Origin of the sequence: Acetobacter papayae (assembly GCF_047721125.1) — a bacterium.
Taxonomy (GTDB): Bacteria; Pseudomonadota; Alphaproteobacteria; order Acetobacterales; family Acetobacteraceae; genus Acetobacter; species Acetobacter papayae.
Window position 1 is genome coordinate 1 of the sequence record NZ_JBDNWF010000007.1, and the last position, 55575, is coordinate 55575.

General features: G+C 59.2%; 52 protein-coding genes, 1 tRNA gene and 1 pseudogene (1 of these 54 only partly in view). 25 read left to right on the forward strand and 29 right to left on the reverse strand.

Annotated elements, in window-relative coordinates; genetic code table 11:
- Positions 1–27 precede the first annotated feature (27 nt).
- The 8 genes from mdtN to rfaD all read right to left on the reverse strand — a co-directional run bounded on the left by mdtN (position 28) and on the right by rfaD (position 6557).
- On the reverse strand, positions 28–1077 hold the full coding sequence (gene mdtN / locus ABF757_RS03755; protein ID WP_415481048.1) for a multidrug transporter subunit MdtN: 1050 nt from the start codon (positions 1075–1077) through the stop codon (positions 28–30).
- Between the two features lie 2 nt (positions 1078–1079).
- Positions 1080–1292 carry a YtcA family lipoprotein gene (locus tag ABF757_RS03760; protein WP_035371501.1) on the reverse strand — a complete coding sequence of 71 codons (213 nt, stop codon included), beginning with the start codon at positions 1290–1292 and terminating at the stop codon, positions 1080–1082.
- A gap of 73 nt (positions 1293–1365) precedes the next feature.
- The gene (locus ABF757_RS03765; protein ID WP_415480981.1) at positions 1366–1662 is read right to left on the reverse strand and encodes a hypothetical protein; all 297 of its coding nucleotides are present in this window, start codon (positions 1660–1662) and stop codon (positions 1366–1368) included.
- Between the two features lie 169 nt (positions 1663–1831).
- Complete coding sequence (locus ABF757_RS03770) at positions 1832–2752, reverse strand: hypothetical protein (RefSeq protein ID WP_415480982.1); 921 nt, start codon at positions 2750–2752, stop codon at positions 1832–1834.
- 1 nt (position 2753) lies between these two features.
- Positions 2754–3551 carry a peptidoglycan editing factor PgeF gene (gene pgeF, locus ABF757_RS03775; protein WP_415480983.1) on the reverse strand — a complete coding sequence of 266 codons (798 nt, stop codon included), beginning with the start codon at positions 3549–3551 and terminating at the stop codon, positions 2754–2756.
- Positions 3548–4582, reverse strand: a complete 1035-nt coding sequence (locus ABF757_RS03780; protein ID WP_415480984.1) for a class I SAM-dependent methyltransferase — start codon at positions 4580–4582, stop codon at positions 3548–3550. The genes pgeF and ABF757_RS03780 overlap by 4 nt, the downstream gene beginning before the upstream one ends.
- Before the next feature lie 9 nt (positions 4583–4591).
- Positions 4592–5458 carry a prolipoprotein diacylglyceryl transferase gene (lgt, locus tag ABF757_RS03785; protein ID WP_415480985.1) on the reverse strand — a complete coding sequence of 289 codons (867 nt, stop codon included), beginning with the start codon at positions 5456–5458 and terminating at the stop codon, positions 4592–4594.
- Positions 5459–5576: 118 nt separating this feature from the next.
- The gene (gene rfaD, locus ABF757_RS03790) at positions 5577–6557 is read right to left on the reverse strand and encodes an ADP-glyceromanno-heptose 6-epimerase (protein WP_025861637.1); all 981 of its coding nucleotides are present in this window, start codon (positions 6555–6557) and stop codon (positions 5577–5579) included.
- A 124-nt stretch (positions 6558–6681) separates the two neighbouring features.
- Between rfaD and ABF757_RS03795 the strand changes: the two genes are divergently transcribed.
- On the forward strand, positions 6682–6984 hold the full coding sequence (locus tag ABF757_RS03795) for a putative quinol monooxygenase (RefSeq protein ID WP_415480986.1): 303 nt from the start codon (positions 6682–6684) through the stop codon (positions 6982–6984).
- Positions 6985–7083: 99 nt separating this feature from the next.
- On the opposite strand, the gene metF (ABF757_RS03800) is transcribed toward ABF757_RS03795, so the two are convergent.
- From metF (ABF757_RS03800) to ABF757_RS03820, 5 genes are all read right to left on the reverse strand, one after another.
- A complete protein-coding gene (gene metF, locus ABF757_RS03800; protein WP_415480987.1) occupies positions 7084–8052 on the reverse strand; it encodes a methylenetetrahydrofolate reductase [NAD(P)H] in 969 nt (322 codons plus the stop codon).
- A gap of 35 nt (positions 8053–8087) precedes the next feature.
- Positions 8088–9005, reverse strand: coding sequence for an ArsR/SmtB family transcription factor (locus ABF757_RS03805; protein WP_415480988.1), 918 nt, complete (start codon positions 9003–9005; stop codon positions 8088–8090).
- Positions 9006–9137: 132 nt separating this feature from the next.
- Entirely contained in the window at positions 9138–9956 is an 819-nt protein-coding gene (locus tag ABF757_RS03810; RefSeq protein ID WP_415480989.1) for a metal ABC transporter permease, read from the reverse strand.
- Entirely contained in the window at positions 9956–10780 is an 825-nt protein-coding gene (locus ABF757_RS03815; RefSeq protein WP_415480990.1) for a metal ABC transporter ATP-binding protein, read from the reverse strand. The genes ABF757_RS03810 and ABF757_RS03815 overlap by 1 nt, the downstream gene beginning before the upstream one ends.
- Positions 10777–11760: a metal ABC transporter solute-binding protein, Zn/Mn family gene (locus ABF757_RS03820; protein ID WP_415480991.1), complete on the reverse strand. Its 984-nt coding sequence runs from the start codon at positions 11758–11760 to the stop codon at positions 10777–10779. The genes ABF757_RS03815 and ABF757_RS03820 overlap by 4 nt, the downstream gene beginning before the upstream one ends.
- A gap of 148 nt (positions 11761–11908) precedes the next feature.
- On the opposite strand from ABF757_RS03820, the gene ABF757_RS03825 reads away from it, so the two are divergent.
- The 3 genes from ABF757_RS03825 to ABF757_RS03835 all read left to right on the forward strand — a co-directional run bounded on the left by ABF757_RS03825 (position 11909) and on the right by ABF757_RS03835 (position 14390).
- Positions 11909–12586: a transcriptional repressor gene (locus ABF757_RS03825; RefSeq protein ID WP_415480992.1), complete on the forward strand. Its 678-nt coding sequence runs from the start codon at positions 11909–11911 to the stop codon at positions 12584–12586.
- The gene (locus tag ABF757_RS03830; protein ID WP_415480993.1) at positions 12587–13246 is read left to right on the forward strand and encodes a hypothetical protein; all 660 of its coding nucleotides are present in this window, start codon (positions 12587–12589) and stop codon (positions 13244–13246) included.
- Positions 13247–13322: 76 nt separating this feature from the next.
- Positions 13323–14390 carry an asparaginase gene (locus ABF757_RS03835; RefSeq protein WP_415480994.1) on the forward strand — a complete coding sequence of 356 codons (1068 nt, stop codon included), beginning with the start codon at positions 13323–13325 and terminating at the stop codon, positions 14388–14390.
- A 93-nt stretch (positions 14391–14483) separates the two neighbouring features.
- On the opposite strand, the gene ABF757_RS03840 is transcribed toward ABF757_RS03835, so the two are convergent.
- Positions 14484–15161, reverse strand: a complete 678-nt coding sequence (locus ABF757_RS03840; protein WP_415480995.1) for a histone — start codon at positions 15159–15161, stop codon at positions 14484–14486.
- Positions 15162–15487: 326 nt separating this feature from the next.
- Here ABF757_RS03840 and mtnA point away from each other — a divergent pair, with 326 nt between their 5' ends.
- From mtnA to ABF757_RS03860, 4 genes are all read left to right on the forward strand, one after another.
- Positions 15488–16594 carry an S-methyl-5-thioribose-1-phosphate isomerase gene (gene mtnA / locus ABF757_RS03845; protein ID WP_415480996.1) on the forward strand — a complete coding sequence of 369 codons (1107 nt, stop codon included), beginning with the start codon at positions 15488–15490 and terminating at the stop codon, positions 16592–16594.
- Positions 16595–16599: 5 nt separating this feature from the next.
- Positions 16600–17112, forward strand: a complete 513-nt coding sequence (locus tag ABF757_RS03850) for an aminoacyl-tRNA deacylase (protein WP_415481049.1) — start codon at positions 16600–16602, stop codon at positions 17110–17112.
- Positions 17113–17256: 144 nt separating this feature from the next.
- Positions 17257–18138 (forward strand): DUF2272 domain-containing protein, encoded by an 882-nt coding sequence (locus tag ABF757_RS03855; RefSeq protein ID WP_415481050.1) that lies wholly within the window; start codon positions 17257–17259, stop codon positions 18136–18138.
- A 52-nt stretch (positions 18139–18190) separates the two neighbouring features.
- On the forward strand, positions 18191–19243 hold the full coding sequence (locus ABF757_RS03860; protein ID WP_415480997.1) for a cysteine synthase A: 1053 nt from the start codon (positions 18191–18193) through the stop codon (positions 19241–19243).
- An 81-nt stretch (positions 19244–19324) separates the two neighbouring features.
- Here the strand turns inward: ABF757_RS03860 and ABF757_RS03865 are convergent, their stop codons facing one another.
- Positions 19325–19819, reverse strand: coding sequence for a flavin reductase (locus ABF757_RS03865; protein WP_025861509.1), 495 nt, complete (start codon positions 19817–19819; stop codon positions 19325–19327).
- A gap of 73 nt (positions 19820–19892) precedes the next feature.
- Between ABF757_RS03865 and ABF757_RS03870 the strand changes: the two genes are divergently transcribed.
- On the forward strand, positions 19893–20924 hold the full coding sequence (locus ABF757_RS03870) for an enoyl-CoA hydratase/isomerase family protein (RefSeq protein ID WP_415480998.1): 1032 nt from the start codon (positions 19893–19895) through the stop codon (positions 20922–20924).
- Between the two features lie 143 nt (positions 20925–21067).
- Here the strand turns inward: ABF757_RS03870 and ABF757_RS03875 are convergent, their stop codons facing one another.
- The 3 genes from ABF757_RS03875 to ABF757_RS03885 all read right to left on the reverse strand — a co-directional run bounded on the left by ABF757_RS03875 (position 21068) and on the right by ABF757_RS03885 (position 24680).
- Entirely contained in the window at positions 21068–21682 is a 615-nt protein-coding gene (locus tag ABF757_RS03875) for an acetate uptake transporter (RefSeq protein ID WP_025861511.1), read from the reverse strand.
- A gap of 195 nt (positions 21683–21877) precedes the next feature.
- Positions 21878–24148, reverse strand: coding sequence for an FUSC family protein (locus ABF757_RS03880; protein ID WP_415480999.1), 2271 nt, complete (start codon positions 24146–24148; stop codon positions 21878–21880).
- Positions 24138–24680: a MarR family winged helix-turn-helix transcriptional regulator gene (locus ABF757_RS03885; RefSeq protein WP_415481000.1), complete on the reverse strand. Its 543-nt coding sequence runs from the start codon at positions 24678–24680 to the stop codon at positions 24138–24140. The genes ABF757_RS03880 and ABF757_RS03885 overlap by 11 nt, the downstream gene beginning before the upstream one ends.
- A 224-nt stretch (positions 24681–24904) precedes the next feature.
- Here ABF757_RS03885 and ABF757_RS03890 point away from each other — a divergent pair, with 224 nt between their 5' ends.
- The gene (locus ABF757_RS03890; protein WP_415481001.1) at positions 24905–25489 is read left to right on the forward strand and encodes a histidine phosphatase family protein; all 585 of its coding nucleotides are present in this window, start codon (positions 24905–24907) and stop codon (positions 25487–25489) included.
- 80 nt (positions 25490–25569) lie between these two features.
- Here ABF757_RS03890 and bluB read toward each other — a convergent pair whose 3' ends face one another.
- The 3 genes from bluB to cobT all read right to left on the reverse strand — a co-directional run bounded on the left by bluB (position 25570) and on the right by cobT (position 28167).
- Positions 25570–26208, reverse strand: coding sequence for a 5,6-dimethylbenzimidazole synthase (gene bluB / locus ABF757_RS03895; RefSeq protein ID WP_025861514.1), 639 nt, complete (start codon positions 26206–26208; stop codon positions 25570–25572).
- Between the two features lie 77 nt (positions 26209–26285).
- Entirely contained in the window at positions 26286–27134 is an 849-nt protein-coding gene (gene cobS / locus ABF757_RS03900; protein ID WP_415481002.1) for an adenosylcobinamide-GDP ribazoletransferase, read from the reverse strand.
- Positions 27124–28167 (reverse strand): nicotinate-nucleotide--dimethylbenzimidazole phosphoribosyltransferase, encoded by a 1044-nt coding sequence (gene cobT, locus ABF757_RS03905; RefSeq protein WP_415481003.1) that lies wholly within the window; start codon positions 28165–28167, stop codon positions 27124–27126. The genes cobS and cobT overlap by 11 nt, the downstream gene beginning before the upstream one ends.
- A gap of 11 nt (positions 28168–28178) precedes the next feature.
- Between cobT and ABF757_RS03910 the strand changes: the two genes are divergently transcribed.
- The 3 genes from ABF757_RS03910 to ABF757_RS03920 all read left to right on the forward strand — a co-directional run bounded on the left by ABF757_RS03910 (position 28179) and on the right by ABF757_RS03920 (position 30471).
- Positions 28179–28331 carry a hypothetical protein gene (locus ABF757_RS03910; protein WP_415481004.1) on the forward strand — a complete coding sequence of 51 codons (153 nt, stop codon included), beginning with the start codon at positions 28179–28181 and terminating at the stop codon, positions 28329–28331.
- Positions 28332–28347: 16 nt separating this feature from the next.
- On the forward strand, positions 28348–28905 hold the full coding sequence (gene cobU / locus ABF757_RS03915; RefSeq protein ID WP_415481005.1) for a bifunctional adenosylcobinamide kinase/adenosylcobinamide-phosphate guanylyltransferase: 558 nt from the start codon (positions 28348–28350) through the stop codon (positions 28903–28905).
- Positions 28906–29016: 111 nt separating this feature from the next.
- Positions 29017–30471, forward strand: coding sequence for an NAD-dependent succinate-semialdehyde dehydrogenase (locus ABF757_RS03920; RefSeq protein ID WP_415481006.1), 1455 nt, complete (start codon positions 29017–29019; stop codon positions 30469–30471).
- 59 nt (positions 30472–30530) lie between these two features.
- Here ABF757_RS03920 and ABF757_RS03925 read toward each other — a convergent pair whose 3' ends face one another.
- Together ABF757_RS03925 and ABF757_RS03930 are read right to left on the reverse strand one after the other, a co-directional pair.
- Positions 30531–32111 (reverse strand): hypothetical protein, encoded by a 1581-nt coding sequence (locus ABF757_RS03925; RefSeq protein ID WP_415481007.1) that lies wholly within the window; start codon positions 32109–32111, stop codon positions 30531–30533.
- A 102-nt stretch (positions 32112–32213) separates the two neighbouring features.
- Complete coding sequence (locus ABF757_RS03930) at positions 32214–33170, reverse strand: TauD/TfdA dioxygenase family protein (protein WP_415481008.1); 957 nt, start codon at positions 33168–33170, stop codon at positions 32214–32216.
- A gap of 343 nt (positions 33171–33513) precedes the next feature.
- Here ABF757_RS03930 and ABF757_RS03935 point away from each other — a divergent pair, with 343 nt between their 5' ends.
- The 3 genes from ABF757_RS03935 to mgrA all read left to right on the forward strand — a co-directional run bounded on the left by ABF757_RS03935 (position 33514) and on the right by mgrA (position 38182).
- On the forward strand, positions 33514–35760 hold the full coding sequence (locus ABF757_RS03935) for a TonB-dependent receptor (RefSeq protein WP_415481009.1): 2247 nt from the start codon (positions 33514–33516) through the stop codon (positions 35758–35760).
- 3 nt (positions 35761–35763) lie between these two features.
- On the forward strand, positions 35764–37119 hold the full coding sequence (locus tag ABF757_RS03940) for an MFS transporter (RefSeq protein WP_415481010.1): 1356 nt from the start codon (positions 35764–35766) through the stop codon (positions 37117–37119).
- 64 nt (positions 37120–37183) lie between these two features.
- Positions 37184–38182 carry an L-glyceraldehyde 3-phosphate reductase gene (mgrA, locus tag ABF757_RS03945; protein WP_415481011.1) on the forward strand — a complete coding sequence of 333 codons (999 nt, stop codon included), beginning with the start codon at positions 37184–37186 and terminating at the stop codon, positions 38180–38182.
- A 40-nt stretch (positions 38183–38222) separates the two neighbouring features.
- Here mgrA and ABF757_RS03950 read toward each other — a convergent pair whose 3' ends face one another.
- Together ABF757_RS03950 and ABF757_RS03955 are read right to left on the reverse strand one after the other, a co-directional pair.
- Positions 38223–40334 carry a TonB-dependent receptor gene (locus ABF757_RS03950; protein WP_415481051.1) on the reverse strand — a complete coding sequence of 704 codons (2112 nt, stop codon included), beginning with the start codon at positions 40332–40334 and terminating at the stop codon, positions 38223–38225.
- 276 nt (positions 40335–40610) lie between these two features.
- The gene (locus ABF757_RS03955; protein ID WP_415481012.1) at positions 40611–41150 is read right to left on the reverse strand and encodes a hypothetical protein; all 540 of its coding nucleotides are present in this window, start codon (positions 41148–41150) and stop codon (positions 40611–40613) included.
- 134 nt (positions 41151–41284) lie between these two features.
- Here ABF757_RS03955 and ABF757_RS03960 point away from each other — a divergent pair, with 134 nt between their 5' ends.
- Together ABF757_RS03960 and ABF757_RS03965 are read left to right on the forward strand one after the other, a co-directional pair.
- Entirely contained in the window at positions 41285–42025 is a 741-nt protein-coding gene (locus ABF757_RS03960; protein ID WP_415481013.1) for an energy transducer TonB, read from the forward strand.
- Between the two features lie 51 nt (positions 42026–42076).
- Positions 42077–42152: transfer RNA gene (locus ABF757_RS03965), tRNA-Glu, on the forward strand.
- Positions 42153–42484: 332 nt separating this feature from the next.
- Here ABF757_RS03965 and ABF757_RS03970 read toward each other — a convergent pair.
- Positions 42485–43378, reverse strand: coding sequence for a LysR family transcriptional regulator (locus ABF757_RS03970; protein WP_415481014.1), 894 nt, complete (start codon positions 43376–43378; stop codon positions 42485–42487).
- A gap of 212 nt (positions 43379–43590) precedes the next feature.
- Here ABF757_RS03970 and metF (ABF757_RS03975) point away from each other — a divergent pair.
- Positions 43591–44502: pseudogene (gene metF, locus ABF757_RS03975) on the forward strand (methylenetetrahydrofolate reductase [NAD(P)H]); the annotation flags it as partial.
- 178 nt (positions 44503–44680) lie between these two features.
- On the opposite strand, the gene ABF757_RS03980 reads toward metF (ABF757_RS03975), so the two are convergent.
- From ABF757_RS03980 to ABF757_RS03990, 3 genes are all read right to left on the reverse strand, one after another.
- Positions 44681–45709 carry a methionine synthase gene (locus ABF757_RS03980; RefSeq protein ID WP_415481015.1) on the reverse strand — a complete coding sequence of 343 codons (1029 nt, stop codon included), beginning with the start codon at positions 45707–45709 and terminating at the stop codon, positions 44681–44683.
- Positions 45710–45736: 27 nt separating this feature from the next.
- Complete coding sequence (locus tag ABF757_RS03985; RefSeq protein WP_415481016.1) at positions 45737–46720, reverse strand: DUF1852 domain-containing protein; 984 nt, start codon at positions 46718–46720, stop codon at positions 45737–45739.
- Between the two features lie 1002 nt (positions 46721–47722).
- Positions 47723–48436 (reverse strand): peroxiredoxin-like family protein, encoded by a 714-nt coding sequence (locus ABF757_RS03990; protein ID WP_415481017.1) that lies wholly within the window; start codon positions 48434–48436, stop codon positions 47723–47725.
- A 303-nt stretch (positions 48437–48739) separates the two neighbouring features.
- Here ABF757_RS03990 and ABF757_RS03995 point away from each other — a divergent pair, with 303 nt between their 5' ends.
- The 6 genes from ABF757_RS03995 to ABF757_RS04020 all read left to right on the forward strand — a co-directional run.
- Positions 48740–48904, forward strand: a complete 165-nt coding sequence (locus ABF757_RS03995) for a hypothetical protein (RefSeq protein WP_415481018.1) — start codon at positions 48740–48742, stop codon at positions 48902–48904.
- Positions 48904–49944, forward strand: coding sequence for an NAD(P)-dependent oxidoreductase (locus tag ABF757_RS04000; protein ID WP_415481020.1), 1041 nt, complete (start codon positions 48904–48906; stop codon positions 49942–49944). Before ABF757_RS03995 ends, ABF757_RS04000 begins: the two co-directional genes overlap by 1 nt.
- A 67-nt stretch (positions 49945–50011) precedes the next feature.
- Entirely contained in the window at positions 50012–50812 is an 801-nt protein-coding gene (locus ABF757_RS04005; protein ID WP_415481021.1) for a class II aldolase/adducin family protein, read from the forward strand.
- Positions 50813–50890: 78 nt separating this feature from the next.
- Positions 50891–51874 (forward strand): ABC transporter substrate-binding protein, encoded by a 984-nt coding sequence (locus tag ABF757_RS04010; protein ID WP_415481022.1) that lies wholly within the window; start codon positions 50891–50893, stop codon positions 51872–51874.
- 210 nt (positions 51875–52084) lie between these two features.
- Positions 52085–53416 (forward strand): LLM class flavin-dependent oxidoreductase, encoded by a 1332-nt coding sequence (locus tag ABF757_RS04015; protein ID WP_415481023.1) that lies wholly within the window; start codon positions 52085–52087, stop codon positions 53414–53416.
- Between the two features lie 578 nt (positions 53417–53994).
- Positions 53995–55575, forward strand: partial view of a TonB-dependent receptor gene (locus ABF757_RS04020; RefSeq protein ID WP_415481024.1) — the 5' portion only. Its footprint extends 657 nt past the window's final position; 1581 of the gene's 2238 nt are visible here — the first part of the coding sequence; the start codon lies at positions 53995–53997; its stop codon lies beyond the right edge, outside the window.

Consider the following 55575-nt stretch of genomic DNA (forward strand, 5'->3'; position numbering starts at 1 on the left):
GCCGGGGTCAGGGGGGCGTCGGTCATGTCAGGGACAGGCGGCGCCATGGCGGATCTCGACCGTGGCGGTAGCGCCCATGCGCATGAGCAGGGTAGGGGGAGCAATCAGGCGAATACGCACGGGAAAGCGCTGCGCCACATGTACCCAGTCCATTTCGCGCAGAACCAGCGGCAGGGTGCGGCCCATGCCACTGGAATCGGTAGACATGACACCCCAGCCGATACTGGCCACTTTGCCTTCAATCGGGGTTTTGCGGTCGATCATGGAATAGACCGTAACGCACTGTCCGGGGCTGACGGCGCTCAGTCTGGTTTCGCGCAGGTTGGCCACGGCGTACCACGCATCATCACTGATGAGCGTGAACAGAACCTGCGAGGGCATGAGGATTTCGCCGGTTTTTACCCGCAGGCTGGTAATATAGCCATCAGCCGGGGCCTGCACGCGCGTCTGGCGCAGTTCATACCGGGCACGGGCCAGCACGGCCTGACTGGCCGCCAGAGCGGCTTCGGCACTGGCCAGATCGCCAACGGCGACATCCGCCGCCGAGGATTGCTGCTGTGCCTGTGTTACGGAAAGCCCCGCATCGCTCTGCACAACGCGGGCCTGATCATATTGCTGCCAGGGAATGAAAGACTGCGCGGCCAGAGGGGCCAGTCGTGCCGCGGTACGATCAGCCAGATCACGGTTGCTCTGGGCCTTGCTAACCTGCGCGCGTGCCGTGGCGGCCTGCGCCATCCGTACCGCCAGCAGGCGCTTCTGGTTGGCCAGTTCGGCAGTGGCAAGGGCGACATTGGCCTCCGCCTGCTTGACGGTCAGCTCATACGGCTCGGGGTCGATCACATAGAGCGGCTGGCCTTTGTGGACATGCTGGTTTTCATGCACGCCCAGTTCGATCAGCCGCCCACCCACTACGGAGGCAACATGCACCACCTCGGCATCCAGCGAGCCGCTGTCGCTGGAGGGATAGGCACTGTTGCGGCGGGCAACATACAGGCTGGCCAGTGTAGCGGCGATGATGCACAGCAGCGCGATGACAATACCGCCGCGTTTTCTGGCGGTCATGGAAACCTGTTTCATGCTCATGGCCCAAAAACCCCGACCCAGAGCGCCAGAGCGGCCAGCACCCCCAGTGATACATAGGTAAACAGCCGCAGGCTTAAGAGCCTATCAAGGTCTGTGAAAATAAAGGCTGTGCGCAGCCCGATTGCCGTGGCGATACCGAAGAGCGAGCAGACCATCCATGCAGGAAAATAGGCTCCCACAATCGGGAACGAGGGCGCTTCCCGGCTCATGCACCCACCCAGCAGGCTGAGCAGGGGCAGCAGGGCCGCCGGGCGGAAAAATGCTTGTATGGCTTTAATGATTTTATCCCGCCTGCTTTTTCGGTTTTTTGCTAGGTTTAGGCTTCCGGTCCGGATCAGGTGTAAACATGGCCTGACAGCCCGGAGAAAGCTGGTCAAATTTCTTTTCCATGCAGGCGGTTATCTTGCGCTCGTTGGGAATATAGAGCGTGCACAGGCGCATGGCGTCTTTTTTACAGGCTTTGGTCTGTTCTTCTTTTGTGGCGGCCAGCGCGGAGTCTGCGGACAGGATGGAGAGAAACAGAAAGACCGTGGGAAGAATGATTTTGCCTTTTCCCATGACACGGGCTGTTCTGTGCATGATCGTCTCTCCTCAGGGGCGGGCCGGTTTTGAGTGAGGCAATATTTTCACACACTGGATTAATAAAGGCTTACCTTGCGCAATAATAACGCGGCATTCCAGTAATTTCCACCATTGTCGGGCGGGGGGCTGCCCCGCCCTTACCGAGTGGTCTGAGGTGATGTGTAAGTCAGGGCGCAGGGGGTGGCAGCGGGGTGTTGGTGCGGCCTGAATACCGGTCGATAATCTGTCGTGCGGCGGCGGCGGCCTCATGGGCGGTGTTGGGCGCGGTTTCGCCCCAGTCGCCATCGAGCGCATGGGCGTGGATATCGTGCAACTGCGTGATGCCGCCTGCTTCCTGCCCGGCTGCGTCATGCAGCGTCCAGATGATGTCCAGATGCTGGCGTGCCTGCCCATCGCTATCAGGCGGGGCATCGCTTACGCGCACTGTGCAGTTCAGGGTGTAGTCCGCCTGCGCGCGGTGGTGGGTCAGCGTATCGTGGGTATCGGGGAAAGCCGCGCGGAAAGCGCTGGCCAGAGCTGTGTTCCCCTTACCGGGGGCACCTGTAACCCCGCTGAAGAAAACCCGTGCGGGGCGGTGCTTCAGGCTGTTGGGGTCTTGCTCCATGGCCGCGGCCTGAATACCCGTCAGCAGGCTGGCGATACGGGGGGCCGCATCCTGTGCCATGCCGGACAATATGGCGGGGCTGACGGTGCCGCCACCATCGGGCTGCCAGAGGGTCTGGGCAATGCCCGCGCCATCCTGTGCTGCACGCAGGGTGCTGGTCGGGGTCATGATGGTATAGACGGGAATGACCTGCCCGCCCGCCTGCCGTGTCTGGAGCCGGAGCCACCATGCACCGGCTGTTGCAGACCGGGCGGAGGCCGCAACGCTCTGCCCTTGCAGGGCCTGCGCCATATCCGCCGCCCAGAGCTGCGCCGAGGCAGGGGCCAGCCCCACCGTGGTGGGAGCGGGAATGTCGAGCCGCGCCGGGGCCGCCGGGTGTGGCGGGGTGTGGGGCGTGTTCATGCAGCCCCCCAGCATCAGCAGGGCCAGCAGCAGCGGATGGGCTGTGTGCGAGAGCGTGCGAACTGGACGGGGCTGGACCATGTCAGCCCGCCCGCCGCGGGGCAATGGCTGAAATCTGGTGGCCGATGGGGCCACCCCCGGCCAGTGTGCGGCGGCGATGGCTGAAAAACCGCTGGGTGTCGGGCAGGGTATCCATGCCCAGCGTAACCGCCCGCCCAATCCCTGCGCGCTGGAGGCGGAACACGCACCAGCCTGCCAGATCGAACTGGTAATGGCCCGCCCGGTGGCCGGGGGCAAAGAAGGTCGCGGCCTGCCTGTCGCCTGTCAGAATGGCGGTGTGCATGTCTTCCGCCGTTTCGTAGCTTTCCTGTGCGATGCACGGCCCCACCACGGCGTGAATGGCGTGGGCCTCGGCCCCCAGATGGAGCATGGCCGCCAATGTGGCTTCCAGCACGCCAGCCAGCGCACCGCGCCAGCCCGCATGGGCAGCCCCCACAATCGTGCCATCAGTGGTGCTGAACAGAACCGGCGCGCAATCCGCTGTAATGACGCTTATGGCAAGGTCTGGCTGGTTTGTTACCAGCGCATCGGCCTGTGCACCGCTGCCCGGCAGCCATGCAGTCTGTGCGTTTACAACCTCGCGCCCGTGCACCTGCGTTACCCCCAGAAGGCTGTCAGGGGCCACGCCAAAATGCCCGGCGACCCGGCGGCGGTTCTCCATCAGGTTTTCAGGCGTGTCGCCCGAGCGCATGGAGCAGTTCAGGCTGGCGTAAGGCCCGGTGGATACACCGCCCTCACGTGTGAAGAAGCCGTGCCGTGCCTGTCCGAGCAGCGGGCTGGTGAGCGGAGAAAGCCGGGGAGTGTCCACGCCGGATGTCATGTCGGTAATCCTTCTTCAAAACCCGGTGGGGCGGGCAGGCCGGGGGATAGCAGTGCCATGACCCGGAACAGGTGTCCCATTTTTTCCGGCGCGGCCAGCCGCTCCGCCCCACTTAACAGGGCTTGTGCCTGCTCGGGGGCGGCTGCGGCCAGTTGCGCCGTGCGTTCCATCAGCCCCAGCCTGCGCAGGAAAGCGCCTTGGGTAAGCGTGCCGTACACGCAGGCCCCGGCCTGCCGGGCAGCCGCACCAAAGGCGGTAAAATCCACATGGGCGGTCAGGTCGGCCTGTCCTGCGGCTTCAAGCGGGGCGGCGGGGCGCGCATGGCGCAGGGCCTGAAGCGAATCCCCGGTTAGGGTTGAGGCGTGCCCGTAATCAATGAACAGGGCCGCACCCGGTGCGCGGGCAAGGCGCTGGCCCAGCCATGCGGCAATGGCCAGTGCGGGTTCGCACAGTTCTACAAGGGTGTCGGGTTCAAGCGGGCGGGCATCGGGCAGTACGGGGGCTGGGCAGGGTGCTAGGTAAAAGCGCTCGTCGGCCACATAACGCTCGTTCCAGCCGTCGGGTGTGTGCACGAACTGGCGAATGGGCAGGGCGTCCAGAAACTCGTTGGCCAGCAGGATGAGCGGGCCATCGGGCAGGGTTTCTAGCCGGTCATGCCAGTGTGGCGGCGTGGTCAGGCTGGCGCGCAGGGCTTTGGCCTGTTCGGCCCGCATGAGGGGCGATGTTTCGACCAGATGCACCTGCACGGCCTGCGCCATGGCCGGGCAGGCGCGGGTAATCAGGCGTAGGGCGTCAGCCATGAGCGTGCCGCGCCCCGGCCCGGCTTCAGCCAGAATAAAGGAGGCCGGGCTGCCCATGCCCTGCCAGACCATGGCGGCCCATGCGCCTAGCAGCTCGCCGAAAACCTGACTGATTTCGGGTGCGGTAATGAAGTCCGATAGCAGGGGGGTGTTTGCGTAATACCGGGTGTTGGCGCGCGCCATGAAGTGGTCAAGCCGTTCGGCATGAGGAGGGGGCGCGCGCATGGTCATGACCCGGTTCTAGTGATCCGCCGGAGGGGTGATGTTGGTGGGGGCCTGCGGGCCGCTCGCGGGCAGGCCCGCATAGGCCGGGTGGCGGCGGGCATAGACCATCAGGCAGATGCCCAGCGCCAGCATAGGAATGCACAGAAGCTGCCCCATGGTTATACCCCCCGCCAGATACCCCAAAAATGCATCAGGTTCGCGGAAGAATTCGCAAAACGACCGTGCGCAGGCATAGCCGGCGAGGAACAGACCCGCCAGAAAGCCCGGCCGGGCGCGGATACTGCGCTGGCGCGATACGATGAACAGCACCGTGAAAAGCAGCAGCCCTTCCGTCAGCGCTTCATAAAGCTGGGACGGGTGGCGGGGGATTGGGCCGCCATCGGGAAAGATCATGGCCCAGGGTAGGTTTGCCGGGGCTTCACGGCCCCAGAGTTCACCATTGATGAAATTGGCCACGCGCCCAAGCCCCAGCCCGATGGGTACGGCCACGGTCACCCTGTCGGCAAAAGCCAGAAAATTGAGCTTGTAGCGCCATGTAAACAGCGCCATGGCCGCCACCACCCCGATTGCCCCCCCATGGAAGGACATACCGCCATGCCAGACTTCGAGCATGGCCAGAGGGTGTCTGAGATAATACGAGGGTTGGTAGAACAGGATATAGCCCAGCCGCCCGCCAAGCAGCACGCCCAGCGTTACCCATGTTAGAAAATCATCAGCCTGTTCAGTGGTGGCCGCGCGTGGGGCCAGCAGCACCAGACGGCGCAGCATTGTAATGCCGAGTATGATGCCCAGAATATAGGACAGGGCGTACCAGCGCACGGCCAGCGGCCCGAAATGCACCAGAACGGGGTCAAACTGCGGGAACATCAGAACAGGCAACATGCAAGCGATCCGATTGCTGAATGGCCTGGCAAGGCCGGGGAAAATGGCAGGCCCGGCGGGCAGGCCAGTGAACTGGTTACGGTAAACAGGCAAGGCCCGAAGTGTCGGGCCCTGTGTATCAGAGATAGGGCTGCGGCGTGGCCAGATAGTCCTGTATATAGTGGCGGATACCCTCTTCGAGCGGGGTAAACGCCTCGGTATAGCCAGCGGCCCGCAGGCGGGTCAGGTCTGCCTGCGTATAGGACTGGTACTGGCCTTTCAGGCTGTCGGGCATATCCACAAAGGTAATATCCCGCTCCATGCCCGCTGCGTCACACACCGCATGGGCCATGTCCAGATAGGTGCGGGCCTGTCCCGTGCCGCAGTTGAACAGCCCGTTGACCGAGGGCGTGTCATACAGCCACAGCATGATTTTGACGGTATCCCCCACCCAGATGAAGTCGCGCGCCTGCATGCCGTGGTCCAGATCCGCCCTGCTGGAGCGGAACAGCCGCATGGGGTTGCCTGCGCGCAGCTCGTCGTATTTGACCTTCACGACCGAAATCATGCGGCCCTTGTGGTATTCGTTGGGGCCGTAGACGTTGAAGAACTTTAGCCCGGCCCATTGTGGCGGGGTGGGCTCGCCCCGTTCCACCGCGCGGAGCACCTGCTGGTCAAAAACATGCTTGGACCAGCCATAGAGGTTGAGCGGTTCAAGCTGGTCAAGCCGTTGCGGGTCGTCGGAAAAATGTTCGGGCGTATCAACCCCGCCATAGGTGGCGGCGGAAGAGGCGTAAAAAAAGCGCACCCGGGCCTGCGTGCACCAGCGCCACAGCATGCGCGACAGCTCTACATTGGTGCGCCATACCGCATCACCATCGCGTGCGGTGGTCTCGCTGATCGCCCCCATGTGGAAGATGGCTTCCACCCGGCTTTCGGTTTCAAGAAAGGCGGGCAGCTCGTCCGGGGTAATCAGCCGCGTTGGCGCATGCCCCGCGATATTGCGCCATTTTCCTTCTGTCCCCAACCAGTCGACAATAACCGTTTCGTGCCCGCGTGCGACCAGGGCCGCCTGCAGGCATGAGCCGATGAACCCGGCCCCACCCGTAATGATGATCATGGAAGCATACTATAAAGGCAGACCATACAGGCTCCAAGACGGCAAATCCGCCCGCTGGCGTGTAGCCACAGCAGACAGGCTTGCCTAGTATAGCTGGTATCAATCCCTGAGGAGATGAATTTTCATGAGCGATGTCATTACAGTCGTGGCTATTGTCAAGGTCAAGCCGGGGTATGAGGCCGAAGTGGCGCAGGCCATGAGCGACTGCGTGGTTCCTTCCCGCGCGGAGGCGACCAACAGCCAGTACATTCCCCATCAGGATCTGGAAGACCCGCAGACCTTCGTCTTTACCGAAAAATGGGCCAGCCCGCAGGCTCTGGCCGACCATATGGAAACACCGCATTTCAAAGCTATGGCTGCCCGCCTTGAAGGCAAGCTGGCCGCGCCGCTGGAAGTGCACACCCTGCGCCCGCTGCCCGGCGCATAAGGTTTTTCAGGGCGGCGCGCAGGGGGCAGTATCAGGCGGCGTGCGCGCATGGCCTGCCCCATTATTGGGCTGTCAGGCCTGCGTCCGCCGTCCGGTTTTTCAGGCGGGCATGCTTTCAAGGCTGGGGTGCCTGCCCAGCAGGCGGCACAGGGCGGCGCTGGGGGCGGATTTGTTCAGCGTATAGAAATGGAAATGGTTCACCCCTTCCGCCCGTAGCTGGCGGCATAGCTCACCCGCCACAGCGGTTGTAACCAGCGCGCGGGTTTCGGGGTGGGCATCCAGCCCATCGAACATGCGCCGCATCCAGAGCGGAATATGGGCGCCGCACTGGGTGGCGAACGTATAGGCCTGCGCGATATTGGCCACGGGCAGGATGCCGGGCACGATGTCCGCCGTAATGCCGGCCGCTACCGCCCTGTCGCGAAAGCGCAGGAATGTTCCCGCTTCAAAAAAGAACTGCGTGATGGCGCGTGTGGCCCCAGCATCCAGCTTGGCTTTCAGGTTGTCCAGATCCGCCTGCGCGCTGGTTGCTTCGGGGTGGGTTTCGGGATAGGCCGCGACCGAAATTTCGAAAGGGGCGATCTGGCGCAAGCCCCGGACAAGGGCTGCGGCGCTTTCATACCCGCCGGGTGTGGGGGTAAAGCCGGCACCGGGGGCCGCCTGACCGTTCTGGGCCGGTGGGTCGCCGCGCAGGGCTACGATATGGCGCACACCCTGCGCCCAGTAGGTGCGGGCCACGTCATCCACCTGTGCGCGGGTGGCGTTTACGCAGGTCAGGTGCCCGGCTACAGGCGCACCGGCCTCATGCGCGAGAACGGCCGTGGCCGCCAGTGTGCGTTCACGGGTTGACCCTCCCGCCCCGTATGTGACGGAGACAAAGCGAGGGCCAAGTGGGGCAAGTTCCTGCGCGGTCTGGTGCAGGGCTGCGGCCATTTTATCGGTTTTGGGCGGGAAAAACTCGAAAGAGACCGCAACCGCCCCATCCGGCCCACCTGTGGACAGGTCAGGGCTGAGGGGGCCAAGGTTACGCAGTTCGGCGGAAAGTCCGCGACCCGGCAGGAACGGCATGGTGGTTCTGGCTCCGTTGATGAAAATCGTTTTTGTCAGGGACGGCGGCCCAGCCAGAGCCGGACAGTCAGGGGGCCTTCCAGCCGGATGGTCTGCGCGCAGGCCAGCCCGGCATCATGGAACCAGCCACGGATCTGGGTATCGCTGAAACCGGGATGCACATGGGCGTGGGCATCGCGCAGGGTTTCACGCGCATGGGGGGCAAAATCCACAATCAGCAGGCGCCCGCCGGGGGCCAGAATACGTACTGCCTCAGTAATGGCGGCTGCGGGGTGCTGTACCGCATGCAGCACCTGATGCATGATGGCCAGATCCGCAGTGCCTGCGGGCAGAGGTAGGGCATACAGGTCGCCTTGCCGCAGGGCCGCGCGGTCCAGCCCGGCAGCGGTCAGCTTGGCGCGTGCGACACGGAGCATGGCCGGGCTGCGGTCAAACCCTGTCAGGGTGTCAGCCTGTGGGGCCAGTAGTTCGAGCATACGCCCGGTTCCCGTGCCGATATCGACCAGATGTGCCACGGCCTGCGGGCCGATAAGGCGGCGGATTGCGTTTTCCACATCCTGTTCCGCCACATGCAGCGAGCGTATTGCATCCCACTGGGCGGCATGCGCCTCGAAATAGTCTTCCGCTTCGGCGGTACGGGCGGCGCGTACGCTGCCAAGGCGCTGTGCATCCGCCGCCAGTTCCGGGTCTGCGGGCCACTGGTCTATCATGGCGTAGAGCGGAGCGGTTTTTTCGGGGTTATCCAGTGCCAGAAAAACCCAGTTGCCTTCCTTGCGCCGTGTGATCAGCCCGGCTTGCACCAGAATTTTGACATGCCGGGAAACACCGGGCTGGCTTTGCCCCAGCACCTGAGCCAGTTCCCCCACGGATAATTCCATATCCCGCAGCAGAGCCAGAATGCGCAGGCGTGTCTGGTCAGCCAGTGCCTGAAAAATGACGAGGGGTGAGGGCATAAAAAAATCTATATAACAATATCATTATATACACAATAACTGCTGTAGTGATCAAAATGACGCAGGACTGCACTTCCTATCCCTGCGGGGAGCAGGGATAAGGGGCCAGAGAGAGTTGAATCTGTATGAAGGTCAGGGGGTGCGGAGTGCCGTGCTCTTGCCCGCAAACAGGCGTGACAGGCCGCAGGATGCCGCAAAGGCCACGCATCCGAGAGCTGCAATCCAGAAGACCGCAGGCCAACCTGTTTGCCAGGACAAGGCCAGCCCGGCCCAGGCTTCGGCCAGAGCCAACACGGTGGCGGTGGCCATGCCCGTCATGGGGCCAAAGCCCAGCCGCAGGGCGGCAGCAGCGGGGGCAATCATCAGGGTAAATACAAGCAGCACCCCGGTTATCTGGGCACATTCAGCCGTGGCCAGCGCAACAAGGGAGAGGAACAGCACATCCAGTAGGCGCAGTGGCACGCCGCGGGCCTCTGCCACATCAGGCTGTAATGAGGCAAACAGCAGCGGGCGTGCGAGTATGGCCAGACCAGACAGGCAGAACAGGCTCAACCCTCCCAGCCCCCACAGGGTGCCGGGGCTGATACCCAGAATATCGCCAAACAGGAGCGATGTGGCGGCCCCTGCGGAACGGGTCAGAAAATGCAGGCATAGCGCCCCCACGCCGAGTGCGAGCGACAGCACAAGGCCAATCACCACATCGCGGCCTAATGCGCGCTGCCCGGCAAGCCCCATGGCCACGCCGCCCAGCACAGCGCCACTGCCAAAGCCCGCTAGCGCAGGCAGGCCCGCCAGCAGGGCGGCTGCGGCTCCGGCAAATCCGACATGAGCCAGCGCATGGCTGGCAAAGCTCTGGCCGCGCAGCACCAGAAACCACCCCACAGGCCCGCAGACGAGCGAGACCAGAAAAGCCGCCATAAAGGCCGTGCGCATGAATTCATAAGCAAGCATCAGTGGGTGTGTCCTGTGCAGTCGCAGGCATGCAGGGTGTCGCCCCCGCCTTCGGCCACCACAAACAGGCGGCCCTGCGCGCGCACGACCTCGACCGGCGCACCATAGAGCGCACTCAGGGCCGGTGTGGTCATGACTTCATCCACAGTGCCCAGCAGGGCCTTGCCGTGAGCAAGATACAGCACACTGTCCATAAACCCTTCGAGCGGGTTGATGTCATGGGTGGAAATCAGCACCGTCAGCCCGCGCTGGCGGGCCAGATCATGGATACGGCGGGCTGTCTGGCGCATGCGGGCGGGGTCGAGACTGGCCAGAGGCTCATCAAGCAGCAGCAGGCGCGGGGAATCGAGCAGCGATTGTGCCAGCAGCAGGCGCTGGCGCTCCCCACCGGAAAGGCTGGCCACCGGGCGGGTTGCCAGTTCCTGTGCATCTACCGCTGCCAGTGCGGCATCGACCTGCGCACGGGCTTGGGGTGTATGCCATGGCAACCCCCAGCGCTGGCCGCGCAGAGCCGAGGCGACCATGTGCCAGCCACTGATCTGCCCCGCCACCATCTGCCGTGACTGCGGCATGTAGCCAATGGCGGCCTGCCCCGGTCGGGCGGGCTGCCCTGCTACATGCAGGTTGCCATGCGATGCGCTATCCAACCCCAGAATGGCGCGGAACAGTGTGGTTTTGCCAGCACCGTTGCCTCCCAGCACCGCGACGAAGCCGCCGTTCGGGATACTGAAGTTTACGGAATCCAGCACCCGTCGCCCATCGCGGACAATACTCAGCTCCCGTGCTTCAAGAATGGGGGCAGGGTTCATGGCCGGGTGCGTCATGGCGCGCTGTCCAGCAGGTGCTCCGTCTGCCGGGCAATGGCGCTGATCCAGTCCTGCCAGTGAGGGGCGGGGGCGGTACCCACTGGCGCAAAAGGCAGAGTTGCGGGCAGGGTTTCCGTCAGCGGCAGGGAGGGTATGCCTGAGCTGTCGGCCAGTTCCAGTAGCGGCACAACGGCTACTTCTATCATCTGCTCATTATAGGCCAGCAGGTGCAGTTTATGCGCGGTCAGGTCGTTTTCAAACTGGGCGATATCGGCCGGGGCGGGTTCCACGCCGTTCATGATGGCGGTCTGGAAGTCCTGCTCTTTCATGTCCAGCCCCATCTGTTCGGCCAGCGGGTCGAATAATGGCTCTGTTGCCGCAACCGCGCGCCCTGCGACATGGGTGCGTATTGTGGCCAGCAGCGCATCAACACGGGCGATGGCGTCCAGCACCGCGCGGCCGCGCTGGGCATAGGCGCTGGCATGGGCGGGGTCGACCTGTGCGCAGGCGGCCTGCAGGCGGGTAACGACATCTGCCACAGCGCGGGTGTTGAACCACAGATGCGGATTGCCGCCCGTGTGCCAGCCGGGCCACGAATCGGCACGTATGATTCGCTCCGCGGGCAGGCGGGCGGCATCGGCCAGTTTGCCAGCCCATGTGTCGTATCCCGCGCCGTTCATGACAACCAGCGTGGCATCGGCCAGATGGCGGGCATCGTCCGTGCTGGGGGCGTAGAGATGCGGGTCCACCGTGGGGGAGGCCAGCAGGGAGGTAACGGTCATGTCTGGCCCGGCAATCTGCGCGGCCAGATCTCCCCATGTGTTTTCCACCGCTACTATGTTCAGGGTGGCGCGGGTCTCTGCCCTGCCGGGTACGGCAAGGGTGGGAGCCAGCAGCAGCACCCATAGCAGGCCTGTGCGCAGCAGGCGGGTAGGGTGGCGGTTTGCAGGGCACCGGAGGGGGTGCAGGTGTGTGTGTTTACCCTGCCGGCGTGTCATGTGGGCATGTCTTGTGCTGGTTCCCTCAAAAGAATGTAATATTATTACATCCGTTCCGTCCTTTCGTCACCTCCCTCTGGCATGTTGATGTATGGTCTTCCGCTGGAAGCTCGATTAGGCTACCAAGTAAAGAGAACGGAAGATGAACATGCCCCGCATCCCGCACCCAGCCCGCTCGCGTAACCAGACATCGGCTGCCACCGACAATGCGCCCGTACAGGTCGGGCACGATTCTGTGGTGCAGGCTGCCGACCCGTACGGTTTTTCGGAGCATACGCGTGGGCTGCTGGACTGTGCGGCAACGCTCTGCTCCCGGCAGGGGGGGCGCATGACCGCGCAGCGCCGCGATGTGCTGGGCCTGATCCTGCAGGCCGATGCCCCGGTGGGTGCGTATGATCTGCTCGAACAGCTCCGGGTTTCCGATCGCAGGCCCGCGCCGCCTACAGTGTACAGGGCGCTGGACTTCCTGCTGGAACATGGCCTGATCCACCGGATCGAGCGGCTTTCCGCCTTTGTGCCATGCACCCATCTGTCCCATGAGGACGAGGCTGATCCCTCTGGGGTGTCTGCGGCTTCCTCTGCGCAGTCTGGTCATGCCGTTTCGGCCTGCGGGCATGAGCATGGGGCCTGTGGTGTGCATGCCGCCCAGTTTCTGATCTGCCGTGCTTGTGGCGGGGTGACGGAAATTGCCGATACGCCGCGTATTCTGGACATGTTGCGCACGGTATGCCGCGAAAAGGCCTTTACCATGCAAAGTGCCTCGGTCGAGGTGGAAGGGCTATGCGTCACCTGCACCGGGCAGCAGGAGGCCGGAACGGAACGATGAATGGCCAGAAAACCGGGTTTCATTCCTGAGCAGCCGGGTTTTGCCGGTTTTGACCGGGTAGGGCTGCCACAAGGTCCCGAGCGTGTGCGCAGGCGCGCCGTCGGAGGGGGGCAGGGGCGTAGCCGTAGGCCGGGAACCGGAGCGTGTGCCGGACAGGGAGGCACCGGGCCGGAAAGTCTGGATTGTATAGTAGCAGGCAGGGTTGTAGCGGGGCTATCGCATGCGCGCACGGGGGCTCCGGTTTCCGGCGTGCCGGCAGCAGGCGGGGGGCAGGCCGATCTGTTCTCCCTGCCGTTGCCACCTTTGCCGCGCACGGTTTTTTTGCCTGAAGAAGTGCGCCTGAGCCCGGTTGCCGTGGCATCGCTCGGCGGGCGCAGTGGTGAGGATGGGTGCCTGTATCTGGTGGCAACACAGATCAGGGCCGCGCGCCTGCTGGAGCAGGGGCTACCGCTGAGCCGCCGCGCTCCGCTTATGCTGACTGAGCGCGCAGGCGTGGTGCCATGGCTCGCCTGGCTGAGCGAAACCGGGACCGAGGAGCAGGATGCCGGGCCGGGCGTGGTGCTGCGCCTGCGCCGGGCCATGGTGGCCGAGATGCTGGAGAGCGACCCAGACCACACGGCAGCGTTTTCGGCCCCCTGTTACTGGCTGAGTGGCGTTTAGGGGTTCTTGCCGGATTGTCGCGCGGCCTTATGCTGCCCGGCATCAAGTGTCCCTGACAGCCGATGGAGCCTTATCCGTGAATCAGAATACCTCCTTTTCTGCCCGCCCGTCAGACGTGCTTGCGGGGGATGTCCTGCTGGCGGAAACCACGCGCGGCGGCCGGGTGGAATCCCGACATTATGGGGCTGTTGCGGTGGTGGACGCGCAGGGGCGAACGGTTTTTGCCGCAGGTGATGTCGCAACGGCTATTTTTCCCCGCTCTACTGTCAAGGCGTTGCAGGCCCTACCGTTGCTGACGGAAGGGGCGGCGGATCGTTTTGCCTTGTCGGATGCCGCTCTGGCGTTAGCCTGTGCTTCGCATCAGGGCGAGCCGGAGCATGTGGCGGTGGCCACCGATATGCTGGCGCGCGCGGGGTATGATGATGGCGCGCTGGAATGTGGGGTTCACTGGCCGCTGGATAGCACGGCGGCGCGTGCTCTGGCAGCCGGTGGCCAGCCTGCCCAAGCGTTGCATAACTGCTGCTCGGGCAAGCATGCGGGGTTTGTTTGTCTGTCCTGTGCCGGAGGGCATGACCCGGCTGGGTATGTGGGGGTGGAGCACCCGGTCATGCAAACTGTGGCGCGAACGCTGGCGGATGTAACCGGCATTGCCCATACGCGCGATAATCAGGGCACGGATGGCTGTGCCATTCCTACATGGGCTGTGCCGCTGGAGGCACTTGCGCGGGCGTTTGCGCGGTTTGCCAGCGGGCAGGGGCTGGGGGCGGCGCGTGCAGCGGCGGCTGAACGGTTGCGCGCGGCTATTGCGGCTAACCCTTTCATGATCGCGGGGAGTGGCCAGTTCGATACCAGAGTCATGGAAGCGCTTGCCCCGCGTGTGCTGACCAAAATGGGGGCTGAAGGGGTCATGGTTGTGGCCCTGCCCGCGCAGGGGCTGGGCATTGCCATCAAATGTCGTGATGGCGGCGTGCGCGCGGCAGAGACTGCCGCCGCTGCACTGATCGCCCGTTTTGGGAAAGAGGACAGCCCGGTGCTGCATCATTACATGCGGCGCACAGTATTTAACTGGAATGGTCAGCCCGTGGGCGAATTGCGTGCCGCCTCTGAACTGGCGGGCGACTGTCTGCCTGAAACTGCCTGTTAAAACCGGGCAGAATAAAACCCGGCAGGCAGGGGCCGGTAGAGTAAAGCGGTCGGCAGGGAAAAACGCCCTGCCGACCGTTTGTTTTTTTATGGCTCAGCCCTTGGTTGCGCGGGCGCGCTTTGCCGGGGCGGCTTTACGCTTGCCACGGGTCGGGGCTGCCTGTTCAGCAGCTTCGGCTGCCAGACGCTCATAACGCTTGCTGCGGCGGCGTTCCTGCACAATGCGCAGTTTTTCAACGGCGGAAATCGCGTTGTTGGCCGTAGCGGTTTCCGCTGCACGGCGTGCGCTGGCGGTAGCCTTGGGCGCGGGCTTTGCCGCAGCGGCTTTGGCAGGCTTTGCGCTGGCGCGTGTTGCGGCCTTGGGAGCAGCAGCAGCTTTTGTCGGGGCTTTTGCGGCGGCCTTGCGGGTGCTCTTGGCCGGGGCGGCAGGCTGGGCTGCTGCTTTCTGCACTGTTGCGGTGCGGGTGGTGGTTTTTGCCCGGGTCTTGGTTTCGGCCTTGGCGGAAGTCTTGGCCGTTGCCTTGGTGGCGGTCTTGCGTTCAGCCTTCGGAGCGGCGGCCTTGGGTGCTGCTGCTTTGGCGGTGCGTGCAGCCGGTGCGGCCTTCACGGCTTTTGCCGTGCGGGTCTTGCGGGTGGTGGTGGGCTCAGCCGGAGCGGCTACGCTTTCCGTTGCGATCGCTTTTGCGCGGGGCGCGCGTTTTTTGGGAGCGGGTGCCGGCGCGGTTTCGGGGGCTGCGGTTTTTGTCGTGCGGCGCTTGCGGGTTTCACTCATTGTTAATCTTCCTTGAAGGCATGGTTTTGATTATTCAAGAACATGTCATGTGTTTTCTGATAAAGAAAAAACCTTACCCCTTACCCGCGAGGACATGCCGCGACAGATGTTTGGGCTGTTCCCGCTCTACATAACAAAAACCACCGAAAATGCAAAAAATACTGTACAGAAGGCATGAATAAATATCAGCCTGCACTATGGGGCTGCCGTTATCTGTTCACTGACTGTTCTTGTTAGGGCGGAGTGTTGCCCGCAATGGCTTGTGGCTTTATGATCGGGGCTTCCGTTTTCTTCATGTTTTGCCTTCGGGGCTTGAGAGTAATTCCATGAAAATCAATGGCACCCCTTACCGCAGTGTCTGGGTCGATGAAAAAGACGGCTGGAGCATTCATATTTTCGACCAGACCCGTCTGCCGTTCGCGCTGGATATTCTCACGCTCGTCACACCTGATGAGGTGGCCCACGCCATTCGCACCATGCAGGTGCGTGGTGCGCCGCTGATCGGGGCTGTGGCGGCGTACGGGCTGGCGCTGGCGCTGCGGTCGGGCGCGGATGACACGACGCTGGAGCAGATGGCGGCCATGCTGGCGGCCACGCGGCCCACGGCAATAAACCTGCGCTGGGCCATTGAAAGAATGCTGACACGCCTGCGCCCGCTCGCCCCTGCCGAGCGCGTGGCCGCTGCCTATGCTGAGGCCGGGCTGATCTGCGATGAAGACGCCGCCCAGAACGAGGCCATCGGCCGCCATGGTCTGGAACTGCTGCGCGCGCTCGGGGCCGGTGGCCGTCGCGTCAATATTCTCACGCATTGCAATGCCGGGTGGATTGCCACGGTGGACTGGGGTACGGCACTCGCACCGATTTACATGGCGCATGACGAAGGGCTGGATGTGCATGTCTGGGTTGATGAAACCCGCCCGCGCAATCAGGGTGCTGCCCTGACAGCATGGGAACTGGGCAGCCATGGTGTACCGCATACCGTAATCGCGGATAACGCGGGCGGGCATCTGATGCAGCACGGGCAGGTGGATATTGTTATTGTCGGCACCGACCGCGTGACCCGTTCTGGCGATGTGGCCAATAAAATTGGCACATATCTCAAGGCGCTTGCCGCGCGGGATAATGATGTGCCGTTCTGGGTGGCGCTGCCTTCCACCACCATAGACTGGACGGTTGCAGATGGTATCAGGGAAATTCCCATCGAGGAGCGTGCGGCTTCGGAAGTGACGCATGTTGGCGGACGGGACGAGGCGGGTAACATCACCCGCGTGCAGATCACACCCGATGGGAGTGGTGCCGCCAATCCGGCTTTTGATGTCACACCCGCACGGCTGGTAACAGGGCTGATTACGGAAAAGGGCTGCTGCCCCGCAACACAGGCGGGCCTGCTTTCGCTCTTTCCTGAATTCGGCCAGCAGGAGCAGGCTGTTTGAACGATATGCAAACGCAGGGTGAGGCAGTGTCTGAACGTTTTGATACGCCATCCACCCGGTTTTTGAGCGCGCATGGCATTGCTTATGTCATGCATGATTACGAGTATGTTTCCGAACCGGGTAAGGTCGGGCTGCATGCGGCGGCGGGTATCGGCATGGAGCAGGGGCATGTGTTCAAAACCCTGCTGGCCGAGATCGATAAAAAACAGGTCGTCTGCGCGGCTATTCCGGTGCACCACCGCGTGGACCTGAACCGGCTGGCCGCCCTGTTCGGGGGCAAGAAGGCCCGCATGCTGCCGCCAGACCGGGCAGAAGCTCTGACCGGTTTTCAGGTGGGCGGGATCAGCCCTTTTGGTGGGCATGCCACCCTGCCTGTGGTGTTTGATTCCAGCCTGTCCGGGTTGGACAGGCTGTATATCAATGGTGGCGGGCGCGGACTGGTGGTGGAACTCGCCCCCGAGGATGCACTGCGCTGCGTGCAGGGTGTTCTGGCGGAAATCAGCACGCCGCCGGGCTGAGGCGCGCTGGTGTTCAATGGACAGGCCGGGGCGGATGTTCCATGGTGGCAGGGTTACGGGAGGGTGCGCCGCTTCCGCTCCCGCCCTGCGGGGCAGCCGCACCGAGCAAACCGTACCAAGGCCACTGATCTGGTAGGAAAAACGATGTCGCGCGCGCCTTACGCCGTTCTTCTGGCTCCGCTGTGTCTTGCCGCCTGTGCAACCAGCCCTTCGGCTCCGGTCGCACACGGACACTGGCCGGGTGCCGCGTCTTCAAACTATGGTGGCCATGTGCCGGATTTCGCCACCCGGAATTACGAGCCTTTCAACCGGCAGGATGTGGTGGCTATTGCCATGCGCGAGTGGCGGCTGTTCGGCAGCCCGGTCAATGATGACAACCCGCAGGACAGGCCCGAGCCCGAAAGTGCCGCCATCAAGCCCGAGCGCGCGCCGGGGCTGTGGCAGCGCGTGGGGGAATATTGGTGGATCGGCATGGGGCCGGACATGAAAGAGTCCGCATGGACCGGCAAGCATGACGCCAGTGGCGGGCTGTTCCGGTTCGAGCAGGATGGCAGCTACGCTTGGTCGGCTGCGTTTATTTCCTATGTCATGCGTGTGGCGGGGGCGAATGACCGCTTTCCGTATTCGCCCAACCACGCCACTTATATCAATGCGGCTGCGGCCGGGCAGTCACCTGTGCTGCGCGCGCATGATCCGGCGCAATATGCTCCCCGTCCGGGTGATCTGGTATGTGTGGCGCGCGGGGCCAGCCGTTCCACGGTGCGGTTTTCCAGCCTGCCGACAGCCTACGGGTTTCCGGCGCATTGCGGCTATGTGGTGGCCACAGGGCAGAGGGGACAGCCTTTTGGCCAGCAGATCAGCATTGTTGGCGGCAACATAGATGACGCCGTGGCCCTGACCCATGTGCCGGTTGACAGCAACGGTCTGCTGGCCGCGCCATCAGGCAGTTATGACCCGCGCTATCCTTGGTGCGCGGTGCTCGAGGTGGTATATGACGCCGAACAGGAACCGGATGCAGGCCAGTAATCCGGGTTTTGTTGGGTCCGTACGCAAAGACAGTATTTTCAAGGCAGAGCTGATGACCGATTGCGCCGTTTCTCCCTCTCATCCCGGCTGGAAAACCCTTTCCGCCGATATGCCCGCCGCTGTGGGGGGAACGCCGCTGGTGCTCCTGCGCCGCGCGTCAGAGGCCACGGGCTGTGAGATATACGGCAAGGCCGAGTTCATGAATCCGGGCGGGTCGGTCAAGGATCGCGCTGCGCTGGCTATTATAGAGGACGCCGAAAAGCGCGGTATTCTCAAGCCGGGCGGCACACTGGTGGAAGGCACGGCGGGTAATACCGGCATCGGGCTGACGCTGGTGGCCAATGCGCGGGGTTATCGCTGCGTTATTGTCATGCCCGAAACCCAGAGCCGCGAAAAAATCGGCTTCCTGCGTATGATCGGGGCTGACCTGCGGCTGGTTCCGGCCAAGCCGTATCGCGATCCCGGCAATTACGTGCATGTTTCGCGCAGGCTGTCTGAGGAAAATGGCTGGGTGTGGGCTAACCAGTTCGATAATCTGGCCAACCGTGAAGGCCACCGCGCTACCACAGCGCAGGAAATCTGGCAGCAGATGGGGGGGCGGATCGACGCCTTTACCTGTGCGTGCGGCACCGGCGGTACGCTGGCGGGCACGGCGCTGGGCCTGCATGACGCGGCAAAGCGCGATGGGGTCAAAGCTCCGCAGATCGTGCTGGCGGACCCTGAAGGCTCGGGCCTGTATGGTTGGGTCAAAAATGGTGATCTGTCGGTCGAGGGTTCGTCCATTACCGAAGGGATTGGCCAGTCGCGTGTGACGGGTAACCTCGAAGGCGCACCGATTGACGATGCAGAACGTATTCCCGACCCCGAAGCACTGGACGTGATTTACGGCCTGCTGGGTGAGGAAGGGCTTTCAGTCGGGGGGTCTTCGGGCATCAATGTCGCGGCGGCCATTCGTACGGCGCGCAGGCTTGGGCCGGGGCACCGGATTGTGACCATTCTGGCCGATGGCGGGGCACGGTATGAATCCAAGCTGTTCAACCCGGCTTTCCTGCAGGAGAAAAACCTGCCGGTCGCACCCTGGCTGATGGCGGGGACCGAAGGCTGAATAGGGCCTGCTGAGCGATAGCGGATAGAAAAAGGGGCCTTTGGCCCCTTTTTTGTTACCCTTGCCGCAAGGTGCCTGCGCTTAGGGCAGAATGCGCTTGAGGATGTGATAGGCCCGCCTGAAATAGGCCAGACCGTCCGCTTCATCGTTCGAGCGCAGGGCCTGCACCGTGCCAAACAGCACGCTATGGGTGCCGACTTCGACAATCTGGCTGATAATGCAGTCAAAGCTGGCTACGGCTTCCTGCAGGGCGGGGGCACCGGTGGCAAGCGTATCCCAGTGGCCGAGGGCAAAGCGCTCTGCCATGCTGTTGGCGCTGGCGAAATGGCCTGAAAGCTCTTCCTGCGCGGAGGACAGCACGTTCACGCACAAAGGCGCTCCAATATGGAAAGACTCGCGCGCACGGCTGGTCCGGTTCAGGCATACCAGCAGGGTGGGCGGAGTGTCCGTTACGGAACAGACCGCCGAGGCGGTAAAGCCCACGGGGTTTTCCAGAGTTCCGGTGGTGACCACGTTCACAGCTGCGCCAAGTCTGGCCATGGCATCACGATAGGCGCTGGTCTGTGGAGCCGACATCTGCTCTCCTTGTTATATCAGGGTATGTGCCCGTTACCGGTGCTGTTTTGTGCATGAAACAAGGAGGAAAGCAATGACGGAAGCTGTTCTTTCGGAGGTGGAGGGCCTTGCGGTCTCGCGGGTCGGCCATATGGGGCGGTTGGTGCTGGACCGGCCAAAGAAGCTCAATGCGCTGGATGCAGGGCTGGCACAGGGTATCAGTCAGGCACTTGATGCATGGCGGGATGATGACAGCGTGCAGGTGGTGCTGATTGAAAGCAGCAGCCCGCGGGCTTTTTGCGCAGGTGGCGATTTGCGGGCTATCCGCGAGGCCCTGCTGGCTCAGGGCGTAGGGCGGGCTTTCGCGCTGATGGACCAAGCTTATGACACCATGCGCCAGCTTGCTGCCTACCCCAAGCCTGTCGTGTCGTTTCTCGATGGCATCACCATGGGGGGTGGTGTGGGGCTTGGCTGTCATGTGCCGTGGCGCGTGGTGACAGAGCGCTCCGTGCTGGCCATGCCCGAAACCGGGATAGGGCTCGTGCCTGATGCTGGTGGCTCGTGGCTGCTTTCACGCACGCAGGGCCTTGCCGGGCTACGGCTGGCCCTGACAGGAGGGCGTATGGATGGGGCGCAGGCCGTAGCCATGGGGCTGGCGGATATTCATACCCATTCAGAGGCACTGGACAGTTTGCGGGCCGCACTGGCTCACACCCTGCCAGAGCAGGTTTTTGCGTCCGTTCAGTCTGATGCGCCAGCCAAAGCGGCTGTGGCGCTTCCGCCTGAACTGGAGCAGTGCTACGCGGCCGCCACGGTTGCGGAGGTTATGGAGCGGCTACAGGCATGCGACCTGCCACAGGCCCAGCAGGATCTGGAAGACATGCGCCGTGCCAGCCCCTTTTCTCTTGAGGCCGCATGGCATGGCTGGCACCGCGCCCGACAGGTGGACACGCTGGATGCCGCGTTTGATGTGGAGCGTAGCCTTGTGCGGCTGGTGCTTGAACGCCCTGATATTGCAGAGGGTATTCGTGCCCGGCTGGTAGACCGTGATAATGCGCCGGTGTGGCAGCCTGCCCGTCTGGCGGATATTCCAGCCCCGGTATTGCAGGCGTTGCACGTATTGTAAGGCAGAAAGGGAAAATAGGTCGAAAAAGCGCAATTGCGGTGTTTTTCGGCCTCCCCCGGCGGGAAGAACCAGCCGGGGGAGCACAAGCCACGGGAGAGTTCGGGAGGGCCGTGGCTTGATGGGGACGACCGTGTTGGGCCGGTTCAGGCAGCCGCAGTCGTATAGACCACAGGGGCCGGGGCAGGGCGGCCAACCGGCAGCACATCATGGCCGAACTGGGCTTCCAGCACTTCGGCGGCGGCCAGATACACGGCAGAGAAGCCACAGAAGAGGCCTTCATACCCGGCAACAATGCTCAGGCCGGGAATTTCAAGCAGTTCCGCAAGGCCCAGCATGGCGAACAGAACGACAAGCGAGCCAAAAATGACCTGATGCGCGCGGGTGGCCCGCAGCGTGCCCACAAACATGAACAGCGTGAACAGGCCCCAGAGCAGCAGGTAGCTGCCGACCATGGCCGGGGTGCTGGCCGGTACGATGCCGGTATGCGGCAGGGCAATGAGGGCTACGAGCGAAATCCAGAACGCACCGTAAGAGACGAAAGCCGTCAGCCCGAAAGTGTTGCCCGAGGGGTATTCAAGCAGGCCGGCCAGAATCTGGGCAGCTCCGCCCACCACCAGACCCATGGCCAGAATGGCCGATCCCATGGGCAGCAGGCCCGAATTGTGGAGGTTGAGCAGGATGGTCGTCAGGCCGAACCCGACAAGCCCAAGCGGGGCAGGGTTGGCTTTTTTGGGAGCAGAGTCACCTGAATGCGCCATGATATGTCTTCTTATTGATAATTGTTTCTATGACATATCTATAAAAGCGCTACGGCGTTCCAGTTCTTTAAAAACGGCTTTAAGCTGATAAAATTAAATTCATTGAGTACACTCTGTTGTTGAGGAACTTTCCTGAATTTGTATAGCCCCATGTAAAATTTCATGGAAAAACCACATCGTTTCGAAATCGTATTTTTATCGGGGCATGACGGTCACCGCAATGACAGGTGCTCCGGACTGAGCAGAAGAGGGTTCCGCCACAGCATGGATAGGGCCATGGTGATGAAAGAACCCCGGCACAGCCAGAATGATGCTGGCCGCCTGTTCCAGACAGGACACAACGCGATCACGGTTGATGACCAGTCCTTTTTCTTCCGTGGTTATGGTTTCGATCTGGTGGGCGGCATGGCGTAGCGCCTGCGCTGTGGCGGCGGGGTTTTTGTGCAGGTTGGAAAACGCCAGCATGGCAGTTTCCAGCGCTGCGCGCGCCTGAGGGTCCAGCCCGGCATGAGTCACGTTCCAGCGTAGCCGCACGATAAGCCGCCCGAGCGAGAGCACGGTAAAGGCTGCATCCGTGTAGCCTTGGCGGTCCAGCCCCGAGGGCACAAAGGAAAGCCGCATCATCAGCCGGGAGATTTTCTGAAGCTGCATGCCCTCCCATGCAACCCATTGCATGCCCCCGCGTGTGGGGGCATTCGCCAAATGCTGCACCGCGCGAACAAGGGATGAGACGAGGCGCGCAGCATCCAGCCGGTGGTCGGCTGGCAGAATAACGCGGAACACCACTGCCAGCAGAGCACAGGCGGCAAACATGGTCATCCAGTTATTGGTCAACTCCATATCGTCATATACAATCGGGTTGTTGACGGAGAGCATCATTGTAAAAAACACGGCGTAACCAAAGGCGGCCAGACTGTAACGCGGGTGGAACTGAAACCACACGCCGGGCAGCAGGAACAGGCACAGCGTTAGCCATAGCAGCGGGTATCCGTCTATGCGGGGCAGGGCTAGCATGTGGCACAGAAAACCCATAGGCACAGCCAGCGCCGTGCCAGCGGCCATCATCGGGCTGGCTTTGGCGGCGGAAGGGGCAGTGGACAGCAGGCTGGAGGCCGCAACCACATAGACAATCAGCAGCGGGCCGGTGCTCCAGTGGAAAACATACCATAAAAGCCCGGCCAGCATGGCAATAAGTGTGCCGCGCGCACCGTTGCGCAGGGCGGTAGGCCAGTCGAGAAAGGGCTGGATATCGGCCCCGGATTTGACCGGAGCGCGGCTTGTCAGGTTGTGCAGCGCCAGATCCATCTGCACCAGCGTGTCGCGCGTGTTGTCGAGTGCCGCCAGTACGGCGGGGGGCTGCGGTTCATGGGCCAGTCGTTCGAGTGCCTGTAGCGCTTCGCGCAGGCAGGCTGTCAGGGGGCTTGGGTCTTCCAGCCATGCGGGGTTTTCGGTCAGTTCCAGCAGGCGGGCCAGCGTGTCGGCCATCTGGGCATGAATGGCGTGGGTTTCCTGCCCGGCTTCTTCAAGGCTCAGCCAGTAGGGGTGGTAGCTGACGATCAGCCCGGTCAGGCGGCTGAGGGCAAGGCGCAGGTTGCGTACGCGCGCGAGCATGTCCGGGTCGTCTGTTGCGGCATATTCAACCGCGGGGGCCAGACCGGCCATATGGGCCAGCAGTTTGCTGCGGCTGTCATAAACAGGCTGGGGCAGGGCGCGAAAGCTGGTGAGGCTGGCTGTGCGCTCGGCGTTTTCAAGCTGTTCCAGCGCATCGGCTGGCACAGTGGCCGTGCGGCTGCTTTCAGCGGAGTGGAACAGCCAGGCATGCCGCACCGTATCGCGGAAAGCCCCGCCCAGCCCGGTCATGACATTGCCCGGCTTGCGCGGAGAGGTAATCATGAACACGCAGGCCGTAACCACAACCCCGACCGTAACAGCGGAAAGTCTGCTCATGGCGGACAGGAAAATGCCTTCGGGCTCCGCAAAGGCGGGAGAGGCGATGATGACGATGGTATAGCCCGTCAGCACGGCAGCGTAGGCGCGGAAATAGCGCAGAAAGGTCGCTACCGCGCAGGCAATGCCGACAAACACCGCCAGCGCCATGAAATAGAGCACGGGCGACTGGATAAAGGCTGCCATGATGCCAACGCTGATGGTCGCGCCAATCAGCGTGCCGATGATACGCCACAGGCTTTTTGAAACCATGGCCCCCACGGTGGGGTTGGCCACGATCATGACCGTGGTGGCCGCACTGATGGGGGACTGGAGCTGGAACAGGAAAGCCAGAAACACCGCAATGCCAATGGACAGGAAAACCCGCCCCGCATAGGCGCTGGTTGCGAGAAAGCCTTTCCAGCGGGCTTCATCGCCAAAAGGGGTCAGGCTCAGCAGGCGTAACAGCCCCGCCGACAGGCTGTGCCAGCCGGCCAGTGCGGGGAGTGCGTGCTGCGTGGCCTGCGGATCAGGGCGCATGGGTGTGCTCCTGTCCGGGGCCTGCGTGTGGGGTGGCATCAGACAGTGGGTTTTGCAGCGCTTCGGTTGCCGGGTCCGGGCTGGCCAGCAGGGTTGTCAGGCCTGTAATCAGGGTGGCGATGGTCTCGGGGGGCAGGGCGGCGCGGTTTTCGTGTTCCAACCCGGTCGCGATCTGGTGGAACAGGGCGCATTGCGCCTGCCCGGCCTGTGTCAGCATAAGGCGTTTGGCTCGTCGGTCCTGCCTGTCTGGCTGGCGCGAGACTAGCCCCTGTTTTTCAAGCATATCCAGCACCCGTACCAGAGCCGAGCAGTCTACGTTCATGGCGCAGGCTAGATCGCTCTGGGTTGCGCCATCGGGCAGCATGGTCAGGTAGGCCAGCGGGCGCATTAGCGCCATGGTCATGCCGTGCGGGCGCAGGGCGCGGTCCAGCCGGGTGCGCCATAACGTGGCCAGCCGCATGATGCGCAGGGTCAGTTCCATGTCTGGAAAACGGGTTTCGTCCAGCGTGATGCTGGCGCGCGCTTCAGTCATGTCGGCCCCTGAGTGTTAGTATGGATATATTTGATATGAAAAATATTTAGTTATAATATATAGCCAGCCTCCACTTTTGGTCAATCACCCCTCCCTTCACACGCAGGCGACGGGCCGTGTGGGCCATATGGCGGCCAGCTATGCCGATATGATCAGGACGTTTTGAGTGCCCATCGCCCGCAAGACGTGCTTTGTTCGACTCCGGTGCTGAGGAAGGATGAAACATGCAGTCTTTTTCCCTGTTGCTGGTCAGGCATGCCCGTGTGCAGGTGCCGCAGGGTGTCTGCTACGGTCGTACGGATGTGGTGCTGCATCCCGGCTGGGAGAAAATAGTTTCCGGCCTGTCAGTGCTGGCGCGTGGTGTAGGCGGACGGGTGGTGCATACCTCGCCCGCGCAGCGCTGCCTGCATATGGCCCAGCGGCTTGCCTCGGCCACGGGGATGGAACTGCGGGTCGATGAGCGGCTGGCCGAGCTTGATTTCGGGCAGTGGGAAGGCAAGAGCTGGCAGGAGATCGGCCGGGCCGCACTGGACGACTGGGCAGCCAGCCCGGAGCATTTTACGCCCCCCGGTGGTGAGAGCGGGCAGGCCCTGCGCCAGCGGGTGCGGGCGTTCTGGCGGGATCTGCGCGAGGCGGGCAAGGCGGCCTGTGTTGTCTCCCACGGTGGCCCCTTGAGGGTGCTGAGCGCACTGGCTGAAGGGCATGGGCCTGACCTGCTGCGCCCCTCCATGCCGCAGGGTTCGGCGCGGCTGTGGCAGGTGACGCAGACTGTGCAGGCAGAGGCGCAGTCAGTCGCAGCGCATTCCTGACTGCTCCTGTGTGAACGCGGCTCTTTCGAGCTTACATTGTGGAGCCTGACGGAAGGGGCTGCGTCAGGGCTGTGGGTGGCCTAGCGGTTGATCCAGCGGCGGCGCGCGGGGTTGCGGCGCTCCCAGCCCCGACGTTCCAGCTCGGGGGTTGCGGCGGGTTCGCGCGCATAGCCAACGCAGAGATAGGCTACGAACTGCCAGTTGGGGTCTATGCTGAGGGTTGCGGTCACTTCTGCGGGGTTCAGAATGGAAACCCAGCCTACCCCCACACCATGGGCCGTAGCCGTCAGCCAGAAAGTATGCACAGCCATAACGGCTGACCATGTGGTGGTTTCGGGCATGGTGGCGCGGCCCAGCCCACGGCCCTGAGCCGGTGCGCGGTCACAGAAGACAGCGATATGGTGCGGCGCGTCGTCCAGCCCCGAGAGCTTGAGCGTTGCGTAGCGATGGGCGTCCTCTCCGCTGCGGCCTTCGAGTTCGCGGCTGTTGCAGCGAATGAAGTTTTGCCGGATAGCCGCGCGGCGCTCGGGGGTGTTTATGCGCACGAACCGCCATGGTTCGCTCAGCCCGACAGAGGGTGCCAGACAGGTGGCGTGGAGTAGAGTTTCAAGCAGGCCATCAGGAAGGGGCTGCGTGAGAAAGTGCCGGACATCGCGCCGCCATGTCAGGAGAGTTTCCCAATCACGCTGCGCCGCGGCGGAAAAGACAGGTGCGGTCATGCCTTATCATGCGGGGTAGCGGGATTTCCCGCAAGCGGGGCTGTATGCACGAGGGGGGCTGGCCATACGGCGCAGGGTCAGAAAAACCCGGGTATCTGTGCCAGTGTGGCAAGGGTGACCAGCACCAGTGTTTCGGTCAGTACGGCGCACGCACCCAGTACATCACCCGTATAGCCGCCCAGCATCCGCAGGGCTGCTCTGGCTGTCAGCACGGCAGTCAGGGCGGCAACAAGTAGTGCGCCCAGCATGGAGGCCAGACTGGCGGCAGGTATGGGGTGTATGATGCAGCCCAGTAAGGCGGCCCCCAGCACGCAAAGCAAAGCGCCAAGCAGGGCAAGCAGAAAGGGGCGGCGGGGCAGGGGGTAGAGCATGCGGGCCAGCCCATCTGGCCGGGCGGGGGGTAGAATGGCCGGAGGGATAAGCAGGGCCGCACGCGCCAGACAGGCCGCCATGATACAGGCGGGTAGGATGGCGGGCAGGGGAAGGCTGGCAAGGCTTGCCGCGCGCAGCCCGAAGGACAGACACAACGCCATGACGCCATAGCTGCCAACGCGGCTGTCACGCATGATGTCCAGCCTGCGCGCGGGTGTGGAGCCGCCGCAGCCATCAGCCATATCGGCTAGCCCATCTTCATGCAGGCCGCCGCCCAGTATGGTCTGTGCTGACAGGGCCAGACAGGCCGCGACAAGCGGAGGCATATGCGCCAGTTGTGCCAGTAGCAGAATAACCCCGGCAAACAGGCCGATACCGCCGCCAATAAGTGGCCAGCACCAGAGCGAACGCGCCATGGGCCATACGGCGCTGGTGTTGCGGTATGGCGCAGGCAGCAGCCGGGTAATGGGCAGGCGGGTCAGCAGGCCCAGACCGCAGGCAAGGTGCAGGCGCACCGTGTCCAGCGTGGCCCGGAGGGAGGGGTTAGTGCTCAAGCGTATCAGAGCGGGAGACGGCGGCCTCGGCAAAGGTGGCCATGCCGGTGTGGCAGGCTAATGCTCCGCGCAGAATGGCGACGGCAAGGGCAGCCCCCGAGCCTTCTCCCAGCCGCAGGCCAAGGCCTAGCAGGGGTTCCATGTTCAGATGGCTGGCCAGCCGGTGTGTCTGGCCAGTGAGGGTGGCACAGTGCGAAAGACAGGTATGGGCCAGTCCTTCAGGGTGCATTTGTGCCAGTGGCGCAACCGCTGCCAGACATACAAAGCCATCCAGCAGCACGGGTATGCCCATATGGCGCGCGGCCAGCGTGGCCCCCAGCATGGCCGCCAGTTCAAACCCGCCCACACGGCGGGCTATTTCCAGCGGGCTGGACAACTGTGGCGCATGGTAGCGCAGGGCCTCCTGCACCACGGCGGCTTTCTGGGCCGTGCCGTATTTATCCAGCCCCGTGCCTGCCCCTGCCCAGTCCGTGCCGGTACCGCCCGCCACGGCCGCGGCCATGGTAGAAGCGGCGGTGGTGTTGCCAATACCCATTTCGCCCAGGCAGAGCAGGTCACAATCTGCTGGTACGGCGTTGTAGCCTGTGGCCACGGCCTGCACGAAGGCATGCTCGCTCATGGCGGGTTGGGTGGTAAAATCCGCAGTAGCGCGCAGGCCGTTGACGCACACGACTTCCAGTGCCGCATCCACTGTGCGGGCAAGCTGGTTAATGGCTGCACCCCCACGCTCGAAATTGCTGACCATCTGGGCTGTGACTTCCTGCGGCCATGGCGAAACGCCCTGTGCGGTTACGCCATGATTTCCCGCAAAGATAATCACCTGCACCCGCTCAAGCCGGGGCGTGACCCGGCCCTGCCACCCCCCGAGCCAGCGTGTCAGCTCCTCAAGGCGGCCAAGGCTGCCGGGGGGCTTTGTCAGTTGCGCTTCGCGCAGGGCAATGACTTCCTGCGCTGTGGAGTCGGGTTCGGGCAGGGTGGCGCACAGGCGGGCAAGGTCCTGAAAGGATTCGGGAGCCGGTGGGCGGGCGGGCATGGAGTTCTGTCTTGACGGCGCCGGGGCGCTGGACAACGGATGGGGGGCTGGCAGCGGCGCGGACGGCATGGCGGAATGTCCTGTGCGGTGGCAAAAACGGCAAGGCGGCGTGCACCCGGAGTGGTGCGGTCGCCCGGAAACTGGGCGGGGAGAGCATCCCCTGAAAAGGCGGATTATCGCATGAGTGGCGTTGTGCTCAACCTTTCCGATACAGGGCTGGCCGGAACCTTGCTGGTTCTGGGTGGTGCACGCTCGGGCAAAAGCCGTCTGGCAGAGGCCTGCCTGACAGCCCTGCCCGGCCCCCGGCTTTATGTCGCCACAGGCCGGGCATGGGATGAAGAAATGGGGGCCCGCATAGCCCAGCACAAGAGCGCGCGCGCTCATGCGGGCTGGCAGACAGTGGAGGAACCGCTGGATGTGCCGGGCGTTCTGGAACAGCATGCGCATATGCCTGTCCTGCTGGACTGCCTGACCCTGTGGCTGACCAATCTTTTGCTTGAAGAGCAGGATGTGGAGGCATACAGCGCGCGCCTGCTCCAGAGCCTGTCTACCCGTCTGGCCCCTACGGTGCTGGTGGGAAACGAGGTGGGGCTGGGTATCGTGCCTGATAATGCGCTGGCCCGCCGTTTCCGCGATGAGGCGGGAACCCTGCACCAGAAACTGGCAGCGCAGGTCGGTCGGGTCATGTTTGTGGCGGCGGGGCTGCCCATGGTGCTCAAAGACCACAAACCAGCCTGACGCCGCGCCGCTCCGGCGTGTGGTGTGGGGGTTTGAGGCAGGGCCAGCCTGCTGTTACAATGAAGGACAAAAGGCGGGCTTGTTCCCGCCCTATCTGCTTGAGAGGGCTTTATGGCTGAAACACTGGTAAACACACAGCTTCTGATTGGCGGAAAATGGCGTGACGCGACGGGCGGCCGCACGATTGACGTGCTCGACCCCGCAACGGCGGAAGTCATTGGCCATGTCGCCCATGCGGACAAGTCTGATCTGGAGCAGGCTGCCCTTGGTGCCGCTGCCGGGTTTGAGGTGTGGCGCAGCATGAGCGCGTGGGAGCGTTTCGGGGTCATGCGCAAGGCCGCGTCCCTTCTGCGCGAGCGTGCGCAGGATATCGGGCGCATTATGACCCGCGAGCAGGGCAAGCCCGTAGCGCAGGCCGTGATCGAGATTATGGTCGCAGCCGATGTGATCGAATATTTTGGCGAGGAAGGCCGCCGTCTGAATGACGAGCTGGTGCCCGCACGCGTGCGCGATGTTGAGCAGCGCGTCCTGCGTCGTCCCGTGGGTGTGGTGGCGGCGTTTACGCCGTGGAACTTCCCCATCAACCAGATTGCCCGCAAGCTGGGTGCGGCCCTTGGGGCCGGGTGTGCGGTTATTGTAAAAGCACCGGAAGATACACCGGCTTCTCCCGCTGAGCTGATCCGCTGCTTTTGCGATGCGGGCATCCCCGAAGGGGTTGTGTCGCTCGTTTATGGCGACCCGGCCGAGATTTCGGAATATCTGATCGCCCATCCGGTGGTGCGCAAGATTTCCTTCACGGGATCTACGCCGGTTGGCAAGCATCTGGCCTCTCTGGCCGGTGCGCAAATGAAGCCTGTCACTATGGAACTGGGCGGGCATGGTCCCGTCATCATCTGCCCCGATGCGGATCTGGATGCGGCGGCCGAACGGCTGGCCGGTGCTAAGTTCCGCAATGCGGGTCAGGTGTGTATTGCTCCCACCCGCTTCCTGCTGCACCGCGATATTGCACCGGCCTTTTTGGAAAAGTTCAAGGCGCAGGTCAGCGCACTCAAGATCGGCAGCGGTTTGCAGGATGGCGTGACCATGGGGCCGCTGGTTAGCGAGCGGCGCGTGAAAGCCCTGACCGAACTGGTGGAAGATGCCCGCCAGAAAGGTGCTGAGCTGTGGCAGCCCGATACGCCCCTGCCCAATACGGGCTTTTTCTTCCCGCCCACGCTCGTGTGCAAGCCCACGCTGGCTATGCGTCTGATGAACGAGGAGCCGTTCGGCCCCATCGTTATTGTGGATGAATATACCGAACTGGCTGACGCGGTGCGTGAAGCCAACCGCCTGCCTTACGGTCTGGCGGCCTATGTCTATACCCGCAATGAGCGGACTGAACGCCTGCTGGGCGAAGCGCTGGAAGCGGGTATGGTGGCGGTGAACCATCATGGTATCGGCGCGCCGGAAACACCCTTTGGCGGTGTGAAGGATTCCGGTTACGGCACGGAAGGTGGGCCGGATGCGCTCAAGGCGCACACCATCATTAAACTGGTGAGCAGCCAGCACGTCCCTGCGGCGTTCTGAGCCTGTGTTATCCCCCTTCGCCCGGTCGGGCGGAGGGGGTACCCTGCCGGTAAAACCGCCTAGCGGGCCGGAAGGGGCGTATCGTGGGGAATACGATACAGGGCCTGAGCGCCCTCGCGCCAGACCTCGGTCATGCCATCCAGCCCGTGTGGGTTAAAGGCAGGCGGCGTAATCAGCCAGACAAAATCGAACCGTTCGCGCGGCAGTTCAGCCAGCGACCTGTCCAGCGACCATGCCGGGCCACAGGGTTGGGCCATCACGATCTGTGATGGGTCCTGACCGTAATGGAAACCGGGGTCGGTGCTGGCGAAATAGATAGGCTGCACAACCTGTGTGCGCCCGATATTCCATTGATCATTCACGAACGCATCGCGGCGGAGCAGGGCCAGAGAGGGTAGGTGATCCAGCCTGTGAGGATTCCAGCCCGTGCGGCAGCCTCGGCCCACAAAGGCCGCAACGCGCTGGCCTTGCGGAATATGGGCAACGGCATGCAGCGCTTGGTTATAGACTGTGGCCGACAGCGCGAAGCTGGCCGTTGTGCCAAGACAGCGCAGGGCGAAAAAACCAACGGCCAGAACAGGTATAAAGCGCAGGCGTGAGGCAGCGCTACCGCTGACAGCCACGGGGCGGGGACGAAAGGACAGAAAACCCAGTGCGATAATATACGGTGTCATGCGCATATCCGCGTAGGAGCCGCCACCAAAAGCCGAGGGTACAACGCAGTATAGTGCCAGCATGGCAATGGCGGGGTAGCCGAGCCGCGGGTCTGGGCGCATGAGGCGTGAGCGGAGCAGAAAAATTAGCATGCCAACAAGGAAAACGGCGCTGGCGATGTCAAAAAACATCCAGCGGTCGCAGACGAGCTTGGCAATCCAGACCAGCTTGTCAGACCAGTTGTAGTTCCAGTGTTCGCTACCACCATCGCCGCGCCAGAACGCCATGATGACGAACGGTGGGGTAAGGGGTAAAAGCCTAAGTAGCATGCGCGTCAGCGAGGGCCAGCGCCAGTCGCTCAGGCGGGCACATTCGGCACAGGTGGCGCACAGTCCGAGTACCAGCCATCCATAAACATGACAGAGCCAGAGCAGGGGTGACAGAATAACAAAAAGCACCGCGCGTAAGGCTGTGCGGTTGCTCTGGCCAAGGCGTAGCCAGAGGGCAAAAGCATTGAGCATCAGCGCCATGGACAGGCTGTAATTAACAAAGCCAAACAGGAAAGGCGTGTTGAAAACCAGCGGCATGGCAAACAGGGTTGCCGGGGGTACGGTGCCATGCACCGTGCGCGCCAGATTGAAAAAACCCAGCAGGGTCAGGATCGGCACCAGCATGATGAGAATGCGTGTTGCTGGTTCAAGACCCAGCAACTGGCCCAGCGGCAGAAGAATGAGGTCAGCCCCCAGATTACCGTTCAGGTGCCAGTGCAGGGCATAATACTGCTGGAGCGCGGGGGAGAGCGCATGATCTGCTTCCACCCGGTATTGTCCCATATGGCCGGGTAAATCCGTCAGCGGTGGAATGGCAGGGTAGAGAAAGGGCAGCATGATCAGGATAAAAAATCCGATCAGGGCCGTGCGGCGCATCCACCATGGCTGAGGGGCCTGAAAGGCGTGCGCGGGAGCATCATGGGCTGGGGCAGGCATAAGGCGGTCCGTAGTAATGAAGACGCGCCTATACCATAAAATCCCCCTCGTGCCTTCCGGGGGCAGCATGGCTGCCTGTCCCGGAAGGCTGGGGCCGGTTGATCAGGCCTGTGTGCGTTCAGCCCAGTGATGCGGAGTATCAAGTAGCACGCGGGGGTTGGGCTGGGCGTTGACGATCTGCTCGCTCTCGCGTCCGTCCGTGCTGACGGGGGTATCGCCCACGAGAGTGACGCGCTGGAGCAGGCGCGGGAAATCGCCAAAATCGGCCACGGCGCGGTGCAGCGCTGCCCTGTTGTCCCACATGGCGACATCGCCTGCCTGCCAGTGCCATGTCAGCGTGTTTTCTGGCCGGGTGGCGTGGGAGAGGAACAGTTCCAGCAGGGCATTAGAATCGGGCAGGTTGAAGTCCACCAGACGCTTGATGAAATTGCCCAGAATCAGGCTTTTCTCACCCGTTTCGGGGTGAATGCGCACCAGCGGGTGCCGCGCTTCGAAAACACGTGCCGCGAACACATTGGCCGACCACTGAACAAACTCCCAGTCCCGTTCGGCAACCAGATCGGTGTGGTCGTAACCATCGTTGGTGTGGATGGCCCACAGCTTGTCCGCCAGTTCCTGCAAGGGTTTGGGCAGGCCCTCATAAGCTGTGACGGTATTGGCCCATAGCGTTGCGCCGCCATATGGGGCAGGCTGGATGCAGCGCAGGATGGAGGCCTTGGGGTAGGACGACATGAAGGTCATGTCGGCATGCCATGTATTGGCGGCCCGGCCTTTACGCGCCTTGAGCTCGAAAATGTGGTTGGTGCCTTTGGCGCTGGCAACGGTCGGGTGCGAAACCAGCGTGCCAAAGCGCGTGCCAAGCTGTTCCTGCTGGCTGCTGTCGAGTGTCTGACGGCGGAAGAAGATGACCTTGTGCTCGAGCATTGCCTTGTAAATGAAGTCGATATCCTGCTCCGGCAGGTCGGGGGAGAGGGTAATGCCGTGGATTTCGGCACCGATATTGCCCCCCAGTTTGGTCAGGGTGGGGTGAGCGGGCGCTGCGAGCGGGCTGAGAGACATCTGAGCAAATCCCATAATAACGAATAAAAAGCGTTAATTTCGCTCATGAGGGAAGGCCACAAAGACTCTCAATAAAACCATTATAAAACAGTAAGTTAAAGAGTTTTTTGTGACACCCGCAGGGCGGTTAAGGAGGTCTGGTTCCGCATGGCATAAAACCGCCCGGAGCGAATCACCCCTCTAAGGTGTGAATATAATGGGAAATGAAAAAATAACAACATTGACTTTTAGTTATTTTATGACCGATAAAACGATTCGTTATCGGACTTATGTAAAACACTTTTTTTTCGGTGAATTAGCGATGTCAGTCATGTCAGCAGGTATGCGACGAATTGTTTGGACCATGTCAGCGACATCGCTTGGTTGTGGTTTGGGTGGTGGGCTTGATACGGGTCTGGCCCATGCGGCGGGGGCGTCACAGCCTGCTGCCAGCGCGGAAGAGGTAACGGTTAGCGTGCGGCGGCGTAGTGAGCCGCTGCAGAAAGTGCCTGTGGCTACAACGGTTTATACCGCCAGTCAGGCGCGGCGTGATAACGTGCATGACCTGCAGGGTATTTTCGAATTTATTCCCTCGGCCAATTTCCGCGCCAATTCATCCTCCAAGGATCGTGCGGTGTTTATCCGTGGTATTGGCACTATTTCCACATCGCCGGGGGTGGAGCCGTCGGTTTCGACTGTGATCGATGGTGTGGTGATGGCCCGCCCCGGCATGGCCACAACCGATATTGTGGGGTTGAGTCAGGTAGAGGTCATGCGCGGCCCGCAGGGCACGCTGTTTGGCAAAAACGCCTCGGCTGGCGCGGTGAACATCAGCACCAATAAACCCACGGCGGATTTCCATGCCTATATGGAGGGCGGCTATTTCTCGGGTAACGAATACCGCCTGACAGGGGGGGTATCTGGCACGCTTTTACCGTCCAAACTGGTGGCCAACGCCGATTTTCTGGTTGGCGGGTTTGACGGCAATGTTACAAACATCGCCAACAATACCATGGTGAACGGATACGAACATCGTGGCGTGCGTTCGAAATTCCTCTGGACGCCGGATGATGAAACAAAGGTAACCCTCGCTCTGGACTACATGTACCAGAACGATCTTGTGCCAACAGGCGTATATTCCTCTACCTCGCAGGTGGCGTTCCCCACCAATATATCGACACCTAATCCGTCTTTGGCAGCAACCCTGAATGCTCAGGGCATTAGCCCTTCACGGAACAACACGCAGGTGAGCAATAATATCCAGAGCCGCTCGGTGGATCATACCGGCGGGGCGGCGGTTACGGTCGATCGTGATCTGGGGGCGGGTTACAAGCTAACCTCCATCTCCGCGTACCGGCGGTGGCAGAACACTCAGGATCAGGATTATGACGGTCTTGGTTCCACCCCTGCAGGGGTGACCGATGTGCGCGATCATGGGCAGCTTAATTTCTGGCAGGCATCGGAAGAACTGCGCATTGCCTCACCGCGTGGGCATTTTTTCGATTACGTGGGCGGGTTCTATTACCTGCATGACGTGGATTCGGAAGTCTATAGCCGTAACGTGGTGACTGGCAGTGCCGCCAGCCCCAATCCGGGGCGGGGTGTTTCCAATTATGGTATTGCCAACAACAACTATGCTATTTTTGCTGAAGGTGACCTGAACTTCACAAAGCGTTTCCGTGCCATTCTCGGCTTGCGCCTGCTGCGTGATGACCTGTCTTACAACATGGCGCGTAATTCGACGGCTACGGCGTCCAACCCGGTTCTGGGTGTTCGCCCGTCTTATGCCTCGACCGGTTCCACCTCGCAGAACGGCTATGTGGATCGTATCGGGCTGCAATACGATATTACGCCTGACATGCACGCCTATTTTACCTATTCGCATGGGTATAAGGGGCCTGCGTATAATACGTTCTTCAACATGCAGTCCACCGATTCACAGGTGCTCAAGCCCGAGCAGAACAACAGCTATGAAATCGGTCTTAAATCGCAGTTCTGGCACCGTCGTGTGACGGCAAACCTTGCGGCGTTCATTGAAGATTTTTCTAATTTCCAGGCAAATTTTCTGGATAACGTCAACGGTGGCGCCGTTTACCGTATGATCAATGCCGGGTCTGTTTCCTCCAAGGGTGTGGAAGCGGATGTTTCGGCTCATGTGCTGCATGATCTGACACTGGGTGGGAATTTCACCTATAATTACGCTGTGGTGGATCAGTTCAACTGCCCTGCTGGCGCGCCGGCTTCGTGCAATGTCAACGGCCAGCAGCTACCTTTCGCGCCGCGTTGGAAGTTCGTGCTCAATGCGGATTACACCCATGCGCTGAGCGATCGTTATTCGTTCTCGGTCGATAGTGATTACACATGGCAGAGCCGCACGCAGTTTGCCCTGACGGAAACGCCCGACACGGTACAGAAGGCTTATGGTATCTGGAACATGAGCACGACTTTGCGTGATACCAAGCTCAAGCTGCAACTGTCGCTGGTGATGCGTAACGCTATCAACACCCATTATGCGTCCTATATCAGCTACGGCGCAGTGGGCGGCACGATGGACTCCATCCCGCGTGATTACGGGCGGTATGGTGGCTTTATCCTGCGCAAGGATTTCTGAGCCATGTCGCGCGCGCCACGAAAGGAAAGGGTTTTTCCCTGGGCGGCTATGCTGCTGCTGTGTCTGATTATCGTGGTCTCCACCGCGGACCGGCAGATCATTGCCCTGATCAAGCCTGTTCTGGATCAGACCTTTGGCTGGAGTGCGCGTGATTACGCCCGGATTTCTTTCTGGACGCAGGTTGCCTCGGCCTGCAGCCTGCTTGCATCGGGCTGGCTGGTGGACAGGCTGGGGTCGCGCCGGGTGCTGGGCGTAGCACTGGCAGGCTGGAGCCTGATGACCGTTCTGCACGCGGTGGTGACAACGGTCAGGGAGTTCATACTGGTGCGTGCCACGCTGGGCGCACTGGAAGGGGCTGGCATGCCCAGCCTGATGAAACTGATCGCGACGGGTGTGCCGCGTGCAGAGCGTGCCCGTGTCATAGGTATGGTTAATGCCGTGCCGAATATTGCGGCTGTCATTACGCCGGTTCTGGTTGGGTTGTTGCTGCCATGGGTCGGCTGGAAAGCCATGGTGGTGGGGCTGGGCCTGACGGGTGTGGTGCTGGCCGGGCTATGGTTGCGTGACCGGTCGGGGCCGTGGAGCGCTCAGTCTTCAGGCGTGAAACATGAACCAGCTCCGTCAGTGCCCGGAGCGGTAGCAGGCGAAGCGCTGCGCAGCGCGCCGGGTTTTGCGCGGGCTGGTGTGTGGCGTTTTGTGGTCGTGTTTTCGTTGTGCAAGGTGCTGTCTGATGCAACATGGTGGGTACTGCTGTACTGGCTGCCCGATATTCTACACACCCATCTGGGCCTGAGCCTGCGGGGTGTGGGTGTGGCATCTGGCGGGGTGTATCTGGGTGCGGGTGTAGGCGCTTTTGTGGGCGGGCTGTTGCCCGGCCTGTTCCAGACCGCCCTGCGCTCACGCGAGCGGGCGCGGCGTCTGGTCATGGGGGTGGCCGCAGCCTGCGTGGTGCCCATGCTGTTTGTTTACGACAGCCACACGGTTGTCGTCAGTCTGGGTATTTTTGCACTAACACTGATGGCCCATCAGGTTTTTTCTACCAATCTTTTCGCGCTCATGACCGAGTGGGCGCCAGCCCCGCTTGTCGGGCGGATTATGGGGATTGGCGCATTTTGCGGCAATCTGGGTGGAGCCGGGCTGTTATGGCTGACAGGCTGGGTGCCCATGCCGGTGGTTCTGGGGCTGTGCAGCTTGTCCTATCTGGTAGCATGGGGGCTGTTATGGGTATGGGCCTCTCCCGACTGGTTGGAGCGCGTCTTTGGCGCGCCCCGGCAGGGTGGGGCAGAGGCGGCAGGGCCATCTCTGCACAGCCGGAATGTTGTGCGTGCGCCGGTCGAGCGCATGGTTCCGGCAGAGTAGCCACAGGTAGTTGAAGCGGCTTTGGTTTCATTTCGCGTTTTTTGTTTTCTGACAGGATTGTTGTATGGACTGGTTTCCTTCTCCCGCACGGTATGAGGCCGCATCTTTTCGGCGTTGTGGTCTGTCCGGTCTGGATTTGCCGCCTATTTCTCTCGGGCTTTGGCATAATTTTGGCGAGACAGATGTATTCGCAACCGCTCGTGCGGTAGTGCGGCGGGCATTTGACCGGGGCGTGACCCATTTTGATCTCGCCAATAATTACGGTACGCCTTACGGCTCAGCCGAGCGCAATTTTGGTGAAATCCTCAGGCGTGATTTTCAGGCTCATCGTGATGAACTGGTGATCACCACCAAGGCTGGGTGGGATATGTGGCCCGGCCCATATGGTCAGGGTGGTTCGCGCAAATATCTGCTGGCATCGCTGGATCAGAGCCTTAAACGCATGGGGCTTGAGTATGTGGATATTTTCTATTCGCATCGCCCCACCCCCGATGTCCCGCTGGAAGAGACCGTTGGCGCGCTGGTGCATGCGTACCGGCAGGGCAAGGCGCTGTATGTTGGTATTTCCTCCTACGATGTGGCAGGCACGCTGAAAGCGGCTGAAATCCTGCAGCGCGAAGGCGTGCCTTTGCTGGTGCATCAGCCGGTTTATTCGCTACTCAATCGTGATATCGAGCACGGCCTGCTGGATGCGCTTGAAAAAATTGGTGCGGGCTGTGTCGTGTTTTCGCCGCTGGCACAGGGGCTGCTGACCGACAAATACCTGAACGGCGTGCCCGAGGAATCCCGCGCGGCCAAAAGCCGTTATCTGGACAAAGGCGCACTTACGCCTACCCTCTTAACAGTCGTGCGTGAACTCAATGACCTTGCCCGCGCACGTGGCCAGAGCCTTGCCCAGATGGCCATTGCCTGGACCCTGCGTGACAGGCGGGTAACATCTGCCATTGCGGGGGCGCGCACGGTGGCTCAGCTTGATGAAACCCTCGATGCGCTCAAAAACGCTACATTTAGCGCAGAGGAACTGGCCCGGATCGAACGCAGCCTGTCCGCCCTCAAAGGGTAAACCACAAAGGCCCCGGTCTATGCCGGGGCCTGTCTGGTGTTCAGAACGATGCGGCAAGGCTGACATTGAAGGAGCGCCCCATGCCGGGCACGCCGATATGCTGGCCAGTGCTTTTTTCGGTTTCCACCAGAATACCACCCAGTGGCATGTAGTAACGCTGGTTGAAAATATTATCGATCCCAGCGCTAAGCGTCATCATATGCCATGTGTAGCTGCCCCCCAGATTGAGCAGCGCGTAACCTGGTGTGCGGGGTTCAAGGCGGATCTGGTCTACTGTGGTTTTGGATTTGACCAGTTCCAGTTCTACCCGCCCTGTCCACCGGCCTACGGTTTCGTTCAGGGCCAGCGTGCCATGGAGCGGCATCTGCTGGTACAGGCCTGAATGGCTGACCATATCCTGCCCGCGTACCCAGCTGAGCGTGCCTGCCAGTTCGCCCTTGCCGTAGGCGGGCGTATTCCACACCGTATAATGGCCGGATGAGTTGATGCCGTACATCTGGGCATCATGGTTGACGAACTGCAGGAGCGAGCCGTTCAGTTTATTGCTGCTGCTGGCCAGCGAGCGCAGCACCTGCACGTTGATGTAGTTATGAACATAGGTGTAATAGGGCTGTACTTTCAGTTCCCAACGGTTTTCCGCCGAAGGGTCGTGCCAGCGGAATGTCATGCTGGCGGTGTGGCCGACTTCGGATTTCAGGTCGATATTGCCGACATAGCCGTTACCATCGCCAAACCAGCCGATCATGGTTGAGGCCATGGTGCCCCGGCCCCATGCGTAGCGCTCGTACAGGTTAGGCGCGCGAGATTTGCGGGCATAGCCTGCTTCAATATCCAGATCATCCCGCACACGGTAACGCGCCATGGCTGTGACATCGAAATTTACATCCGTGCGGGCGTGGTTGCGGGCGTTGAAAGCCTGTGCCGCCTGCGCGTCCGTGGCGTTCATCATGCCGGTCCATGAATACGGGGCGACATTGCCGGTATCCATCATCACCAGATCATTGCGCAGGCCCAGCAGGGTGGACAGGCGCTCTGTCCAGTGGGCCTCCCATTCGGCAAAATGCCCCAGCCGGTCACGATGGCCGTTATTGATGGTGTGGAATGTATCCGGTCCCATCATCATGCTGCCTGCTATGGGCGGCCACCAGTCGTTCAGCCCTTCATGGTCGAAGGAGCTGCCAAGGCGTAATGTATGAGCCAGCCCGAGCGGGATTGTAGCCTTGAGTGCATATCCGGCGGTGCGGGAATCATCGTTCATTGGCATGTCGCCGGTTTTGTCGGGCAGCATGTTCATGGCATGGGTGACACGCCGCCAATAGCCGCGTGCTTCCAGAGTGCCCCAGTTGAATGTGCCTACGTATTTACCGTTCACGGCGGTGGAGCGGTTGTTGGTCATATCCATATACTGGTTGGGAAAACCCTCGCGCGGGGCATCCTGCTGGCTGAACGTGAGCACGAACAGGTGGTTGCGCTTGTGTATGCCCAGGGTAACATCATGCGTATAGCGCAGATATTCGGTAGACAGGACGCGGCCAAGACCGCCGCCTGCATCATAATCTCCCGATTCATCATACGATGCGTTGTAGCGCAGGCTGAGTATGTCATTGGCCACGGTCAGGCTGCCTGCGGCCGAATAGGCACCGCCATTGCTGCGATAGGTGCCGCGCGCGCGCCCTGTCACCAGAATTTTGCCATGGCGGGCAAAGCGCGGGTCTGCCCGCTCTACGTTGATGGTGCCGCCCAGACTGTCTCCTCCATTGCTCACGGGGGTCAGGCCTGCCGTTGCGGTGGCGGTCTGCACGCTGTCGGGATCTATGTAGGACAGCGCTGGGTTCATGTGGTTTGGGCAGGCGGGGGCGATGCGCACACCGTCCACCACGGTTGCCACACGATCATCCGCCATGCCGTTGAGCACGGGCAGGTTGGCCAGACGACCACCGCCGTAGGTGGAAACACCGGGCAGGTTCTGTAACAGCGAGGCAGAGTCCGGGCTGGAAAGACGCGACATCCGCTGGCTTGCCTTATCGGGGCTGGAGGCGGAAAGCGGGGCATCGGCAAGAGAGGGTTCATCCTGCGTGCCATCGGCCTGCGTGGTGGAAATATCCACGCGGGGCAGGGTTACGATGGTTCCGGCAAATGCGGGCTGGATCATGCCAAAAAACGCAATGACCCATGGGCAGCCATAAGCGATACGGCCGTTATGAAAGCGGGACATACTGAAACGGTCCTGAAACTGGAATCCTCGGGGGTCACGCGCCGGTTTTCTGCCTGACCGTGCCCGCGTGCATGACTTTTTCGCGCAGGCCAGTCAGGTGGCATGCTGCGGCAAAAGATGTGCGTTATGGCTGTCGAGCAGAAAGCCGGACTATCCCACCCATGCGGTGTTCCTGTTCAGGGAGCGCGCAGGGGCAGGTGCGTGACCGGGCTATTAAATCTGTGCGAGGAAAGTGGGCGGGCCACAGGCCGGGGGCAGGCCGAGGCTGATAGCCGGACAATGCCCTATGTGTGCTGTTGGCAGGGCAGAACGGTGCCAACCCAGCAGCAGAGTAGGCAGCGTGATAGCGAAAGAAGGAATCGCTACGGTAAGGGTAAGGAAAGAGCAGAGCGGACAGCCACCGTTATCGTGGCTGTGTTCCGGGCAGTCCGAGGGCGGGGCCTGACCCGGTGGGGCCATGCCCGCCCGGTGGTAAAGGGGGGCGTGTGTGTCAGCCGGTGCGGGGTGGTGGGTATCCTGCGCGGCAGTGCCCATGTCCATGCCCGACATGCCCATCGGCATGGCCTGATGCGCAATTGTGGCGGTCTGGTTGGGGGCGATATCGATCCCGGTAACGCGGATCAGGGTTGCACGTGGGAGTTCGTTGGGTAGCGAGAGCGTCTGTATGGCCTGCAGGCCCGTAAAGCCACCAAGCGTCAGCAGCAGGAGCGGCCAAAGCAACAGCTTTCTGAGCATGGGGTGGCGGACAGACATCACGAAATCCGGTTGCTACAACTGGGCCACATGCGCGGGGGCTGGGGCGCTCCGGTTGTGCGCCTGTTAGCGGGTCTCTGTCAAATATCCGTGGCCTATGGCATTCTTGGTGCCGGAAGGCAGGTTGAAACGGGATGACTAACGCAAGAACAATGCCCGGTGCGGATATGTGGCAACGCCTGATCCCTCCTGATGACAGGGCAGAGAGCGGGTTAGCGTCCCGTCATGGTTACGGGCGGCTGGCTGGTGTTGTTGCGGTGGCGCTGGCTGTGCATGGGCTTGTTGCGGGGGGGCTTCTGTTCTGGCCGCATGAACAGCCTGCAGGGAGCGCGCAGGCAACAATAGCCATGGTTTTTGAGCCTCCTGCTCCCCCTGCTCCGCGTCCGGTGCCTGTGCCGGAACAAAATACGCCGCAGACCGACACACCGCCACAAATGGTGCCACCGCCTGCCACAATGCAGGAAGAAAGCGATCTGCCATCCGCCTCTTTGCCGCGTAAACTGTCCGTCTCGCATCAGCAGATAACTGTAGCCCCGACTACATCCCTGACGGCACGCAGTGTTCCGCCGCAGGCTGCCCCGGTGCTTTCACGCCCGCCTGAGGCGGCTCAGCCTGAAGGGGCGGAAAAACTGTCGTGCTTACCCGTGCATGCCCGTTATCCGGCCATGGCGCGCCAGTTGCAGGAAGAGGGCGAAGCCATGGTGCAAGTGGTGCTGGATGCCGGCGGGCAGGTGGTGGAGGCGCATCTGATCCGCAGCACGGGTTATGACGATCTGGATGAACAGGCGGTGTTAACCGCGCGCTCCATGCGGTGCACGCCCCCGACCCATCCCCCTCTGACAGGGCGGATACCTGTGACGTTTCACATCCAATAAAAAACTTGTGCGTGGTGGGTTTTTCCCCTAGGAAGCGCCATGCCTCAGCTTGTCCCGTTCGTCTAGAGGCCTAGGACATCGCCCTCTCACGGCGACAACACGGGTTCGAATCCCGTACGGGACACCATTGGTTTTGCTGGGTTTTTTAAACCAACATTTCAGTAAGTGTTCATTTGAACATTTAGCGTCATCAGGAACCCTGTGTTACGGCAATTCCGTTCAGGTATTCCGGGTCAAATTGCCGGTAAACCTTTCTTGGCGTTGTCGGGTCTGTAGTAAGCGCAATCGACGACCAGATCTATTGGTACCCGGTCCATAGTAAACGATGATGTAATGCTGTGCTTGCCGAAGGTTTGATCGGCGGATGTTCGTGGATTTTGGGAAGAAAGAGCTTTTTCTAATCTACTTACTCTCTGAAAAGATGAGGCTGTTTCGTGAGAAAGAACGGAATCTTTCACTTCAGGCGCGAGGTGAAGCTGCAAATTCAATAAAATCCCGCAGATAGCGAATGTCTTCATCGGTCTCCCGATGGCCAAGAAATATCTGCTTTGCAATGCCCTTTTTCCCAAGTCTGATTGGGTAAAGTTCAAAACGGGCTGCATATTCTTTTACAAGCCAGCGCGGAAGTGCTGCGACACCCCTTCCATGCGCCACCATGACCAGCATGATGTCGGTCGTTTCGATCTGCTTCTGCTGTCGTGGAGCAATCCCTGCTGGTTGCAAAAACTGCGTGTAAATATCAAGACGTTCAGACGGCACGGGATAGGTAATCAATGTTTCATCGGCAAGCTGTTCTGGCAAAACAAACTTTTCATTACGGAGAGGGTGTTCGGGGCCAACAGCCAGCACGAGTTCATAATCAAATACCGGGGTGAACTTCAGACCGGGTTTGTAAAGCGGGTCAGGCGTGACCAGAATATCAATTTCGTTACTGAAGAGTGCGCCGATCCCACCAAACTGGAATTTCTGCCGTACATCCACATCGACTTTTGGCCATCTCTCCAAATAGGGCGAGACCACCTTGAGGAGCCACTGATAGCAGGGATGACACTCCATGCCGATACGCAGTGTGCCCCGGCCACCATTTGCAAATTGTTCAAGGCGGCTTTCCGCCAGTTCAAACTGTGGAAGTAGGCGGTTCGCCAAGGCTAATAGCCATTCGCCTGCCTGCGTGAGCACGAGGGATCGTCCTTCTCGCCGCCATATCTTGACGCCAAGCTGCTGTTCGATCTTGCGGATAGAATGGCTGAGCGCTGGTTGGGTCAGGTTCAGGCGCATCCCGGCAGCCGTTAATGAACCTTCTCGCGCCACTTCCTGAATGATTGTCAGGTGACTGCGTTCCAGAACAACCATGGTTCACCTCGCCAATGCACAGAATTCATATAGTCATAAAAACATATCATTTCAGTTCATTTTCATAAACTCATATCATGACCCCCTACACGTTTCATTCGGATTTTTTTCATGGTCGCAACAGCCATTGCTGCAGGTTCCGATGCAGAGGTTAAAAGCAAACACCCTTTTTATAAGAGGGGCATGATAAACAGTTCCTTGTTAGGGCTGACATGAACCGCGCAGTCAAAAACTGGCTTTCCAGCCAGTCGACCGATCATAGCTCGTTGTGTGCCACGGATAGGCCTGTGCCAGCGCTCTCTTTCGAATTTGTTCCGCCGAGAACAGATGCGATGGAGCAGCGACTCTGGCAGTGCATCAGGCATCTGGCGCCGCTCGCACCTCGCTTTGTCTCGGTCACCTATGGGGCCGGCGGAACCACACAGGCAGGCACGCTCTCTACTGTATTGCGGCTGAAGCAGGAGACGGATCTTGTGCCAGCCGCTCACATGACCTGTGTCGGCGCCACCCGTGAGGACGTGGACGACCTCGCCCATCGTTATTGGGATGCTGGCGTCAAGCATATCGTGGCCCTGCGTGGTGATCCTCCTACTGGCGCGGCTGACTACATCCCGCGGCCGGGTGGCTATGCCCATGGCAGCGACCTTGTGGCAGGCCTGCGTCGTATCGCGGATTTTGAAATTTCTGTTGCTGCCTATCCTGAAATCCATCCTACAGCGTCAAGCCCGGAAGCCGATCTGGATAACCTCAAACGTAAGCTTGATGCCGGAGCGACACGGGCCATAACCCAGTATTTCTTTGATACTGAAACCTATCTGCGTTTTTTCGACCGGTGTCTGGCTGCCGGAATTACCGCACCGATCATTCCCGGCATTATGCCAGTTTCGAACTACGAGCAGATCATACGTTTCTCAGCATTGTGCGGGGTAACGGTGCCAGCATGGCTGACGCACTTGTTCGAAGGAACCGTTGAGAACCCTGAACTGCGTCGTGTGGTCGCCAGCATCGTGGCGGTAGACCAGATCCGTCATTTACAATCTTACGGAATCAACGAATTTCATGTTTCCACGTTGAATCGCTCTGACCTGACTTACGCGATTGCCCATATGCTTGGAGCACGACCAACGGAGCACTGCGCAACGGAGAAATTGAGAGAATGTTCCGTAAAAGCTGAGAGTATTGATGAGCGAGAAGGCCCGCCAGATTTTGACGCCTCCGAACGGACACAAGAAGGTGCTCCTCCATTCATGCTGCGCACCCTGTCGAGCGTCATGCCCTCCATGACGCTCGACAGGCAGCCTGTCAGGCTGAGAGTTCTTTCCGAACGATTTCAGCACCCGCACCCAGAGCATTGAGTTTGCCTCGTGCCACGGCACGCGGCAAAGGCGCCATACCGCAGTTGGTGCAGGGATAGAGCTTGTCTGCATCGACAAACTGCAATGCTTTTCGCAAAATATCCGCGACTTTCTCTGGTGTCTCAACGGTCTTGGTAGCCACATCAATGGCACCAACCATGACCTTTTTCCCACGAATAAGCTCGATCAGATCCATCGGAACGCGGGAGTTCTGACACTCAAGCGAAATCAGATCGATATTGGATTTCTGCAGCTTGGGAAATATCTCTTCGTACTGCCGCCATTCGTTACCAAGAGTGTTTTTCCAGTCCACATTAGCTTTGATGCCATAGCCATAGCAGATATGAACTGCGGTTTCGCATTTCAGTCCCTCAATGGCTTTTTCTAACGTAGCGATGCCCCAGTCATTCACCTCATCAAAGAAAACATTGAAGGCAGGCTCATCGAACTGAATGATGTCGACACCAGCCGCTTCCAGTTCTTTTGCTTCCTGATTGAGAATCTTGGCAAATTCCCATGCGAGTTTTTCCCGGCTTTTGTAGTGTTCATCATGGAGTGTGTCGATCATGGTCATGGGGCCAGGTAGCGCCCATTTTATGCGTTTTTTTGTCAGTGTGCGTAGAAATTTTGCGTCTTCGACAAACACTGGCTTTTCGCGTGCCACGGCACCGACAACGGACGGCACACTCGCATCGTAGCGATTGCGAATTTTAACCGTCTGACGGTTCTCGAAATCGACACCACTAAGATGCTCAATAAACGTCGTGACAAAATGCTGACGTGTCTGCTCGCCATCGCTGACAATATCAATGCCAGCGCGATCCTGATCGTCCAGCGTCAGGCGCAGAGCGTCCTGCTTGCCTTCGATCAGTTCTTCTCCCTGCAGTTTCCAGGGAGACCAGAGTGTTTCGGGCTGCGCGAGCCATGAGGGTTTGGGCAGGCTACCTGCCGTTGAGGTGGGGAGAAACGTTTTCATGAAAGATGTCCTTGTGTCTTGGATGGATCAGGCGGCGTAACTGGCAGACCACTGTTCAAGAATCGTATGATACGGCTTGATGAAATGCTCTTCCGTATATTTCCCCTGTGCGGTCGCCAATTGGGTACGTTCCTCACGGTCGTAGACAATTCGGGTGTTGGAATAATCCTGATACTTCAAACTGGGCTGAAAAAAATCAGCCGCCGCCGCATTGGTGTTGTAAATTTCAGGACGGTAAATCTTCTGAAAAGACTCCATCACACTGATGGTGCTGATAAGCTCCAGAGTGGAGTAATCAGACAAAAGATCACCAAAAAAATAGAACGCCAGAGGTGCGACACTGTTGGCAGGCATGAAATAACGGACCTTCATGCCCATTTTTTCAAAATATTGATCTGTCAGTGAGAATTCACGCTGCTGGTATTCAACGCCCAGAACAGGATGCTGATTTTCTGTCCGGTGATAGGTTCTGTTCGTGGAGACACTAAGGCATATGACAGGCAGCTTCCTGAAATTTTTCTTGTATGCACTGGAATTCATGACGCTCTTAAAGAGATTTCCATGTAAATCACCATAGTTATCGGGCACGCTGAATTCTGGTTTGTCTTTATTGTAATGAGGCAGCAATACGCTGAAGTCATAATCCCTCACATAAGAGGAAAAACTGTTCCCTGCCAGACCTTCTATGCGTTTGTTGTCTCTTTTATCGATGATTGTTGTGTAAAGCACTTCGATTAGAGGAAAACTTCCACGCGCTCCCGCAAAGGCGAGATCCATTTCTACTGTAACGATTTCAAGCTCAATGGAATAACGATCACCCTTAGGGTTATCCCATCGCGCCAAGTCATTAAAACGATTATCAATCATTCGCAGGACGTTGCGCAGGTTTTCCTGCCGCCTCTCCCCTCGTGCCAGATTGGCGAAGTTGGTCGTGAGACGAGTCCGATCAGATGGATGGTAATTCTCATCAAAGCGGAGTCGGTGGATATTGAATGTTGAATCCTGAATCATTTTGGTTCTGTTTGCCTTTTTGCACGAAAAACCAGAATTTGGTTTGTGGTGGTTCAAGGGCCCCCAACATTTGTTTCTGATTTTCTTAAGCGGTAATGGTCATGTCTGCTGTTAAGCAGCGGTGCCTGTCTTATGCCCTAATGGAATAGTGAATGGAAATGATTTGAATTCATTTAACCATTAATTTCATTCATAATATGGGTCGTAATATTGTATCCAAAGAGACGAAAAGGCAGAATCTTGATGAGCTCAAGCCTGTGGGTTTACGGTTAGAATAAGAACCGTAAACGACGGCGCATTATATAGTTCCTGAATATAAATAAATATTTTGTGATTGATTGGTAAATGTACAAATATAAAAGCTACGCTAAACACCATTTCTGTTACAGATTAAGCATTGCTGCTCGGTGAAGGGACACTGCGTTGGGGTCCTGATGTCGCAAAAGAACCATTTTGTACTATCCTGAGGATCAAGTCAGGTGACAGTGAGTGGCCTAATAAATAAGGCATTAGGGTGTTTTCTGATAGTATTTCAATATGTGCCTTTATCCTCTTACGGCACAATACTGGTTCGAATTTCGCACGGGATGCTATTGGTTTTGCAGGTTTTTTATTTTATCGAAAAATCCATCATCTCAGGAACCCTTATAAAGATATGTTGTCGAGTGGTACGGATTATATACGGAGAGAAGTTGCGCTGCTGAGAGGAAAGTTAACCTCAGTTTGCCGTAGTGTATTATGATACCAATGAATGGATTCATTTTGGTGGTGGAAGGGGGAGTTATCATCAGTTACCAAAGCGAACAGGCAGGTCACGCCAAATAATACTTACTGGCGCGGTAACGCGACAGGGTGGCTGCTACCAATAGACGATTACCTGCATTCTTGCCGCCAATATGGTTTTCGTCTTTCGGTTTCGCGCATCGCAGTTTTCTATCATCTCTGATTGTCTGGACTCATATACTGAGCGGGTATGGCACAATTTTGCGTCATGGCATCCCTTCATGATCCCAATGGAGCAAGGGGCATTTCAATCCGGTAGGCTGCCAGAGCAGCCAGAACATGAGCGCTTTCCGTGCGGTTCATCCAGTCAGGAGAAACGTCAGAAAAATAAACGCGTCGACCGGGCCCAACAATCAATATGGTGGGTTTTGGTAACTCCCAGACATTATCAAGACCGTTTATTGTGGCACTGATGGTGCCTTGGGTAACGGCCGCCTGACGTGATGCCTCGTCATAGGTGTAGGTTATTCCCAGCGTGCGTGACAGGGCTAGTCCCCTATCTGTCAGAACAGGAAAAGGCAGGCTGTGACGTTTGACGATTTCAGAAAGGGCTATTGCAGGTTGGGGTGAAATTGCCACCAGAGGTACTCCGGCGGCATGGAGTGTTGGCCAGAGTGTTTTCTGATAGTGCGACAAGGCCAGGTTGCAGGCAGGGCAGCCAGAAAAACGGAAAAATACCAGCACTGCTGGTCCATGCCTGACCAGATCGTCTAAAGATACGGTTCCACCATCAACAGAAGGCAGAGTGAAGGCCGGGATTATATCCCCTTCATGCACGATGCGCGCGGCTGCTGCGGTGCCATGTTCATGCACAAGCAGAGCACGCTGATTGATGTTGATGGCTAGTGCTTCAGGCGCCCATGTAACTCTGCGCTCTTCTTCAAGAGCACGAAACTTTGCACGAAGAGAGTCGGCAGCTACGGGTGTCGTCATCAAAGGCCTCAATAGAAAAAATGGGATCGTTCAATTCTCCCGTAAGATCATCTGCGTTTCATAAGGAGTTTTTGTCATCTTTTACTTGAGGCAAATTCATTGATCGAAATGCCTAGGCTGAAGCGGCGCAGAAACCATGGATTGTACTATGTGAAGGCCGTTTAAGGGCTTCGGTAATTTGTGGACTTTGCAAGGCGTATTAACAGAGATGAAGTGCAGGTTGAGTATTCCTCACTTGATGCACATTAACTCTGGTGATTTCTTTCATATCACTGGGAAATGCTGTCATTAAAGGAGCTGCATATGTCACCTGAGCTGACTGGTTCTCTTAACATTCGCAGCTATCCAGATGGTTTGGTATTTGGAATATCAAGAAAAAGAGAAAAATATATAAAGATAAATTATAAAATGGTTTCTATCAGTCGTCGAATCTGCGCATATGGCGCAGACAGCATGCAGCAGCCATAATGGCGTCTTCACGTCCCCTCCTGCTTAACCAGATCGGCGCTCCTGTAGCGGGGATTCTGGCAGAATACGCGCAGCAGGTCAGGATTCTGCCAGTCGGGAATGCAAATACCCTGCCATGGCTTACGCATGGGGCGGACATCCTCTTTACTGCGCCATCACCTGCATGGTTGCAAGCGCCCATCAATCCACCTGAAGAATGGCGGAGCGGGCCGCGCTGGGTACAGATTGCGTCTTCTGGAATAGATGGTTTTCCAAAATGGGTAACACAGAACAGGATTGTAACCTGTGGACGAGGAGACGCAGCGACACCTATTGCCGAATACGTCATGGCGGCTCTTTTGCGACATGAGCGACAGGTTGATGCGCTGCATCCTACCTCGTCGCGGGAATGGGAAAAAATCACGGTCTCGGCACGGAACGGCGTTCAGGCCGGGTCTCAGAACGCCATCCGTATGGGCACCTTGCACGGGCGGGTTTTGGGGCTGGCAGGCTATGGTGCTCTTGGTCGCGCCATAGCTGCCCGGGCGCGCGTTTTCGGCATGCGTCTTTGCGTGCTGCGTCGCAAATCATGGTCAGCAGACAACGCGGAAAGAAAGAATCTAGACTATGAAAGCAATATTGAAAATTTCAAGATAGTAAAATCATTAGCCGAATTGTTCCGCGAGTCTGATCATCTGGTTCTGGCTATGCCATTAACAGAGGAAACACACAGGATCGTAAATGCCGATGTGCTCGCGCAAAGCCGCCCCGGGCTGCATCTTATCAACGTTGCGCGTGGCGGGCTGATCGATCAGGACGCGTTGCTGACGGCGCTGGATGCGGGCCGCCCTGCTTTCGCGACGCTGGATGTCACCACACCGGAGCCTCTGCCAGATGGGCATGCGTTCTATACCCACCCACGCGTAAGCCTGACTGCGCATGTCAGTTGGGCCGGGCCGGAAGTGCGGGCCAATCTTGCCCAGCGTATCCGAACCAATCTCGAGCGCTATCTCTCGGGGGAGCCGCTTCTCGATACCATAGACCCCACGCGCGGTTACTGACTTTAACACCATCCCATGGCCAACGCTTGTTCCCCAACGATATGGCCAGCAAACCGAAGGACAGAACATGAACGCCATTACCCCTGATACAATCATTGCACCGCAAGCTCGTGCATTCCAGCTTACCCCGCGTAAACCGGCAGCCTCTCATGAGGAAGAACGCCTGCACCGCAGGCAGCGTCTGGCCGCGACATTCCGCCTGTTCGGGCGGTATGGTTTCGATCAGGGACTGGCAGGACATGTTACCGCGCGAGATCCAGAATTTCCCGAACGGTACTGGATCAACCCGCTGGGTGTACATTTCTCACAAATCAGGACTTCAGATCTTCAGCTTGTTGATCATGATGGCAATATTCTGATCGGTAACAGGCCTATCAATACGGCAGGTTTCACCATTCACTCCGCTCTGCACAAAGCCCGCCCGGATGTTATTGCTGCCGCCCACACCCACTCCACCTATGGTAAGGCTTTTTCAGCACTTGGCACGCCGCTTCTGCCTCTGACACAGGATTCCTGCGCGTTTTACGATGACCATGCCCTTTTCAACCCGTTTTCAGGTGTCGTGCAGGATGACAGAGAAGGGGAAAAACTAGCCCAGACACTGGGTAATCGCAAAGCCATCATCCTGCAGAATCATGGTCTGCTGACCGTTGGCAATTCGGTCGAAGCCGCTGCATGGTGGTTCATTACCATGGATAATGCCGCACATGCCCAGTTGCTGGCTCAGGCCGCCGGCACGGTCAGACCAATCGCCCCGGATGTTGCCCGTAAAACGGCGTCTCAGGTTGGCAGCGATCTGGGTGGGTATTTTTCCTTCCAACCGCTGTGGGACTGGATCGTGGCGCAGGAACCGGATCTTCTCGACTGATGTCTGAGAAGACCGCTTCTGGCACGGCGCTGTTTCTGCATTGTGTTGAATTTATCCCTAAATTATGAAGGGTTTTTCATGTCTGTACAGTTTTCTCGCCGTCGTCTGAACCTCGGGGCGCTGGCTCTTCTTGCGGGGAGCGTTACATCCGGCCCCCGCTCGGCCCATGCGGCGGACCTTTCCTCCGTCACGTTGCGCGTTGCCAGCTATCGGGGGTGGGATTCATCTTTGTTACCTGCCACCAATCTGGCTGATTTTCCTTACAAGGTGGAGTTCAGTGAGTTTAACTCGGGAAATCTCATCGCGCAGGCTATTCATGCTAACGCGGTTGATCTGGGGGCGTGGAGCGAAGTTCCCCTTGTTTTCATTGCCGCCTCCCGTGCGAATGTGAAGGTGGTTGCAACGCTTGAGGGGCCATCGACCGATCAGGCCGTAGTGGTGCCAGCCAACTCTCCCGCCCGTTCTTTTGCTGATTTGCGCGGAAAGAAAATCGGCTATATCCGCTCCACCACCGCCCATTATTTTCTGCTGAAAATGTTGCAGCAGGCTGGTCTTGGCCAGACTGACGTAACACTCGTCCCGCTTGGAATGAGTCAGGGCGTGACTGCCCTGAAGTCTGGCAGTCTCGATGCCTGTGCTACATACGGATATATCATTCCGCTGCTCGAAAACGACGGCTCCGCCCGTATCCTGCAAAGCGCGCAGGATATTCTTTCGGGTCATTATTTTCTGGGGGCCAATCCGGCACGGTTGCCTGACCCTGCCTTTTGTGCAGCGGTGGCCGATTACTTTAGCCGACTTGGAAAAGCTTATGCACTCATGGCGCATGATAAGGAACGCTGGGCTAAAGTTGTGGCACCGATCGTTCAGTTGCCTCAGCAGGCTGTCCTGCGTGATCTGGAGGCGCAGAACCGTTCCTACCGGATACGGCCATGGACGGAAAACGATATTCAGAGTGCACGCATCGTTGCGGATACCTTCATCGAGCAGCGCCTGATACCGGCGGATCTGGATCTGCGGCATGTTTTTTCCGATGCATTGTTTTCATCACTGCATGGATAAAAAGAGAAAAAGGATGAATTTTGAATAAATCATAAGATCACTTTCAAATGGATTTTGTATTTTCTGATCTGTTTTGCATGTCACATTTAATGAATTAAAATTTATTGTTATTATTTATTCATTTCTATCTTCACAATAAATTTCTGATTTGCCGCTACCTCAACGGTCGTGCGGCGGGTCTTTCAATCCATTGACGGAAAGCCAACCGACATGACACAAAAACGCAAAATCAGACTTGGTTTCATTCTGCATGGTGTGGGTCGCACCTGGGACGACTGGCGCCATCCAGACCGCGACGTGCGCGCCAGCACCAGTTTTGCGCTGTATCGCAAACAGGCGCAACTGGCTGAAAAAGGAAAGTTCGACTTTCTGTTTGTGGCAGACAGTCTTTCCATTAACGAAAAATCCAGTCCACATTATCTCAATCGTTTTGAACCTTTGACCATTCTTTCAGCACTGGCCGCCGTAACCGAACATATCGGCCTGGTGGGAACGTTGAGTGTCAGCTACACCGAACCCTTTAATGTCGCACGTCAGTTTGCCTCCCTCGATCATATTAGTCATGGCCGGGCTGGGTGGAATGTCGTTACGTCATGGCTGAGTGATACTGCCGCCAATTTCGGGGGAAAGGAGCATCCGGCCCATAGCGAACGCTACCGTATTGCGGCTGAACATTTGGAAGTTGTCCAAGGCCTGTGGGACAGTTGGGAGGACGATGCGCTGGTGGGTGACAAGGCCAGCGGAGTGTTCGTAAACCCTGACAAGCTGCACCGTCTTGACCACACCGGGCGTTACTTTCAAGCGCGGGGGCCGCTCAATATCGGTCGTTCCGCTCAGGGGCAGCCGGTGATTTTTCAGGCAGGTGCCTCCGATACGGGGCGCGACTTTGCCGCACGCCATGCGGAAGCGGTGTTCTGCGGTCCTGCCGATCTGGAAGAAGCCCGTATTTATTATAAAGACCTGAAAGGACGCGCCAGAAAACTGGGGCGCAAGGCGGATGAGCCGCTCATTCTTCCGGGTGTGGCCCCCATTATAGGTCTGACTGAAGAAGATGCTGAAGCGCGGTATCAGGAGCTTGTCGCCCTGACCTCCATCGACACGGGGCTGGGCCTCCTTTCTCGCTCTTTCAATGATCTCGATTTCCGGCAATATGATCTGGATGGTCCATTTCCCGATGTCGCGCATATTGGCAATGAGAGTAACCAGAGTGCCTCTCAGCGCATTCTCAAGCGGGTAAAAGACGCCAATCTCACGATCAGGCAGATTGCGCTCGAACTGGCTACGCCCCGTGGTGATTTTGTTGGTGCGCCAGAAAAAGTGGCGGATGCGCTGCAAAACTGGTTCGAAACTGGCGGAGCGGATGGGTTTGTTGTTTTTGAACCGCTTCCCGGTCAGCTTGAGCTTTTCGTGGAGCACGTCATCCCCATTCTGCAAAAGCGTGGCCTGTTCCGCAATGAATATGAACATGAAACATTCCGCGAGAATCTTGGCCTGCCTTTTGCCGTCAACCGTTATGCGCTCAGGCAAACGCAGGTGGGGTGAGGGTCACTAGAAACTGCATCTGGCTCGGTCATGTCATCTGATTGGGCAATAGAGTTCAGGAAGAGATGATCTATAGCTGGCATATCAGGGCGCGTTACACAGAGTGGCACGCCTCGATATGCCTTTTTTGAATCCTGTATCTGCGGGCAGCGGTTCTGTTTCTGGCTTTGTAGTATGCAGGGTTAAATAGTTCACAATTATAAAAATATACGTAAAATACTTCAGTTTTTTTTATAATTCTGTTTGATATAAATCACGGAAATTCTTGGGGAATAGAATTGAAACTCCACGGAGATTTCCGATACAAATTTGTAAAGATGCAATTCAATGTGAATATTCCCTATATTTGAGGATATTTTATGTCCATATCAAGAAAAGCTTATGTAGTGAATGACATGGCCGCAAGAAAAATGCGATCACGAGCGCCTCATGTTTTAGGGGCGGCATGGTGCGCAGTTCTTCTGAATGTTGCCGGATACGAGGCCAAGGCAGCGGAACACACCTCGCGGCCTTCTAAACAGGCCACCAGACAGCCAGATACAACATCGACAGCCATTGCAGGTAAAGAGCCGTCCGGGATGCGCGGCAGAACAAAAACGACCAAAACTGCTGGCCGTGCTCTGGTGGGAGGTAGTGAGACACTTTCGGTGCGCGGTCGCTCACGGAATGAAAGGCGATTGCAGGAACTACAGAAAACGCCGGTATCAGCCTCGCTTCTGACAGCGCAGACACTTGAGCGTCTGGGTGTCCAGAATACCCGACAACTGGCGCGGTTGACACCTAACCTGTATATTCCCAACAGCATGCCTGGTTATTCGGTCAATAATTATTTCATTCGGGGCATAGGAGAAATCGACCCGCAGGGTGAACCATCGGTAGGGACTTATATCGATGGTGTTTACCTGACCCGCAATATGGGCACCATGCAGGAATTGCTGGATGTGGGCGATATTCAGATCGACCGCGGGCCGGTGGTTTTTTCAGGTCACCAATCTGAAGGTGGGGCGGTAAGGATCAATACTCTCGTGCCGACCAATACGCGCCATGTCGCAATCCAGACCGGCTATGGCACGTATAATGAATATCAGGTGGGGGTCGCGGCCAGCGGTGCGCTTATTCGTGACAAGGTCTATGGCAGCATAGCCTTTGGCCGTCATGCCCGTGATAGCATCGACCATAACTACACGGTTAATAAAGGCACAAACGACATCGACTATACGCAGGCACGTGGCAAACTGCGCTTCACGCCGAATGAGGACTGGGACATTACACTGGCATTTGACGGCACGGTGGATGGCAGCACAAACCGTGGTGTTGGCAACCTGCTCAATCCTTACATCTACGGCAACTATAACCGGATCTATCCTAAAAATAACTATAGTGAGGCAGGGTTTACTGCCAATATCCGCTATACGCTTTCTTCACATCTTTCCCTTCATGCGACGACCGGCATACGGGGTTACGATGATAAAGGCATGTATGACAATTTTGGGGATTACTATTCACGCGCCACACAAAATCTGAATTACCGTAACCGTGCCTATTCAGAAGATATCCACCTGCATGGAGATTACGGCAAGGTCAGTTTCAACACGGGGGCTTACTTCCTGTATGAAGCATGGCTTACGCAGCGATGGGCGAATAACGCGCAGGGTACACTTGCCACGAATACCGCACCCGATGTGCTGACCATTCCGGTTTTTGGCAACATAAACCAGCTTAACCGTAACTGGGCTGTCTATGGGGATGCCACATACCATATCACCCCGACCCTGACCTTTACGGCGGGCCTACGTTTTAACTGGGAAAGTCATTCGAACAGTGAAACTCTGTCCTATCTGGGGCCTGCCTCTTCAAAATATGTTGCAACCCCGACAGAGGCACTTGCTGCCCTGAACTGGGGCGCGCCAACCGGCCTTGCCTGGCAGGCTGATGCATCTACAAGCTACGTTCAGTTGCTCCCCAAGGGTGTATTGAGCTGGCAGGCCCTGCCCAATCTCATGACCTATGTGTCGATTTCACAAGGGGGTAAGTCCGGCGGTTTCGATTTTCGTGCCCAGACCCCAAGCGCTACAGGCGCGTTACAGGCCACCACGCCTTATCGGCCGGAAACCGTCACTACATACGAAATCGGTGTCAAGGCAGACCCGGTTCCGGGT

What these genes read in the sequence shown, in the direction of transcription:
- mdtN (WP_415481048.1), bottom strand. Translation starts at nt 1,077, where the DNA reads ATGAAACAGGTTTCCATGACCGCCAGAAAACGCGGCGGTATTGTCATC.
- ABF757_RS03760 (WP_035371501.1), bottom strand. Translation starts at nt 1,292, where the DNA reads ATGAGCCGGGAAGCGCCCTCGTTCCCGATTGTGGGAGCCTATTTTCCT.
- ABF757_RS03765 (WP_415480981.1), bottom strand. Translation starts at nt 1,662, where the DNA reads ATGCACAGAACAGCCCGTGTCATGGGAAAAGGCAAAATCATTCTTCCC.
- ABF757_RS03770 (WP_415480982.1), bottom strand. Translation starts at nt 2,752, where the DNA reads ATGGTCCAGCCCCGTCCAGTTCGCACGCTCTCGCACACAGCCCATCCG.
- pgeF (WP_415480983.1), bottom strand. Translation starts at nt 3,551, where the DNA reads ATGACATCCGGCGTGGACACTCCCCGGCTTTCTCCGCTCACCAGCCCG.
- ABF757_RS03780 (WP_415480984.1), bottom strand. Translation starts at nt 4,582, where the DNA reads ATGACCATGCGCGCGCCCCCTCCTCATGCCGAACGGCTTGACCACTTC.
- lgt (WP_415480985.1), bottom strand. Translation starts at nt 5,458, where the DNA reads ATGTTGCCTGTTCTGATGTTCCCGCAGTTTGACCCCGTTCTGGTGCAT.
- rfaD (WP_025861637.1), bottom strand. Translation starts at nt 6,557, where the DNA reads ATGATCATCATTACGGGTGGGGCCGGGTTCATCGGCTCATGCCTGCAG.
- ABF757_RS03795 (WP_415480986.1), top strand. Translation starts at nt 6,682, where the DNA reads ATGAGCGATGTCATTACAGTCGTGGCTATTGTCAAGGTCAAGCCGGGG.
- metF (WP_415480987.1), bottom strand. Translation starts at nt 8,052, where the DNA reads ATGCCGTTCCTGCCGGGTCGCGGACTTTCCGCCGAACTGCGTAACCTT.
- ABF757_RS03805 (WP_415480988.1), bottom strand. Translation starts at nt 9,005, where the DNA reads ATGCCCTCACCCCTCGTCATTTTTCAGGCACTGGCTGACCAGACACGC.
- ABF757_RS03810 (WP_415480989.1), bottom strand. Translation starts at nt 9,956, where the DNA reads ATGCTTGCTTATGAATTCATGCGCACGGCCTTTATGGCGGCTTTTCTG.
- ABF757_RS03815 (WP_415480990.1), bottom strand. Translation starts at nt 10,780, where the DNA reads ATGACGCACCCGGCCATGAACCCTGCCCCCATTCTTGAAGCACGGGAG.
- ABF757_RS03820 (WP_415480991.1), bottom strand. Translation starts at nt 11,760, where the DNA reads ATGACACGCCGGCAGGGTAAACACACACACCTGCACCCCCTCCGGTGC.
- ABF757_RS03825 (WP_415480992.1), top strand. Translation starts at nt 11,909, where the DNA reads ATGCCCCGCATCCCGCACCCAGCCCGCTCGCGTAACCAGACATCGGCT.
- ABF757_RS03830 (WP_415480993.1), top strand. Translation starts at nt 12,587, where the DNA reads ATGGCCAGAAAACCGGGTTTCATTCCTGAGCAGCCGGGTTTTGCCGGT.
- ABF757_RS03840 (WP_415480995.1), bottom strand. Translation starts at nt 15,161, where the DNA reads ATGAGTGAAACCCGCAAGCGCCGCACGACAAAAACCGCAGCCCCCGAA.
- mtnA (WP_415480996.1), top strand. Translation starts at nt 15,488, where the DNA reads ATGAAAATCAATGGCACCCCTTACCGCAGTGTCTGGGTCGATGAAAAA.
- ABF757_RS03850 (WP_415481049.1), top strand. Translation starts at nt 16,600, where the DNA reads ATGCAAACGCAGGGTGAGGCAGTGTCTGAACGTTTTGATACGCCATCC.
- ABF757_RS03855 (WP_415481050.1), top strand. Translation starts at nt 17,257, where the DNA reads ATGTCGCGCGCGCCTTACGCCGTTCTTCTGGCTCCGCTGTGTCTTGCC.
- ABF757_RS03860 (WP_415480997.1), top strand. Translation starts at nt 18,191, where the DNA reads ATGACCGATTGCGCCGTTTCTCCCTCTCATCCCGGCTGGAAAACCCTT.
- ABF757_RS03865 (WP_025861509.1), bottom strand. Translation starts at nt 19,819, where the DNA reads ATGTCGGCTCCACAGACCAGCGCCTATCGTGATGCCATGGCCAGACTT.
- ABF757_RS03870 (WP_415480998.1), top strand. Translation starts at nt 19,893, where the DNA reads ATGACGGAAGCTGTTCTTTCGGAGGTGGAGGGCCTTGCGGTCTCGCGG.
- ABF757_RS03875 (WP_025861511.1), bottom strand. Translation starts at nt 21,682, where the DNA reads ATGGCGCATTCAGGTGACTCTGCTCCCAAAAAAGCCAACCCTGCCCCG.
- ABF757_RS03880 (WP_415480999.1), bottom strand. Translation starts at nt 24,148, where the DNA reads ATGCGCCCTGATCCGCAGGCCACGCAGCACGCACTCCCCGCACTGGCC.
- ABF757_RS03885 (WP_415481000.1), bottom strand. Translation starts at nt 24,680, where the DNA reads ATGACTGAAGCGCGCGCCAGCATCACGCTGGACGAAACCCGTTTTCCA.
- ABF757_RS03890 (WP_415481001.1), top strand. Translation starts at nt 24,905, where the DNA reads ATGCAGTCTTTTTCCCTGTTGCTGGTCAGGCATGCCCGTGTGCAGGTG.
- bluB (WP_025861514.1), bottom strand. Translation starts at nt 26,208, where the DNA reads ATGACCGCACCTGTCTTTTCCGCCGCGGCGCAGCGTGATTGGGAAACT.
- cobT (WP_415481003.1), bottom strand. Translation starts at nt 28,167, where the DNA reads ATGCCCGCCCGCCCACCGGCTCCCGAATCCTTTCAGGACCTTGCCCGC.
- cobU (WP_415481005.1), top strand. Translation starts at nt 28,348, where the DNA reads ATGAGTGGCGTTGTGCTCAACCTTTCCGATACAGGGCTGGCCGGAACC.
- ABF757_RS03920 (WP_415481006.1), top strand. Translation starts at nt 29,017, where the DNA reads ATGGCTGAAACACTGGTAAACACACAGCTTCTGATTGGCGGAAAATGG.
- ABF757_RS03925 (WP_415481007.1), bottom strand. Translation starts at nt 32,111, where the DNA reads ATGCCTGCCCCAGCCCATGATGCTCCCGCGCACGCCTTTCAGGCCCCT.
- ABF757_RS03930 (WP_415481008.1), bottom strand. Translation starts at nt 33,170, where the DNA reads ATGTCTCTCAGCCCGCTCGCAGCGCCCGCTCACCCCACCCTGACCAAA.
- ABF757_RS03935 (WP_415481009.1), top strand. Translation starts at nt 33,514, where the DNA reads ATGTCAGCGACATCGCTTGGTTGTGGTTTGGGTGGTGGGCTTGATACG.
- ABF757_RS03940 (WP_415481010.1), top strand. Translation starts at nt 35,764, where the DNA reads ATGTCGCGCGCGCCACGAAAGGAAAGGGTTTTTCCCTGGGCGGCTATG.
- mgrA (WP_415481011.1), top strand. Translation starts at nt 37,184, where the DNA reads ATGGACTGGTTTCCTTCTCCCGCACGGTATGAGGCCGCATCTTTTCGG.
- ABF757_RS03950 (WP_415481051.1), bottom strand. Translation starts at nt 40,334, where the DNA reads ATGATCCAGCCCGCATTTGCCGGAACCATCGTAACCCTGCCCCGCGTG.
- ABF757_RS03955 (WP_415481012.1), bottom strand. Translation starts at nt 41,150, where the DNA reads ATGTCTGTCCGCCACCCCATGCTCAGAAAGCTGTTGCTTTGGCCGCTC.
- ABF757_RS03960 (WP_415481013.1), top strand. Translation starts at nt 41,285, where the DNA reads ATGACTAACGCAAGAACAATGCCCGGTGCGGATATGTGGCAACGCCTG.
- ABF757_RS03970 (WP_415481014.1), bottom strand. Translation starts at nt 43,378, where the DNA reads ATGGTTGTTCTGGAACGCAGTCACCTGACAATCATTCAGGAAGTGGCG.
- ABF757_RS03980 (WP_415481015.1), bottom strand. Translation starts at nt 45,709, where the DNA reads ATGAAAACGTTTCTCCCCACCTCAACGGCAGGTAGCCTGCCCAAACCC.
- ABF757_RS03985 (WP_415481016.1), bottom strand. Translation starts at nt 46,720, where the DNA reads ATGATTCAGGATTCAACATTCAATATCCACCGACTCCGCTTTGATGAG.
- ABF757_RS03990 (WP_415481017.1), bottom strand. Translation starts at nt 48,436, where the DNA reads ATGACGACACCCGTAGCTGCCGACTCTCTTCGTGCAAAGTTTCGTGCT.
- ABF757_RS03995 (WP_415481018.1), top strand. Translation starts at nt 48,740, where the DNA reads ATGTCACCTGAGCTGACTGGTTCTCTTAACATTCGCAGCTATCCAGAT.
- ABF757_RS04000 (WP_415481020.1), top strand. Translation starts at nt 48,904, where the DNA reads ATGGCGTCTTCACGTCCCCTCCTGCTTAACCAGATCGGCGCTCCTGTA.
- ABF757_RS04005 (WP_415481021.1), top strand. Translation starts at nt 50,012, where the DNA reads ATGAACGCCATTACCCCTGATACAATCATTGCACCGCAAGCTCGTGCA.
- ABF757_RS04010 (WP_415481022.1), top strand. Translation starts at nt 50,891, where the DNA reads ATGTCTGTACAGTTTTCTCGCCGTCGTCTGAACCTCGGGGCGCTGGCT.
- ABF757_RS04015 (WP_415481023.1), top strand. Translation starts at nt 52,085, where the DNA reads ATGACACAAAAACGCAAAATCAGACTTGGTTTCATTCTGCATGGTGTG.